General features: G+C 33.8%; 54 protein-coding genes and 1 tRNA gene. 28 read left to right on the top strand and 27 right to left on the bottom strand.

The annotated features are described in order from the left end of the window. Positions 1 to 14 precede the first annotated feature (14 nt). Positions 15 to 1,895 carry a molecular chaperone HtpG gene (htpG, locus tag AA81_RS06935; protein ID WP_103898642.1) on the bottom strand — a complete coding sequence of 627 codons (1,881 nt, stop codon included), beginning with the start codon at positions 1,893 to 1,895 and terminating at the stop codon, positions 15 to 17. Between the two features lie 254 nt (positions 1,896 to 2,149). Here htpG and AA81_RS06930 point away from each other — a divergent pair, with 254 nt between their 5' ends. From AA81_RS06930 to AA81_RS06920, 3 genes are all read left to right on the top strand, one after another. Beyond that, on the top strand, positions 2,150 to 4,750 hold the full coding sequence (locus tag AA81_RS06930; RefSeq protein ID WP_103898641.1) for an ABC transporter permease: 2,601 nt from the start codon (positions 2,150 to 2,152) through the stop codon (positions 4,748 to 4,750). Then, positions 4,750 to 5,445, top strand: coding sequence for an ABC transporter ATP-binding protein (locus tag AA81_RS06925; RefSeq protein WP_103898640.1), 696 nt, complete (start codon positions 4,750 to 4,752; stop codon positions 5,443 to 5,445). The genes AA81_RS06930 and AA81_RS06925 overlap by 1 nt, the downstream gene beginning before the upstream one ends. 34 nt (positions 5,446 to 5,479) lie before the next feature. Beyond that, positions 5,480 to 5,554: transfer RNA gene (locus tag AA81_RS06920), tRNA-Ala, on the top strand. 52 nt (positions 5,555 to 5,606) lie between these two features. Here the strand turns inward: AA81_RS06920 and AA81_RS06915 are convergent. From AA81_RS06915 to AA81_RS06880, 8 genes are read right to left on the bottom strand one after another with little or no spacing between them, the layout of a single operon-like run. Next, positions 5,607 to 6,896: an ABC transporter substrate-binding protein gene (locus AA81_RS06915; RefSeq protein ID WP_103065541.1), complete on the bottom strand. Its 1,290-nt coding sequence runs from the start codon at positions 6,894 to 6,896 to the stop codon at positions 5,607 to 5,609. 13 nt (positions 6,897 to 6,909) lie between these two features. Then, positions 6,910 to 7,491 carry a dephospho-CoA kinase gene (gene coaE, locus AA81_RS06910; protein WP_103065540.1) on the bottom strand — a complete coding sequence of 194 codons (582 nt, stop codon included), beginning with the start codon at positions 7,489 to 7,491 and terminating at the stop codon, positions 6,910 to 6,912. Positions 7,492 to 7,493: 2 nt separating this feature from the next. Next, a complete protein-coding gene (locus tag AA81_RS06905) occupies positions 7,494 to 8,867 on the bottom strand; it encodes a glucose-6-phosphate isomerase (RefSeq protein ID WP_103065539.1) in 1,374 nt (457 codons plus the stop codon). Positions 8,868 to 8,901: 34 nt separating this feature from the next. Then, positions 8,902 to 9,423 carry an adenine phosphoribosyltransferase gene (locus AA81_RS06900; protein WP_103065538.1) on the bottom strand — a complete coding sequence of 174 codons (522 nt, stop codon included), beginning with the start codon at positions 9,421 to 9,423 and terminating at the stop codon, positions 8,902 to 8,904. A 3-nt stretch (positions 9,424 to 9,426) separates the two neighbouring features. Further along, entirely contained in the window at positions 9,427 to 10,413 is a 987-nt protein-coding gene (galE, locus tag AA81_RS06895; RefSeq protein ID WP_103898639.1) for a UDP-glucose 4-epimerase GalE, read from the bottom strand. A gap of 16 nt (positions 10,414 to 10,429) precedes the next feature. Then, entirely contained in the window at positions 10,430 to 11,512 is a 1,083-nt protein-coding gene (locus tag AA81_RS06890; RefSeq protein WP_103898638.1) for a DUF933 domain-containing protein, read from the bottom strand. Positions 11,513 to 11,519: 7 nt separating this feature from the next. Next, on the bottom strand, positions 11,520 to 12,287 hold the full coding sequence (gene mazG, locus AA81_RS06885; protein WP_103898645.1) for a nucleoside triphosphate pyrophosphohydrolase: 768 nt from the start codon (positions 12,285 to 12,287) through the stop codon (positions 11,520 to 11,522). A 31-nt stretch (positions 12,288 to 12,318) separates the two neighbouring features. Next, complete coding sequence (locus tag AA81_RS06880; protein ID WP_103898637.1) at positions 12,319 to 13,473, bottom strand: tetratricopeptide repeat protein; 1,155 nt, start codon at positions 13,471 to 13,473, stop codon at positions 12,319 to 12,321. Between the two features lie 259 nt (positions 13,474 to 13,732). Here AA81_RS06880 and AA81_RS06875 point away from each other — a divergent pair, with 259 nt between their 5' ends. Genes AA81_RS06875 through fabG form a run of 7 tightly spaced genes read left to right on the top strand, consistent with a single transcriptional unit; the run spans position 13,733 to position 19,569 of the window. Next, complete coding sequence (locus AA81_RS06875; protein ID WP_103898636.1) at positions 13,733 to 14,374, top strand: TetR/AcrR family transcriptional regulator; 642 nt, start codon at positions 13,733 to 13,735, stop codon at positions 14,372 to 14,374. A gap of 59 nt (positions 14,375 to 14,433) precedes the next feature. Further along, the gene (fabF, locus tag AA81_RS06870; protein ID WP_103898635.1) at positions 14,434 to 15,666 is read left to right on the top strand and encodes a beta-ketoacyl-ACP synthase II; all 1,233 of its coding nucleotides are present in this window, start codon (positions 14,434 to 14,436) and stop codon (positions 15,664 to 15,666) included. A 14-nt stretch (positions 15,667 to 15,680) separates the two neighbouring features. Then, a complete protein-coding gene (locus AA81_RS06865) occupies positions 15,681 to 16,529 on the top strand; it encodes a DegV family protein (RefSeq protein WP_103898634.1) in 849 nt (282 codons plus the stop codon). A gap of 5 nt (positions 16,530 to 16,534) precedes the next feature. Continuing rightward, a complete protein-coding gene (fabZ, locus tag AA81_RS06860) occupies positions 16,535 to 16,954 on the top strand; it encodes a 3-hydroxyacyl-ACP dehydratase FabZ (RefSeq protein ID WP_169999658.1) in 420 nt (139 codons plus the stop codon). Between the two features lie 16 nt (positions 16,955 to 16,970). After that, entirely contained in the window at positions 16,971 to 17,924 is a 954-nt protein-coding gene (locus AA81_RS06855; protein ID WP_103898633.1) for a nitronate monooxygenase, read from the top strand. Positions 17,925 to 17,927: 3 nt separating this feature from the next. Next, complete coding sequence (fabD, locus tag AA81_RS06850; RefSeq protein ID WP_103898632.1) at positions 17,928 to 18,803, top strand: ACP S-malonyltransferase; 876 nt, start codon at positions 17,928 to 17,930, stop codon at positions 18,801 to 18,803. Positions 18,804 to 18,822: 19 nt separating this feature from the next. Continuing rightward, entirely contained in the window at positions 18,823 to 19,569 is a 747-nt protein-coding gene (gene fabG / locus AA81_RS06845) for a 3-oxoacyl-ACP reductase FabG (RefSeq protein WP_103898631.1), read from the top strand. 55 nt (positions 19,570 to 19,624) lie between these two features. On the opposite strand, the gene AA81_RS06840 is transcribed toward fabG, so the two are convergent. Continuing rightward, positions 19,625 to 21,799 carry a sodium-translocating pyrophosphatase gene (locus tag AA81_RS06840; RefSeq protein ID WP_103898630.1) on the bottom strand — a complete coding sequence of 725 codons (2,175 nt, stop codon included), beginning with the start codon at positions 21,797 to 21,799 and terminating at the stop codon, positions 19,625 to 19,627. 276 nt (positions 21,800 to 22,075) lie between these two features. Here AA81_RS06840 and AA81_RS06835 point away from each other — a divergent pair, with 276 nt between their 5' ends. Beyond that, positions 22,076 to 22,693 carry a cyclodeaminase/cyclohydrolase family protein gene (locus AA81_RS06835; protein WP_103898629.1) on the top strand — a complete coding sequence of 206 codons (618 nt, stop codon included), beginning with the start codon at positions 22,076 to 22,078 and terminating at the stop codon, positions 22,691 to 22,693. 24 nt (positions 22,694 to 22,717) lie between these two features. Continuing rightward, complete coding sequence (locus tag AA81_RS06830) at positions 22,718 to 22,906, top strand: hypothetical protein (protein ID WP_103898628.1); 189 nt, start codon at positions 22,718 to 22,720, stop codon at positions 22,904 to 22,906. 54 nt (positions 22,907 to 22,960) lie between these two features. On the opposite strand, the gene AA81_RS06825 is transcribed toward AA81_RS06830, so the two are convergent. From AA81_RS06825 to AA81_RS06810, 4 genes are read right to left on the bottom strand one after another with little or no spacing between them, the layout of a single operon-like run. Continuing rightward, the gene (locus AA81_RS06825) at positions 22,961 to 23,719 is read right to left on the bottom strand and encodes an N-acetyltransferase (RefSeq protein ID WP_103898627.1); all 759 of its coding nucleotides are present in this window, start codon (positions 23,717 to 23,719) and stop codon (positions 22,961 to 22,963) included. Between the two features lie 32 nt (positions 23,720 to 23,751). Beyond that, entirely contained in the window at positions 23,752 to 24,306 is a 555-nt protein-coding gene (gene nadD / locus AA81_RS06820) for a nicotinate (nicotinamide) nucleotide adenylyltransferase (protein WP_103898626.1), read from the bottom strand. 15 nt (positions 24,307 to 24,321) lie between these two features. Beyond that, a complete protein-coding gene (gene obgE / locus AA81_RS06815) occupies positions 24,322 to 25,644 on the bottom strand; it encodes a GTPase ObgE (RefSeq protein ID WP_103898643.1) in 1,323 nt (440 codons plus the stop codon). A gap of 16 nt (positions 25,645 to 25,660) precedes the next feature. Further along, positions 25,661 to 26,632, bottom strand: a complete 972-nt coding sequence (locus AA81_RS06810) for a cation diffusion facilitator family transporter (RefSeq protein ID WP_103898625.1) — start codon at positions 26,630 to 26,632, stop codon at positions 25,661 to 25,663. A 232-nt stretch (positions 26,633 to 26,864) separates the two neighbouring features. Here AA81_RS06810 and AA81_RS06805 point away from each other — a divergent pair, with 232 nt between their 5' ends. Together AA81_RS06805 and AA81_RS06800 are read left to right on the top strand one after the other, a co-directional pair. Beyond that, positions 26,865 to 27,965, top strand: a complete 1,101-nt coding sequence (locus AA81_RS06805; protein ID WP_103898624.1) for an NAD(P)H-dependent flavin oxidoreductase — start codon at positions 26,865 to 26,867, stop codon at positions 27,963 to 27,965. A gap of 145 nt (positions 27,966 to 28,110) precedes the next feature. Then, positions 28,111 to 29,277, top strand: a complete 1,167-nt coding sequence (locus tag AA81_RS06800) for an iron-containing alcohol dehydrogenase (protein WP_103898623.1) — start codon at positions 28,111 to 28,113, stop codon at positions 29,275 to 29,277. A gap of 62 nt (positions 29,278 to 29,339) precedes the next feature. Here the strand turns inward: AA81_RS06800 and hisC are convergent, their stop codons facing one another. The 13 genes from hisC to acpP all read right to left on the bottom strand — a co-directional run bounded on the left by hisC (position 29,340) and on the right by acpP (position 40,615). After that, on the bottom strand, positions 29,340 to 30,437 hold the full coding sequence (gene hisC, locus AA81_RS06795; protein ID WP_103898622.1) for a histidinol-phosphate transaminase: 1,098 nt from the start codon (positions 30,435 to 30,437) through the stop codon (positions 29,340 to 29,342). Positions 30,438 to 30,439: 2 nt separating this feature from the next. Further along, positions 30,440 to 31,090, bottom strand: coding sequence for a bifunctional phosphoribosyl-AMP cyclohydrolase/phosphoribosyl-ATP diphosphatase HisIE (gene hisIE / locus AA81_RS06790; RefSeq protein WP_103898621.1), 651 nt, complete (start codon positions 31,088 to 31,090; stop codon positions 30,440 to 30,442). Further along, positions 31,077 to 31,835 (bottom strand): imidazole glycerol phosphate synthase subunit HisF, encoded by a 759-nt coding sequence (gene hisF / locus AA81_RS06785; protein WP_103898620.1) that lies wholly within the window; start codon positions 31,833 to 31,835, stop codon positions 31,077 to 31,079. Before hisF ends, hisIE begins: the two co-directional genes overlap by 14 nt. Next, entirely contained in the window at positions 31,835 to 32,494 is a 660-nt protein-coding gene (gene hisA, locus AA81_RS06780; RefSeq protein ID WP_211292668.1) for a 1-(5-phosphoribosyl)-5-((5-phosphoribosylamino)methylideneamino)imidazole-4-carboxamide isomerase, read from the bottom strand. The genes hisF and hisA overlap by 1 nt, the downstream gene beginning before the upstream one ends. Positions 32,495 to 32,538: 44 nt before the next feature. Further along, positions 32,539 to 33,129, bottom strand: coding sequence for an imidazole glycerol phosphate synthase subunit HisH (hisH, locus tag AA81_RS06775; protein ID WP_103898618.1), 591 nt, complete (start codon positions 33,127 to 33,129; stop codon positions 32,539 to 32,541). 11 nt (positions 33,130 to 33,140) lie between these two features. Next, positions 33,141 to 33,677 (bottom strand): imidazoleglycerol-phosphate dehydratase HisB, encoded by a 537-nt coding sequence (gene hisB / locus AA81_RS06770; protein ID WP_103898617.1) that lies wholly within the window; start codon positions 33,675 to 33,677, stop codon positions 33,141 to 33,143. Beyond that, a complete protein-coding gene (gene hisD / locus AA81_RS06765) occupies positions 33,674 to 34,801 on the bottom strand; it encodes a histidinol dehydrogenase (RefSeq protein WP_103898616.1) in 1,128 nt (375 codons plus the stop codon). Before hisD ends, hisB begins: the two co-directional genes overlap by 4 nt. A gap of 52 nt (positions 34,802 to 34,853) precedes the next feature. Beyond that, on the bottom strand, positions 34,854 to 35,477 hold the full coding sequence (gene hisG / locus AA81_RS06760) for an ATP phosphoribosyltransferase (RefSeq protein ID WP_169999660.1): 624 nt from the start codon (positions 35,475 to 35,477) through the stop codon (positions 34,854 to 34,856). Positions 35,478 to 35,482: 5 nt separating this feature from the next. Continuing rightward, the gene (locus tag AA81_RS06755; RefSeq protein WP_103898614.1) at positions 35,483 to 36,268 is read right to left on the bottom strand and encodes an ATP phosphoribosyltransferase regulatory subunit; all 786 of its coding nucleotides are present in this window, start codon (positions 36,266 to 36,268) and stop codon (positions 35,483 to 35,485) included. A 311-nt stretch (positions 36,269 to 36,579) separates the two neighbouring features. Beyond that, positions 36,580 to 37,188 carry a transglycosylase SLT domain-containing protein gene (locus tag AA81_RS06750; protein ID WP_103898613.1) on the bottom strand — a complete coding sequence of 203 codons (609 nt, stop codon included), beginning with the start codon at positions 37,186 to 37,188 and terminating at the stop codon, positions 36,580 to 36,582. A gap of 37 nt (positions 37,189 to 37,225) precedes the next feature. Further along, positions 37,226 to 38,671, bottom strand: a complete 1,446-nt coding sequence (locus AA81_RS06745; RefSeq protein WP_103898612.1) for an alpha-amylase family glycosyl hydrolase — start codon at positions 38,669 to 38,671, stop codon at positions 37,226 to 37,228. 15 nt (positions 38,672 to 38,686) lie between these two features. Then, entirely contained in the window at positions 38,687 to 40,270 is a 1,584-nt protein-coding gene (gene pyrG, locus AA81_RS06740) for a CTP synthase (RefSeq protein ID WP_103898611.1), read from the bottom strand. Positions 40,271 to 40,357: 87 nt separating this feature from the next. Next, the gene (gene acpP, locus AA81_RS06735; protein ID WP_103066801.1) at positions 40,358 to 40,615 is read right to left on the bottom strand and encodes an acyl carrier protein; all 258 of its coding nucleotides are present in this window, start codon (positions 40,613 to 40,615) and stop codon (positions 40,358 to 40,360) included. A gap of 543 nt (positions 40,616 to 41,158) precedes the next feature. Between acpP and AA81_RS06730 the strand changes: the two genes are divergently transcribed. The 14 genes from AA81_RS06730 to AA81_RS14185 form a co-directional block, all read left to right on the top strand. Continuing rightward, complete coding sequence (locus AA81_RS06730) at positions 41,159 to 41,701, top strand: hypothetical protein (RefSeq protein WP_103898610.1); 543 nt, start codon at positions 41,159 to 41,161, stop codon at positions 41,699 to 41,701. A 9-nt stretch (positions 41,702 to 41,710) separates the two neighbouring features. Continuing rightward, complete coding sequence (rsmI, locus tag AA81_RS06725; protein WP_103898609.1) at positions 41,711 to 42,391, top strand: 16S rRNA (cytidine(1402)-2'-O)-methyltransferase; 681 nt, start codon at positions 41,711 to 41,713, stop codon at positions 42,389 to 42,391. Beyond that, the gene (gene xseA, locus AA81_RS06720; protein ID WP_103898608.1) at positions 42,363 to 43,766 is read left to right on the top strand and encodes an exodeoxyribonuclease VII large subunit; all 1,404 of its coding nucleotides are present in this window, start codon (positions 42,363 to 42,365) and stop codon (positions 43,764 to 43,766) included. The genes rsmI and xseA overlap by 29 nt, the downstream gene beginning before the upstream one ends. A 99-nt stretch (positions 43,767 to 43,865) precedes the next feature. Then, positions 43,866 to 44,138, top strand: coding sequence for a hypothetical protein (locus AA81_RS06715; RefSeq protein WP_103077570.1), 273 nt, complete (start codon positions 43,866 to 43,868; stop codon positions 44,136 to 44,138). An 80-nt stretch (positions 44,139 to 44,218) separates the two neighbouring features. Beyond that, entirely contained in the window at positions 44,219 to 44,524 is a 306-nt protein-coding gene (locus tag AA81_RS06710) for an extracellular matrix/biofilm biosynthesis regulator RemA family protein (protein ID WP_103078180.1), read from the top strand. A gap of 3 nt (positions 44,525 to 44,527) precedes the next feature. After that, complete coding sequence (gene clpP / locus AA81_RS06705) at positions 44,528 to 45,142, top strand: ATP-dependent Clp endopeptidase proteolytic subunit ClpP (RefSeq protein ID WP_103077568.1); 615 nt, start codon at positions 44,528 to 44,530, stop codon at positions 45,140 to 45,142. Between the two features lie 186 nt (positions 45,143 to 45,328). Next, complete coding sequence (gene mutS, locus AA81_RS06700) at positions 45,329 to 47,782, top strand: DNA mismatch repair protein MutS (RefSeq protein WP_103078179.1); 2,454 nt, start codon at positions 45,329 to 45,331, stop codon at positions 47,780 to 47,782. Positions 47,783 to 47,836: 54 nt separating this feature from the next. Next, positions 47,837 to 48,274, top strand: a complete 438-nt coding sequence (locus AA81_RS06695) for an Asp23/Gls24 family envelope stress response protein (protein WP_103898607.1) — start codon at positions 47,837 to 47,839, stop codon at positions 48,272 to 48,274. Next, positions 48,246 to 48,701, top strand: a complete 456-nt coding sequence (gene nusB / locus AA81_RS06690) for a transcription antitermination factor NusB (RefSeq protein ID WP_169999656.1) — start codon at positions 48,246 to 48,248, stop codon at positions 48,699 to 48,701. Before AA81_RS06695 ends, nusB begins: the two co-directional genes overlap by 29 nt. 64 nt (positions 48,702 to 48,765) lie before the next feature. After that, positions 48,766 to 50,625 carry a 1-deoxy-D-xylulose-5-phosphate synthase gene (gene dxs / locus AA81_RS06685; RefSeq protein ID WP_103898605.1) on the top strand — a complete coding sequence of 620 codons (1,860 nt, stop codon included), beginning with the start codon at positions 48,766 to 48,768 and terminating at the stop codon, positions 50,623 to 50,625. Next, on the top strand, positions 50,622 to 51,143 hold the full coding sequence (locus AA81_RS06680; protein ID WP_103898604.1) for a hypothetical protein: 522 nt from the start codon (positions 50,622 to 50,624) through the stop codon (positions 51,141 to 51,143). The genes dxs and AA81_RS06680 overlap by 4 nt, the downstream gene beginning before the upstream one ends. Then, positions 51,137 to 53,470: an endonuclease MutS2 gene (locus tag AA81_RS06675; protein ID WP_103898603.1), complete on the top strand. Its 2,334-nt coding sequence runs from the start codon at positions 51,137 to 51,139 to the stop codon at positions 53,468 to 53,470. Before AA81_RS06680 ends, AA81_RS06675 begins: the two co-directional genes overlap by 7 nt. Before the next feature lie 19 nt (positions 53,471 to 53,489). Further along, positions 53,490 to 55,577, top strand: coding sequence for a pilus assembly protein PilM (gene pilM, locus AA81_RS06670; RefSeq protein ID WP_103898602.1), 2,088 nt, complete (start codon positions 53,490 to 53,492; stop codon positions 55,575 to 55,577). Beyond that, on the top strand, positions 55,555 to 55,762 hold a 208-nt coding region (locus AA81_RS14185), incomplete at its 3' end, for a 4'-phosphopantetheinyl transferase superfamily protein (RefSeq protein WP_169999652.1). The genes pilM and AA81_RS14185, both read left to right, overlap by 23 nt.

Raw genomic sequence — 55,762 nt, 5'->3', positions numbered from 1 at the left:
CTTTTAGGGCGTCTTTATTTTTTTGATTTTATCATTAGCTTTGTGATCAGTTTTGCAAATGTAGTTTTATCTTCGATTTCTAATCCTTCAAGTAACAAAGATTGATTGTAAAGTAATTCAGCGTAATCTTTAATTTCTTCTGAGTGGGGATCTTTGTGGTATATATCTGTTAATATTTTAAATACTTGATGATCAGGATTTAGCTCTAAGATCTTTTCAGCTTCAAAAGGTAGTTGCTCTAAGTTTTTTAGGGTTTTTTCCATGTTCAAGGAGATTGCTTCGTTGGCACTTACTATACATGCGGGGGATTCCTTCAATTTATCTGTTAATCTAACATCTTTTACTTTGTCTTTAAGATACTCTTTTATTTTTTGGAGCAAGTCTTTGTTTTCTTCTTCTTTTTCTTTAAATTTTTCATCTATTTTTACATTTGAACTGCTGATCGATTTGAATTCTTTTCCTTCGTAGTCATGCATCAATTTGATGAGAAATTCGTCTATTTCATCTGTTAAGTACAACACCTCATAACCTTTTTCTTTGAAAGTTTCCATTTGAGGTAGGTTTTCAATAATATCTTTGCTTTCCCCCACTGCGTAATATATGTAATTACCTTGATCTTCTTTCATTTTTGAAATATATTCTTTAAGGGTTACCATATTTTTATCAGACGTAGAACTTTCGAATAAAAGCAGATCTTGAACTTTTTCTTTTTCCAGTATATTTTGGTACAATCCTGCTTTTATAACCTTTCCAAATTCTTTCCAAAATTCCACGTACTTTTCTCTTTCGTTTTCGAGTTTTGATTTTAAAGCATCTAATATCTTTCTTTCAATATTTTTTCTTATTACTTTTAGTTGTTTGTTTTTTTGGAGTATTTCTCTTGAGATATTCAAAGAGAAGTCTGGAGAATCCACCAATCCTTTAACGAACCCCAAATAATCGGGGAGAACTTCTTCACAGTTTTCCATTATAAAAACGTTCTTTGAATAGAGGTTTAAGCCCCTTTTGTAATCTTTACTGAAAAAAGTAAAGGGCAACTTAGAAGGAATATAAAGCAATGCGGTGAATTCAACCGTTGTTCCTTCAGCTTTGAAATGAATAACATCGAAAGGATCGTTCCAATCGTAAAAATGTTCTTTGTAGAACTCGTTGTATTCATTTTGAGATATTTCTTCTTTGTTTTTGTTCCATAAGGGAACCATCGAATTAAGTATTTTATCGGTTATCTTCTTTTTACCTGCTTCTACTTCTTCTTCCCATTTCATTTTTATGGGATATTTTATATAGTTAGAGTGTTTTTTGACTAATTCTTGAATTTTATATTGGTCCAAATAATTTTCATCCTCATCTAGATCGTCTTTCAATATTAGGGTAATCTTAGTTCCTCTATTGGCTTTTTCACACTCTTCAATTGAATAAGTTCCTATTCCATCGGATTCCCATCTCACACCTTTATCCTGATCCCATTTTTTTGTTTCTACAATAACTTTTTTCGCAACCATGAATACCGAATAAAACCCAACTCCGAATTGCCCTATGAGGTTTATTATAGTGTTTTCAGATTGAGCCTGTTTTAGTTGTTCCAGAAAGTTTTTAGTGCCTGATTTTGCAATAGTTCCCAAGTTTTCGATTACTTCTTCATAAGACATTCCAATACCGTTATCTTCAACTATCAAAGTGTTGTTATCTTTGTCTATTTCAATCCTTATCTGCAATTCAGTATCATTTTGTAGAACGCCAGGGTCTTTTAAAGATAAGAATCTGATTTTATCAAGCGCGTCCGACGCGTTAGAAATCAACTCTCTTAAAAATATGTCTTTGTGAGTGTAAATGGAGTTTATTATTAGATTGAGTAATTGTTTTGTTTCTGCTTGAAATTCTTTTACTTCAGGCATTTATTTTCCCTCCTGCTTTTTAGAATCTTAGTGTACTTATAAACTCTAACCAAAAAATAATTATATCGAATCTTTTTGAAGGTTAATTTTCTGTTTTTTTATTATTTTTATATAGAGAACTTTGTTGAGCTCTTGAACTCATTTTAGAATGCAAAGAATTTTGATATATTTTTTTATTATGCTATAGTATTTTTTAATGTAATTTGATAAAATAACACTATGCACTGAAGAACGCATTTTTGGGAGATGGTTTAGTGTTTTTTTGGAAATTTGCCCTTCGTAATTTTTTAAAGAAGTGGCAAGTAAGTATTTTGCTAGTATTGGGGGCTATCATCCCTTCTTTGTTGACTGTTTCTTCTCTTTCCCTTAATGATTCGATAGTTTCATATAGAAAAACTCAAGTGGAAGTTAATTTTGGCCAAGCAGATGCCTTTATTGTTAATAATAGGACATCTCCATTTCTTTCTTTTCCTTTGTCACAAATGATTTTAGACGATCTAAAAAGCAATCCCCAAGTAAAAAACATTCTGCCGGTTTCGGAAAGTTTTGGAAGAATAGAAAATAACGGACGTTTTTTGGAAGTTTTGGTTGTTGCGGTTGAAGAAGAAGACCTTTCAAACTTTGTAGGTCAAACTATTGATTTAAGCCCTGGTAAAATAGTTGTATCTCAGGATATAGCAAAGGAAATTGGAGTTAATGAAGGAGAAACCATTGTAATTCATATGCCTGGAGGTTCAAAAAATTTAGAGATTTCCTATGTTGGTGAAAAAGGTTTTTTGAATTATCGAGGAGAGATGGCACAGTATCCGGGATCAGTCTTTGTTAATGTATCAGATTTCAAAGGTAATACAGTTTTCCCATCAAAGGCTTACGTAGATTTCGTTGAATCTGAAAATGTACATATTTCTGATATTTCCCTTCCTTCAAATTTGGAGATTAATAATATAAAAGAGGATTTTTTAAATTCCCCAGCAAATGAAATTCTAGGATACATTGTTTTTGCCTTTAGTTCTTTTTCAATATTGGCAGGTTTAATATTAGTTATTGTTTTCGGGAATAATTTTGCAAATGAGCAGGAAAAAACGGTGGCTATTTTAAGAATTTTAGGTTTTAAAAGATTTAAGATCTTATTTCTTTTCTTTATGGAGTCCCTGTTGTATTTTGGGATATCTTCTCTAATAGGGGTTATTTTGGGGGCGAAAATAGGAGCCGCCTTGTTAAATCAACTTGGTGAAATTGCATCAGGTCTAACTTTCGAAACTTTAGGAAGTTTTACAATTGCTCCTTATGAATTGAGTATTAAAACAATAATATTTGGTTTTTTAATAGGTATTGTAATTCCGTTGATTATTTTTATGATTAAAGGGTTACATATTTCCAACAATTCTCCGGTGGAGTCCTTGAAAAAAGATGTGGAAGCGTATGTCCCTCATGGTATTAACGGTTGGTTTTCCCTTCTTTTTATTATATCTAGTTTTCTGTTAACTTCCTTTGCAAATGAATTTGAAATTGTTGGATTAATTCTAATTTCATTGGGATTAGTATTTGTATTCAAAAACCCTTTATTTAATGTTGGGTTATCCATTTTTCTTATGATACTTAGTAAAACATCTTTTAATCTCTATTCCAGAGTGTTAACTTTCAATTTTATTTTTCAAAGAGCCTTTTTATTCGGCTTTATCGTTGTTCTTTTTTTTACATCTATAATTCCTATTTTAAAAAGATTCTCTAAGTTATTTTCTTCAAAGAAGAGTGTTCCGTTTCTTTTAGGATTTTCTTATGTTGAGAGATTCCCAGTGAGAGTTTTAATGCTTTCTTTGATGTTTGGTATAATTATTTTTGGTTTGATTGTTATTTCTTCTATCCCGGCTAATTTGGTTAAGTTTGTTGATACTTCTATGCAAGAGGGATTGTTTGGATACAATTTTCTGGTTGTATCAAATCCTATAAAAAATCTATTTTTTTCTGATGATATAGCTGTTTATGAAGGAATAGAAAAGCCAACTAAGGTTCAAGTTGCCCTGCTCAATTCACAGATCATAGCTTTTGTTGACAATACTTTTCTTGAATCGGCGATAATTCCATCGGAATCAGTAACAGATTGGAGAGAAGAACTAAAAAGTAAAAATACCGTTCTTTATGGAAAATTTAGTGATGAAGAAAAAGTCCCAGCATACGTGAAGGGTAATCTTTCTTCTATTACACCCTTAGGTGGAGAATCTAACGTTTCTTATGATGTTGTTGGTTTTTTTGACTTAAAAGATATTACAATTCCTGTAAAATATGTTGCAAATATAGTTTCTAAACCTAATAGTGTGAAAAGTGTTGATATACTTTTAGGGAATGTGCCTAAAGAAAATATAGATGAAATTAAGCAGAAATATATGTCAAACTTTGATTTCCCCATTTTTATAGAAGAGGAATTACAAAATATTTATAATGGGGTGGATGGTATAATTTCTTTAGCAATGGGAATGCTTTATCTTGGATTAATTAGCGGATTTTCAGGACTGGCATTGTACTCTGTGAGATCATGTATAATTCGCCAAAGAATAATTGGAACTCTAAGGGCTATTGGTTCAAGTTCAAAGGATATAACCAAGGGACTTCTCATTGAAAATTTCAGCATTGTATCCGTAGGAGCTTTCATTGGTCTGGTGGGAGGTTACCTAGTTGCAAAGGATGTAATTTTCGCCATCTTTCAATTTTTAGGAAATGTTGATTTTTATTTTCCTTTGTTGAATGTAGTTGGAATAATTGGAATGGTATATTTAATCACTTTTCTAACCTTGATGATACCTTCGTTTTTAATAACTAAAATCACACCAGCAGATAGTTTGAGGGAGATTGGATAATGGAAGTTGAGAATAAAAATAGTGCTTTGATAAAAGCGATTGAATTGTACAAAGTGTACAACGATAAGAGAGTAAAAGTAGAGGCTTTAAAGAACATTAACCTAACGATTAAAAAAGGTGAATTTATTGGTATATTAGGGCCTTCAGGTTCAGGTAAAACCACCTTACTAAATTGCCTTTCGGCAATAGATAATCCTACCAGAGGGGAGATTTACTTTAAAGGGGTTCCGTTCCAAAATTTGAAAGAAGAAGAACGGACTTCCTTCAGAGCCAAAAACATGGGCTTTGTGTTTCAATTTTTTAATCTTATTCCGGTTTTGACGGTTTTAGAAAATGTTCAGTTGCCTTTGCTAATCTTAGGAGAAAAGAACAAAACCTCAAAAGACAAAGCTTATGAAGTTTTAAAGAAGGTTAAGCTTGATAGTAAAGTAGAAAGATTCCCCTATGAACTATCAGGTGGAGAGCAACAAAGAGTTGCTATTGCAAGGGCTATAATACATTCGCCAGAGGTTATATGGGCTGACGAGCCAACCGGAAATCTTGACAGTGAAAATGGTGAAATAATAATAGAACTTTTGGAGGAAATAAGAAAAGAAAATGGCACAACGCTTGTGGTAGTTACCCATGATTTGAATATTGCAAAAAGAGCCGATAGAATTATTCAAATTAGAGATGGAATTATACAAGAAGTTTAATTATTTGATGAATTTTGATATAATATAAAAAGAAGGGGTTGTAGCGCAGCGGGAGCGCGTTGCCTTCGCAAGGCAAAGGTCGTGGGTTCGAATCCCATCAACTCCACCAAAATAAAACCCCAGGTTTTGATACTACCTGGGGTTTTGATGATTATTACTGATTATTCAGCGTATTCACCTGTCTCCTTTAATCCTTTTTCTAAAGTATTCACGATGGCATCGTATGTTTCATCTACAGTCGCCATATCGTTTAGGAAGTTAGCAAATACTGTGCTGATATCGTTTCTTATATCGTTCCATGCGGCTGGCTTTGGATCTGGGATAGCAGTTTCTAATTCTTTTAGTGCAATAGTTGGCTTATCATCTGTTGCCGTATAGGTTTGCCACTGTGGAACCTCTTCAACATCTCTTCTTATTGGAACATATCCCGTATTTATAGACCAGTAAGCAACATTAACGGGATCCATCAAAAATTTCATGAATCTCCATGCTGCGTCTTTTTGATCTTGACCTACCCAGTTAAACATTATCAAATCTGTTCCAGCTATAGGAGAGTGAGGAACACCATCTACGGAAGGTAATGGAGCCCAAGCAACACCGTGTTTTCCTCTGGAGGATTGTTCAGCATAAGTTAAACCTGCCACCGTTCCCATGTATGCAGCTATTTCTCCAGAGCCGAACTGGGGATCCAAATAGGCGTTTTGGAACAAAGCGTATCCGGAATCTTTCAGGTTCTTTATGTAACTCAAAACCTCTTTTGTTTTCTCTTCGGGTAAAACAATCTTGTATTTGCCATCGCCGACGTATTCTAAAAATGTTGCGTTATGTGCATATAAAAATATTTGAAAATCATCGATAAAGTTTCTTGCACCTAATCCGTATTGATCCATTTCTCCATCCATATCCAAATCCATTGTTAAAAGTTCACTTACTTCAAATAATTCATCCATGGTTTTGGGGGGATTAACTCCAAATAGGTCAAAGAGATCCGGGTTATAATAATAAACGTAAACAGATTTGTTGAATGGGATTCCATATACTGTGTCTCCCCATGTAACTAAATCCTTTAGAACAGGGAATATCTGATTATCCCAAGCTTCTTTAAACTCAGGATCCTTTTCAATATATCCGTTAAGTGGTTGCACTACATCAGAAAAAAGGTACATTGCGGTCCAGTTTCCATAAGCTTGAGATAAAGTTGGGAGGTCTGTAGTACTTCCTTGGGAGTAAGCGGTGATCGTAGAAAGTAACTTTTGGTTTAAGGCACTGTAGTTTCCCACATATATGGCTGAGACATGGACATCTGGGTTTTCTCTATTAAAAGTGTCGACTAAGGAATTCAACGTCTCTCCCAGTTGTCCCCCCATAGCGTGCCAAAACTCAATTTCAACTTGAGAAAAAGCAAAAGAAACAAGTAAAACCGTAAAAAGAATAGAAACAACTTTCTTCATTCCGAACACCTCCTCATAAGTTTTGGATAATTTTTTCTGTTTCTTTGTACAATTGGTCAAAATTACCAATATTCGATATTTTAAAATCACAACGCTCAGAGTTTATGTATTCTTGGGATTTAACGATGTTTCTTGCTTTCTCCAAGGGGATACCGCGATTTTCTGACAGTCTTTCAATACGTAATTCTTCTGGGGCATCTACGTAGATAATTTTATCGCATAATTTGTCCAATCCTATTTTGAAAAGCAAAGCTGCATCTACAATTATTATATCATTTTTATTTGAAATTTCTTTCAGTATTTGTTCAGTTTTTTTAAGAATTTCTGGATGGACTATCTTATTCAATAATTCTAACTTTTCTTTGTCTGAAAAAACTATTTCGCCAAGTTTTGATCTAGAAATATTGTTATCATCATCGAATATTTCTTCTCCAAAATTTTCTTTTAATTTCTCTTTAATAAAAAAATAGGTTAAGACCTCGTGTCCTAACCTATCCACATCGATTATGGATGCCTTATCTCCGTATATATTTTTTATTATCTTTGATACAGTGCTTTTTCCAGATCCTGCAGGGCCTGTAATTCCTATTACCATTTTTACATCGTCACCTGTTTTTTGTTTTTAAGTTTGTTTTCTACCTCAATGCTGAAATCTTCGTAACCTTTTCTTCCCATCAAAGCATAAGTAACCTTTTTACCTAATTCGACGCCCGGTTGGTCATAAGGGTTTATCTCTAATAGATTTCCCATTACTGCTGTTTGAAATTCATATGCGAATATGAATTGTCCCACATTGAAGGGATTGATCTGAGGAAAAATAACTTTTAGATTTGGTCTATTGTTTTCTGTCAAAGCGTATTCCGTACCAGCTAGTTCTGTATTCAAAAGGGCTGAAAGATTTTTACCTCCCAGATAAGATAACTCGGGAAGATCACAGTGTATGTTAGGGATTTTTATGTTTCGTTCGAAATTTTCTAGTTGTATGAAAGTGATTACTTTATCGTAAGGCCCTTCGTTGTATAGTTGAACTTGGGAATGTTGGTCTGTTGTTCCTAATGCTTTTATTGGAGTTTGCCCAACGTTCACGATTTCACCTTTTAAATTGTATTTTTTCCCCAGACTTTCTGCCCATAATTGTCTGTACCAATCAGCTAGTAGATACAATTTGTTTGAGTAGGACATCATTACAGAAATATTGTAACCTTTCTGGTAATATAGATAATGCACTAAGGCGTTAAAAGCCGCAGGATTTTCCCAAATATTTGGATTGGTAACCCTTTTGTGCATTTCTTTGGCACCGTTGTATAAATCAATTATATCTATTCCACTTGCCAAAGCTGATAATAAGCCAACAGGGGTTAAAACACTAAACCTACCGCCAATTGAAGGAGGTATATCTAAAGTTTTTATTCCCTCCTCTTCAGCTAGCTTCTTTAATATACCTTTTTCAGGATCGGTGGTGAATAGAAAGTGTTTTTTTGGATCTAATCCGTATCCTTCGATTATTCCTCTTGCAACTAGATAATTTGCCATGGCTTCTGCTGTTGTACCGGATTTTGATATAACATTGAACAGAGTAGTCTTTGGATCGATTTGGTCCAAAACTGATGCTATAAAATCGGGGTCAACATTATCCAGGATGAAAATTTTAGGAGTTTTTCTTATTTCTTTAGACAAAGCGTTATAATGCAATGGATTAAGGGCTGTTTGCAGCGCTTGATTTCCTAATGCAGAACCACCTATGCCTAAAACTACTACACTTTCAAAACTTTGTATCCACGTTTTTAAATCCAAAACTCTATCTATGTAAACCCTTGTGAAAGGTAGATTCAAAAAGCCAGGATTGTTTTGTTTTATCGTTTCCACAATATCTTGAACTCTGTTGGCTTGGTCGTTTATTTCTTCTTCAGTTAAGCCATTTTCAATATTGGGATGGAAAACATTTGAAAAATCAAATTTTATTCCATTCATCTTTTTTCCCCCTTCTTGCGTTTAAATTATACTTTCAATATCGTATCAAACTGGCAATTTCTAAATCTTTTAGATTTTCCCTTGGGTTTAGGTAGGTTAGTTCAGCAAGACAGACAACACCAACGGTTTTCCCTCCGGCTCTGTCTATTAATTCCTTTATCGCTTTTGTAGTACCTCCAGTGGCTAACACATCATCAACGACTATCACCTTTTCGCCTTTATCTATCGCGTCAATATGCATTTCCAGAGATGTTTGACCATATTCTAGTTCATAAGAGATCGAATAAGTTTTGTAAGGTAGCTTTCCTGGTTTTCTTATGGGAACGAATTCTTTATTCATGATGTAAGCTAAAGGTGTGGCAAATATAAACCCCCTCGACTCGGGGGATACGATACAATCAAAATCCCACTCTTTTATCAATTCAGCGATTTTTTCGACTGAATACTTAAAAACTTCTGGATTTTTCAAAAGTGGGGTGATATCTCTGAATATAACGCCTTTTTCCGGAAAATCTGGTATATCTCTTATCCATTTTTTTAGGTCTACTATCTCCATGAGTTATCCTCCTAATACCTTTCTATTCTTATTTTTGTGCCAATTCCATGCGTCAGATATTATCTTTTCTAATTCCTTATGTTGAGGGTGCCAGTTTAAAACTTGTTCGGCTTTCTTTGAGGAAGCTATTAAAACAGCAGGATCACCAGACCTTCTTTCTACTACTTCGTAATTTATCTTTTTTGAAGTTACTTTTTCAGCTGTTTTAATAACCTCTAAAACGGTAAATCCTTGACCGTTACCTAAATTAAAAACGTCAGATTTTTCATTTTCCTTCATCCATTTCATAGCTAAAATATGGGCTTCTATCAAATCCATCACGTGAATATAGTCTCTAATGGGTGTTCCGTCCTTGGTTGGATAATCGTCGCCATAAACGTACAGCTTGTCTCTTTTTCCTAAAGCTGTTTCCAGAACTAATGGGATCAAGTGGGTTTCCGGTTCGTGAGCTTCACCTATACTGCCATCAGAATATGCCCCGGCAGCATTGAAATATCTTAAAGCTACATACCTTATAATATCAAGTTTAGAATACCAATTTAGTATTTCTTCAACCATTAATTTTGATTGACCATAGATGTTTGTAGGATTCTTAGGTTGATCTTCAGTGATGGGGACTATTTTAGGTTCTCCATAAACAGCAGCGGTAGAAGAAAAAACTATGTACCTACTTTTGTGTTTTTGCATACTGTTCAGAAGGTTCAATGTCCCACATATATTGTTTTTAAAATATTTATAAGGTTCTTTCATTGATTCACCAACCAATGAAAAAGCTGCGAAATGATATACTTCATCTATTTTGTAATTTTCAAATACATAATCAATATCTTTTTCGTTTCTAAGATCTCCTTCAACGACTTGTACATCTTTGACAGCCCACTTATGACCTTTTTCAAAGTTATCAAAAACTACTACTTCTTTATTTTGATCTTGCAACCTTTTGACCAAATGAGAACCTATGTACCCAGCTCCTCCTGTGACAAGTATCATTAGGTCACCCCTCTAATCAAGCATTAGCTCTAATGTTTAATATTTCTCCATCTTCTAATACTTCATCTTTTCCAGCTAATCTCCAAAGTCCTTGTTCTTTTACTTCTTCTTCGCTTCCGTATTTAATTAAATCCTCGTATTTCATAACCTCTGCGCGAATGAAATTCTTTTCAAAATCAGAATGTATTTTCCCGGCAGCTTCCTTCATTGTACTGCCTTTTTTTACGGTCCATGCTCTTACCTCGTCTTTTCCTACGGTGAAAAAGGAAATTAGTCCAACATGATTATACACAATTTTTGCTAATCTTTCAACACCAGGTTCTTTAATTGATAAATCTTCCAGGAATAATCTTTTTTCTTCTTCATTCTCTAGCTCGTTTATTTCTACTTCTATTTTTCCGTCAATTTCAATATACGCAAAATTCTGTTTTTTACATTCTTCAATTATCTGTTCCTTATATTCGTAACTATCTTTTGTAAATTGGTCATCGTCGACATTGACACATACGATAATGGGTTTTAAAGTGAATAAAGCTAAAGAACCAACTAATTTTTTTTCTTCCTCGCTCAAGTCCATTTTGGAAACGAAAACCTCATCCTCTAAAACTTCTTTTATTTTCAACAAAATTTTTTCTTCATTTTCTTCCGTCACTGAGAACTTTGTCTTTTTCTTTTGCGTTTCAAGCCTCTCTAATCGATTTTCTACAATTTCTAAATCTCTGAGAATTAGCTCTGTTTTCAAAATTTCTAGTTGTTTTATTGGATTATCAGCATTTTCAGGCCAAGGTACCGAGGGGTTTTTGAACGATCTTATAACCAAAAGCAAAGCATCAACATTTTGTATCATCTGAAAAATTCTTGTTTTTTCTCTTGGATCCCCTTTGTGGTCGTAACTTGGAATATCGATAAAATCTAAACTAGCAAAGATAATCTTTTTAGGATTGTATAAACGTGCAAGAGAATTAACTCTTTCATCTTTGATAATAGCTGTTCTTTTTATAGCCTCTCTTTTATAACTATCCTCTATTTTATAGTCGGTTAAAAGCGAAAAAATAGTAGTTTTACCCGTTAACGGAAGGCCGAATATGCCTATTTCCACCTAATTTTCACCTCTTTTCCTCTTTTTTAATTAATTCCCAATATTTATCTAACTCTTCTAAATTTAAAGCTTCAAATTCCTTTCCATCTTTTTCAATCGCTTTTTCCATCTGGTTGAAGCGTTCTATAAACTTCTCACTTGCCTTTCTTAAAGATACTTCCGGATCTATCTTTAAAAAACGAGCCAAGTTAACAAGTGCAAACAACAAATCCCCAAACTCTTCTTCTATCTCTGGTTGGGTTTTAGCCTCGTTAAGTTCGTCCACTTCTTCTTTTACTTTATCGAGCACATCTTTAACTTCTACCCAGTCAAACCCTACCGCAGCAGCGTTTTCTTGAATTCTTCTTGCCAGTGATAGTGCTGGTAAGGCTTTGTTAAGTTTACCGATTCTACTAAAGTTCTTCTCTCCATTCTCTTTTGCCTTTATTTCCTCCCACCTGGCATAAGAATATCCTTTTTCATCTCCAAAAACATGGGGATGTCTTCTCACTAACTTATTGATCAGTTCATCTATCACTTCAATGGTAAAAAACTCATTGTTTTCCTCAGCAATATTGGAATGAAAAACAACTTGGAGTAATATATCTCCTAACTCTTCTTTTATTTTTGTTACATCTTGTTCGTCAATAGAATCAACCAATTCATAAGCTTCTTCAATTATATATGGTTTCAAACTATCATGTGTTTGGGCTTTGTCCCAGTCACAACCTTTTGGTCCTCTCAGTCTTTTCATCACTGTCATAAGCTCTTCAAATTTTTCGCCTAATTCCAAAATAATTCCTCCTGTATTGTACTTATTAGCTTCCCTATTTATTATTCTGCTCTTTAAATATCCGATCGTGCTCCTTGATCTTCCTTTTTTTATCCAAATAATATAGCAACCATAATGCAAAAGCTACTCCTAACAGCAAGGGTAATAAATATTTAAGGAAAATTTCGAATACAACTCTCGATCTCAATTCTTTTAGAGCTTTTTCCATTTCTTCGGTGACATAGTTACGACTTTGAGCACCATTGAGAAAGTATCTAGCTAATTGGCCATATTCTTTTTTATCCCAATGATAGTAGGTTAATCCCAATTTAGACATTATTCTTCCATTTTCCTTGTCGTGGGTTAAAGCTTTTTGATAATATTCTATCTGTTTTCCGTAATTGTTTTCTATGTCACCTAAAAATTCGTATGTTTCAGATAGAATTGATGAGTCCTTTGAAACAGGAATTAAAGAAAGGGCTATTTCCTTAGATTTTTCCGTTTCTCCCATGTTGTAAAAAATTTTTGAAAAGTACAGTAAAGTTTGAGCATTTTGCCCTTTTAAATCCATATAACTATTATAAAGGTCTTTTATAATTTCGTAGTTATTTGTTTGAAAACTTATTTCTACCAATGATTCAATTATTTTTTTATCATAATTGTAAGTGAGATAGATTTCTTTTAAGTCATTATAAGCTTTTTGAGGATCATTATATATTTTAGATTTTGATAAGATTTGTCCTTGGTAATAAACAGTATAGGGAGTTTTCCCTCCCACAAGCCTTTCGATTTTTTCAGAATATTCAAAGATTTCTTTCGCTACAGATGGGTCCAAAGAATTTTGCCAATATTGGAAGTTGAAAAAAAGATACATAGAATTTATTATTATTGAATCAGGGTATTCTCTTAGGGCTTCTTCAAACAATTCGGTAGGTTCAAGGTAAAAATAAGGGTCTGACTCTTTTAATATCTTTAGGGTTGTCTCATCATCAGGAAACAGCACTAGATTTGAAAGTTGCAAATTATCTACATACATCGATAATCCCGTTTCCCATCGTTTCAACAAGCCTCCAAGGATCTTTAAATATGGATCATCTGATTCATACATTGTTTGAAGATCTACGTAGTAAACAAAATCATCAAAAACTGTGGCAAAGGTCGATAACGTAAAAATAATAAAAAAAAGCAACACAAATAATTTTTGTCTCAAAACGTTCCTCCTACAATGTCAAATAGTTTTAAAAGCTTTTTGAAAAATTTTCATCAATACATTTTTGTAGTAATAATTATATCATAAAGCTGCTTTTTAAGAAAGCTAACGCATTAGATGATATTAAATGATATCATATCTTTCAATCTTTTTGAAAAAGAACAAAAAACGATAAAACTTGAAATACATTTTTGGTTGTGGTATAATCTTATAAAAGTGATGACCTTTGGTCATTTTTATTTTATTAGAGGATCAAAATATGAGGCGAAATGGTTTGGAGAAGAAAAGCAAAGAGGAAAAGATGAATTTAATAATGAATGCAGCAGAAAAAATTTTTGTGGAAAAAGGTTACGAGAAAGCTACAATGACCGAAATTGCAAAAAGAGCTAGTCTTGCAAAGGGGACGTTGTATTTATACTTTTCAAGCAAAAAAGATCTATATTTTACCTCTGTTGAAAGAGCATTGTCTACTTTGCTCAGGTCTATTATTGAAAAATTTTCCTCTTGTAAAAACGGTTTTGAAAAGGTTGTATCAATGGGGGAAACATACGTATCATTCAGCCTTGAATATGTTGATTATTATAAATTGATATTGAATTATGAAACCTTGGAAGTTCATTTCGATGATAAAGATCCCCATGTGAAGAAGGCATATGAAAAGAGTGAAGAGATTTTTCAGCTATTAGTTGGCTCAGTTGAAGAAGGCATAAAAGATGGCTCAATAGACGAAAGATTGGAACCTTTAAAGATAGCGATGGTTTTATGGAGTGAGATAACAGGAATGGTTCAGCAAGTAAGCCTTAGAGAGACATTGTATGAAAAATGGACAGGCTTAAAGCCTCTACAAATATATGAATATTACATAGAAGTAACACAAAAGATGTTAGCTTCTTCATCATAATACCTCATCTATTGGGGTACTTTAACAAATTAATAAAATAACAGTCAGGAGGTATGCGGATGCGCAAAGTCGTAATAACTGGAATGGGAACAGTAAACGCTATAGCAAAAAACACAGAAGAATTTTCAGAGGGTTTAAAAGAAATGAGAATAGGCATAGATAAGATAACTCAGTTTGATACCTCGGATCATAAAGTTAAGATAGCCGCTGAAATAAAAGATTTTGATCCTCTTCAGTATATGGATAGTAGAACCGCCAAACGTTATGATAGGTTTTTGCAATTAGCTATTGCTGCCTCAGATGAGGCTATTGAGGATGCCGGATTGTCTCAAGATCAAGATTGGAGGGAAAATGCTGCAGTAATAATAGGTTCTGGGATTGGCGGTTTTAAAACGTTGTATCACGAGTTTGGAGTTCTGAACGAAAAAGGTCCGAAATATGTTAGCCCTTTTTTAATACCGATGATGATTGCAGATATGGCAAGTGGAGTTGTTTCTATAAAGCATAAATTAAAGGGACCAAATTTTACAACGGTTAGTGCGTGTGCTTCAGCTGTCCACTCAATAATAAGTTCTGTGATGTTGATAAGGAGTGGAGAAGTTGATGTGGCCATAACCGGAGGTTCCGAAGCGGTTATTGATCCTATGCCAATAGCGGCTTTTGCTAATATGATGGCACTTTCTCAAAGAAATGATGAACCGCAAAAAGCATCAAGACCTTTTGACAAAGATCGAAAGGGATTTGTTATGGGGGAAGGATCTGGAATATTAGTTTTAGAATCAGAAGAGCATGCAAAGGCAAGAGGGGCAAAAATTTATGGATATATAACAGGATATGGAATGACAGGAGATGCTTACCATATTAGTCAATCTGATCCTGAAGGTGAGAGTGCGGCAAGGGCAATAAAGAATGCCTTAAAGATGGCTGAATTAGATCCGTCGGATGTGGATCTTATAAATTGTCATGCCACCAGTACTCCTGTTGGAGATAATTCGGAAGTAAAAGCTATTAAAAAAATATTCGGTGAATTCGCTGATAAGCCATATTTACAATCAACTAAAACTTTAATAGGACATACTTTGGGAGCTGCTGGTGCAATTGAATTAATAGCTTCAGTAATAGAAAGTCATAATCATTTTGTTCATGGAATGCCAAATTTAGAAGAGCCCGATGAAGAGATGAAAACACTCAATATCCCAAGAGAGACTCAAGACGCTGAAGCAAATGTAATTTTAAAGAACTCTTTTGGGTTTGGAGGACACAATGCTTCTTTAATTTTTGTTAAATCATAAAAGGGGGCACAATTATGCCTAAGATAGGAATAGTAACCGATAATACATGTGACATCGAACCAAAACAATTAGAAGAAATGGGGATAGGTTGCGTTTCATTATATGTAAAGCGGAAAGATAAGTTTGAAAGGGCTGTGGACATTGATACAGACGATTTCTATGAGTTTTTAAAAACATCTGACTATATACCTGCTACTTCACAGCCAACGCCTCAAGATTTTGAAGAGGTATATAGGAAAATGCTTAAAGATTACGATGAGTTAATATCTGTCCATCTTTCAGAAAAACTGAGTGGAACTTATAATTCTGCTAGAATAGCTGGTCAGAATGTCGATGAAAAAAGGATACATATAGTGGAAAGTTATGAAGCCACATGGGGATTGGGTCATTTAGTACTAGAATTAAAAAAACTTATAGACTCAGGAGATTATACTATAGAAGAGTTGAGAAATTTTGTGGAACATTTTCAAGAAAAAGTGAACGTCTACTTTACCGTAGGAAATTTAAATTATCTTGCAAAAGGTGGCAGAATTGGAAAAGCAACCGCATTTGTTGGGAGTATGTTAAACATTAAACCATTGTTAAAACTTGAGAATGGTGAAATTTTGCCCGTTAAAAGAATTAGAGGATACAAAAAAATAATTAAAGAGCTTAGTACATTGGCAATGGAAGAAAAAGGCAAAGGAGAGTTAAAGAATATAACCGTTGAACATACGGGAAGTTTGAAATTAGGTGGCGATTTGTTGGATGAAGTAGTTAAACTGGGAGTACCAAGGGAAAAGATAATCTTTGAACCGATGGATATAATAATAGGTATGCATTTAGGACCTGATTCGGGTGGAATAGTAACTTCATGGGAGTGAAAATTATGAATATAGAGAAAATAATGAAGATATTACCCCATCGCTATCCTTTTTTGCTTGTTGATGGGGTTTTAGAGTTAAATGAGGAAAAGATCAAAGCGTTTAAAAATGTAAGTGTTAACGAACCTTTTTTTCAAGGCCATTTCCCAAATTATCCTATAATGCCAGGGGTACTTATTGTTGAGGGTATGGCTCAAACAGCTGGTTTATTGCTTTTGAAAGATACAAATGAGAATGTAATTCCTTTGTTTACAGGTATAGACAAGGCACGATTTAAGAAAGAAGTAAGGCCTGGAGACAAACTAATATACGATTTAGAAATTCTACAGAGGAAAGCAAACATGTTCAAATTAAAGGGAATAGCTACTGTTGAAGGACAGGTATGTGCCCAAGCAGAAATAATGGTAGGTATCAAAAAGAATTGAAGATGGAGGTGCTGATTTGGAACCCGTAAAAAATAGAGTAACTGACTTATTGAAAATCAAATATCCCATATTAGAAGGCGGAATGGCATGGGTGGGTACTGCAAAATTGGCTGCAGCTGTTTCTAATGCTGGTGGATTAGGAACTATAGGTTCTGGAAACATGGATGCAAAACTTTTAAAGAAACAGATTGATTCAATAAGAGAAATGACTGATAAACCTTTTGCCGTGAACGTTATCATGCTTAATCCTCATATAGAAGAAGTCATTGATCTGATAATTCGAGAAAAAGTTCCGGTTGCTATTTTGGGAGCTGGAAATTCTAGCAAATATATTCCTATGCTTAGAGAAAAGGGGATAACAACCTTAGCTGTGGTCTCCTCAGAAAATCTAGCGAAAAGGCTGGAAAATGCTGGGGCAGAAGCTATAATAGGCGAAGGAATGGAATGTGGTGGACACATCGGGGATGTAACTACCATGGTTTTGATTCAAAGGCTTTCCAGTATGTTGTCGGTTCCTGTAATAGCAGCAGGTGGAATTGCTAATGGCCCTGGTGCCGTTGCTGCTTTATCCTTGGGGGCAGAAGGTATTCAGATGGGGACTCGTTTTATAGCCACATATGAATGTGAAGCTCACGAAAATTACAAAGAGAAAATCATAAGTGCGGGTATTAGAGACACGGTAATTACTGGTCAGAAAATGGGTCATCCAGCTCGCATAATAAAAACAAAGTTTGGTAAAAAAATAGCGAAGTTAGAAGCATCATCCCCTGAAGAAGCTGAAGAAGCTTTGGTAGGTAGCCTTATGAAGGCTTTCCTGTATGGTGATGAAAAAAGCGGTTCTTTCATGGCAGGACAATCCGCTGGCTTGATAGAGGAAATAAAAAGTGTTAACGAGGTTATTGAAGATATAATGTCATATATTTTGAAAAATTACGACTTAGAAAAAAATATCGATAAAGGGAGGAAATAAGTTTTGCGATGTTTTGTGTTTACAGGACAAGGATCCCAATACTTGGGAATGGGAAAGGATATATTAGAAAAAAAACCCGAATATGAATTGTTTTTTGATAAAGTAAAGAATAAGATTGGAGTGGATATAAAAACTATAATATTTGGCACTGATGAAAAAGAGCTTACCTTAACCCAAAACGCACAAGTTGCTATATTAACAATTAGCTATATGAAGTATTTGAATGCTTTAGAAGAAGGTCTTAAACCTGATGTGGTGGCGGGGCATTCTTTAGGAGAATGGACAGCCCTTTTAGCCTCAAACATGATCAATTTCGAAGATGCAATTGAAGCGGTTTATTATAGGGGATTATACATGAGTGAAGCGTTTGAACCAGGAAAGGGTGGCATGGCAGCGGTAATAGGTATGGATTTAAATGAGATTGAAAAAATTTTAGCCAATTATCCAAACGTTCAAATAGCTAATTACAACTCTCCCTCACAGATTGTAATAAGTGGAGAAATGGAAGAACTCTTGATTTCTATGGAAAAACTCAAAGAAGAAGGAGCCAGAAAAGTTGTTCCTTTAAATGTAAGTGGTCCGTTTCATTCGAGATTTTTAAAAGATGCAGAAGAAAGGTTAAGAAAAAGAATTGAGCATATAGAATTCAAAAAACCAACGGTTCCTATTGTTCAGAATGTGACAGCGACATTTGAAACTGATCCTGATATCATCAAGGAAAATATAATTAAGCAAATAACTTCACCTGTTAGATGGATTGAATGTGTTGAGGAATGTGTGAAAAATGGTGTGGACGAATTTGTTGAAATTGGGCCGACAAAAGTGCTCACAAAATTTATTAAACAAATAAATAAAAACGTGAAACTAGTTAATATATAAAAAATCGGGGGTGTTCCCTTTGAAGTTGAATCAAAAGATTGCGATCGTAACAGGTGGCTCTAGAGGAATAGGAAAAGAAATATCACGGAATTTCATAAAAGAAGGTGCCATCGTAATAGCGATCGCTAAAGATGAAAGACCTCTAATAGAAGAAAACGAGAAAAGTGATTTTCCAGAAGATAAGTTCGTTTATTACCAAGCAGACATAACTGATTTTGCCACGATTAACGAGCTTGTGACTCAGATATATAATAAATACCAAAAAATCGACATATTAATAAATAATGCTGGAATGGCAAAAGATAACTTTTTAGTTATTATGAAAGAAGATGATTTTGATAAGGTAATACAAGTGAATTTAAAAGGAACTTTTATCATGACAAAAGCAGTTGCAAAGATAATGAGAAAACAAAAGTTTGGAAATATAATAAGCATGGCAAGTGTGGTAGGCATGGAAGGAAACATTGGCCAAACTAATTATTCAGCAGCAAAAGCAGGTATTATAGGAATGACAAAATCTTGGGCGAAAGAACTTACAATGAAAGGAGAAAATATCAGAGTAAACGCCATTGCGCCCGGATTTGTTAGAACAGGGATGACAGAAAGTTTAAAAGAAGAATTGATAGAGTATGTTGTAGAAAATACGTGTTTAAAACGATTGGGGGAACCTCAGGATATAGCCAAATTGGCCGTATTTTTGGCCAGTGATGATTCTTCCTTCATAACAGGACAAGTTATAAGGATAGATGGTGGATTAAGAATTTAATGTTTTAAAATAAAAATCCCGAGGTCATTGAATGCACAGCCTCGGGATTTTGTTTTCAAAAGAGATGGTACACTTTAAAGATTGAAACAGTTATAAGTGCCGTTACTGACATAATCTTGATTAGTATATCAAGCGAAGGACCAACGGTATCTTTCAGTGGATCCCCAACTGTATCGCCTACGATTGCTGCCTTATGTGCATCCGTACCTTTTCCTTCTCCTTCGACACCACCGGATTCTATTCTCTTTTTAGCGTTATCCCAAGCACCTCCAGAATTGGCGGTAAATATTGCTAACATGACACCACTAAGAGTAGTTCCTATCAAAAGCCCTCCTACGAAGTTTGGACCAAGTAAAAGTCCAGAAATTATAGGTGTTAAAGTGGCAATGAGAGCGGGGAATTTTATTTGACTTAGAGAACCTTCGCTACTAATCCTGATGCATCTTTCGTAATCGGGGTCTGCTGTTCCCTCCATCAATCCGGGTATTTCTCTAAACTGTCTTCTAACCTCATCAACCATCTTGTTAGCAGCATTTACCACGGCATTTATTAGAAAAGAACTAAAAAAGAAAGGTAGTGCAGCACCGAAAATAGCTCCGGCTATTGTTCTAGAATCTATCATGTTCAAGATCAAGATACTTTCTAAATGCCCTACTCCTCCATCTCCTGGACCTGCTTGAGAATAAATAAAAGATGCGAAGAGAGCTAATGCCGCTAAAGCAGCGGAACCAATAGCAAAGCCTTTACCTATAGCAGCTGTTGTGTTCCCTACAGAGTCTAGTTTATCGGTTATCTCTCTAACCTCTGGGGGCAATTTTGACATTTCGCTTATTCCACCAGCATTATCTGCGATTGGACCGTACGAATCAACTGAAACGGTTGCTGCAACGAAAGAAAGCATACCCATAGCAGCCATAGCTACACCGTACAACCCGGCTATCTCAAAGGACACAAGGATCCCTAACATCAAAAGGAAAACGGGCAACAGAACGCTTTCCATTCCTAAAGCTAATCCTTTTGTTATGACAATAGCTGGACCACCCTTAGCAAATTCGCTTAATTCCTTTGTTGGATGGTATGCATCATTAGTGTAATATTCCGCTATAAGTCCCATAAAAATACCGTCTATTATACCTATAACAGCTGCCAACCAAGGGGAGAAGTATCCTAATCTGAAACCGATATTTTGAAATTCAGTAACACTAATGCCTCTCAAGTAGAAAAAGCTAAGAAAAAAAGTTATAATTAAAGTTAAAAATGCTGATGTCATCAAAGAGAAATTTAAATCTCTATGGGGATCATCAGAAGGCTTTTTTAAGATTATGTATAATATGCCAATCATCGAAGAAATTAATCCTAGTGATATAAAAAGTATCGGATAGTAAGTTAATCTCATGGTGGCATCATAAGAAAAGTTTTGAGATCCCAAAAGGAAATGAGTATATAATATTAGAACTATAGATGAAATTACGGCACCGACATAACTTTCCAACAAATCAGCACCAAGTCCTGCAACATCTCCAACGTTATCTCCTACGTTATCAGCGATAGTTGCGGGATTTCGTGGGTCATCTTCCGGTAAAGCTAATTCTGTTTTTCCAACTAAGTCTGCTCCCATATCCGCTGCCTTTGTGTAAACTCCTCCTCCAACCCTATCAAACATAGCGATTATTGAACATCCAAGGGCGTATCCTGAAACGGTCATGGTGAAAGGAATGTAATTTATTCCTAACCAGTTGACTTTGATTACCAAATTTTCTGGAGAAAGCTGTCCCAACCAATTTCCAAAAATAATATATACTAAAAATAAACCTAATAGAGCCAATCCAGAAACGCTGAGCCCCATAACACTCCCGCCTTGAAAGGCGACTTTAAGAGTTTTTCCTATACTTTTCTCTGTTCGAGCCTTATTGCTAACCCTGACATTGGCATAAGTAGCTATTTTCATACCTATGTATCCTGATAGGGCACTAAAAAAAGCTCCCATTACAAAAGCGACTCCAACATACCACTCTACTACGATACCTAAGGCTAAAGCGATAAAAACGCCATAAATGGACAATACTTTAAGCTCATGGTTAACAAAGGCGGAAGCACCAATTCTAATGGCCTTTGCAATGTGTTGCATCCTCTCTGTGCCTTCATCTAAAGCGACGACCTGCCTAAAGTTAACACTTGCAAAAATTAAAGCAATAACAGGGACTACTGCCAAAATCCATAGACTACCCACTGTTTCACCTCCGAAGTGTTGTTAGATTTGAAGTATAACATAATATCCCATTTTATTATATCATTTTTTATTCAAAAAAATAAGTTTTAATAATGGCAATTAAATGTGATTAGAAACAATTAAGCGACTTTAAAAACAATTAGAAGGGTATATCTTCCAAATGGTATTTATTGTTTTTCTAAATACTTTTGATAAAATATATACTAAAGAACAGAAGTTTTAAGAAAAATTAATATGTATATTGTGTTAAATATCACAAAAGAGGGGGAGTTTTATTTGTTATCCGATATGAGTTTAAAAGAATTTTTAGAAAAGCTTTCGTCTAACGAACCAGCTCCAGGAGGCGGAAGTGCAGCAGCATTAGCGGGTTCTATTGCGGCTAGTTTGGGATGCATGGTAACTAATTTAACAATTGGCAAAAAAAAGTACGAAGAAGTGGAAGAAGAAATGAAAAATTTGAAAGTAAAATTGGAAGAGTACAGGGAGAAATTCCTTCAACAAATGGAGGAAGATGCAGAAGCTTTCAACAAAGTGATAGAAGCATTAAAACTTCCAAAGAGTACTGAAAAAGAGAAAAGAGTCAGAAATGAAAGAATCCAAGAAAAAACAAAAAAAGCCACCCTTGTTCCTCTACAAATAGCGAAAGATGGGTTAGAACTCATGGAACTTTCAGGGGTTATAATAGAAAAGGGTTATAAAATGGCTAAAAGTGATGCTGCTATTTCGCTTGTAATGGCTAAAACAGCGGTTGATGGTGGATTATATAATGTAAAAATAAATCTTCCATCGATTAAAGACGAAGATTTTCTAAGAGACATCAACAGTCAAATTGAAAAAATTGAAGGAGAAGCAAACACCCTTGAATTAAGACTGCTATCCAAAGCTAATATATAATTTTAAAAAAGGGGGTGGAACATAATGGCTGAAGAAGAATATTTAAGAGAAGAATTAATGAAAAAAAAGAAAACTTTAGAAGCAGAGAAGAAATCTATAGAAAAGTACATGGGCCCTCATGAACACGATGAATCTCTTGAAAAAGAATGGGAAAGGATTAACCAAGAGTTAGAGCAAATTGAAAAACAGTTGGAAGAAATAGAGAACGAATAAAAAGTTGGCCGGTTCTCTACCGGCCATATTTTATGAAACTCATTTGAAAAGGATTTAGGGGTGAAAATAAGTTTGATTTTCCAACAATTCCTCTTTTGGTACGTTTCGAATCTCTTTGGCGGGAACACCGACATATATTTTTTTTGGTTCCAAATTTTTAGTAACCACGCTTCCGGCGCCAACCAACGCATCTTCTCCAATTATTTTTCCTGGTAATATTGTTGCGTTAGCTCCTATTCTTGCCCCCTTTTTGACAACGGGACCTTTGAAAAGCGTTTTTCTCTTCTCTGTTCTTCCTAAAAATTGATCATTGGTAAAGGTAACTCCTGGAGCTATGAAACAATAATCTTCTATTGTAGAGATGGCCGTAATGTAAGCCTCTGTTTCTATCTTTACGTACTTACCTATTCTACTTTTATTTTCTATTGTAGCACCTTTTCCGATGATAGTATTTTCTCCAATTTCTACATCTTCTCTTATGCTCGTCAAATCTCCAATAAAAACGTCATTTGATATTTTAGTACCTTTATATAAGATGCAACATGCTCCCACGATGACATTATTGCCCAAAGTTATAGGAGAAAAAGTTTTTGTTTCTGTTGTGGCAGAATTTTTAGCTTTAAGAGGAGATTTCCCTATTATAGAATTATCTGATATTGTACAGTTTTCTCCAATAATACTACCTTTTTTTATTATTACATTATTTCCTATTATAGTACTTTTTTTAATAACAACATTTTCTTCAATTATAGCATTGTAACCTATTTGAACGTTATTATCAATTTTAGCGGTTTTTGATATATAAGAAGACATTTTTATCCCCCTTAGGTGTATAAAAAATAATTTTAAGAAAACTCTTTTGATATTTCTATTATTATCTTATCGTCTACCAAACCTTTAACGGTTTTTCCCTTTTTAATCCTTTGTCTGATATCAGTTGATGAGATTTCAACGATAGGACTTTCCAATTTCACATACTCAAAATCTACACTGTATGGTTTTTTTTCTTCAAAGTATCTAGGATAGACTACTAATTTTACCTTCTTCAATATTTCTTCCCATTTATACCATTTGTGAAAGTTTTTAAGGGAGTCTTCGCCTATCAAAAGATAAATATTTTTATCAAAGTTCGATAAATATTCTATGGTTCTGATTGTGTATGACGGTGAGGGCAGTTTATTTTCTATATCGCTTACTTCGAAATAATATTCAAAAAAAACCTTCTCACACCAAGAATACCTCTTATCGAAATTTGCTATGAAATCTAGGCTCTTATGTGGGGGATTTTTAGAAGGTACTATTAAAAATCTATCAGGTTTAAATTCATCATAAGCTATCTCAGCGATTATTCTATGACCTATATGAGGAGGGTTAAAACTACCGCCAAAAAGCATCAACATGGCAAACACCTTTTCTTATGGAATGTATTCAAAAGCGAAATTTCCAATGTACACCGTATCTCCTTCTTTAACTCCGGCATTTTTGAGAATTTTATTCAATCCGTTTTTTTCTAATGTCTTTAAAATTAACAAGCGAGAATCCTTTTGGTTGATATCGTATCTAGTTAATAACTTTTCAATGCCATATCCCACAACCTCAAATGTTTCATTATCCCACTTTATAACGTTGATTTTTATATAAGGATCGGGTTCATAGCTGACAGGTTGTATTTTGATTTTTTCCGTCACGGTAGATTTTAGCCTTTTTTCAAAAAACTTCTGTTGTTCAATCTTTTCTTTGCTTATATGATTCCAGACCATAGTTATAAGCTCTTGAATGTTTTCACCAGTATATGCAGAAATTGGGAAAATATCTTTTCCAGTTCTATTTTTGAAATCTGTTAATCTCTTTTCAAGAGTGTCTTTCTGTATAGTATCTATCTTATTTGCAACTATGATCTCTTTCTTTTTAGAAAGAATATGAGAAAAAGACTCTAATTCTTTTCTAATAAGTATATAGTCCTCTACTGGATCATCTCTTTCAAAACAAGATATATCGATAAGATGTACTAAAATGGAACATCTTTCAATATGTCTTAGAAATTGATCTCCTAAACCTTTTCCTAAATGCGCTCCCTCTATAAGTCCAGGGATATCCGCTACTATGAAAGAATAACCTGTGTCGATTTTTACCACGCCTAAATTTGGAACTATAGTTGTAAAAGGGTAATCAGAGATTTCCACTTTGGCGTTTGAAATCCTTGAAATTAATGTTGATTTACCCACGTTAGGGTAACCAATCAATCCGACATCTGCTACAATTTTTAAGACAAGCTTTAGATTTTTAGATTCACCTTCCACCCCTTTTTCCGCGATTCTTGGAACCTGTAGAGTTGAAGTTGCAAATCTCGCATTTCCTTTCCCGCCTTTACCTCCACGAGCAACAACCAAATATTGTTCCGGTGCTTTTAAATCTGAAAGTAATTCATTGGTTTCAAGATCATAGACACAAGTACCTACAGGTACCTCTATCAAAACATTTTCTCCGGATTTACCAGCTTTCTTTTTATTTTTACCATTTTCACCGTTTTTTGCTCTAAAAATTTTCTTGTATTTAAAATCTACCAATGTATTTTTATTGAGTGTTGATTTGATGATAATTGAACCACCGTCTCCTCCGTCTCCACCATCTGGCCCACCTTTTTCTACATATTTTTCTCTTCTAAAGCTTACAGCTCCATCGCCTCCTTTTCCTGCAATTACTTTGATATTCACTTCATCTACAAAATCACCGATCAAAACGTTACACCTCCACTTATTTATCAAAAATCCTTTTAATAGAATTTTTATCGAATCCAAATTCTTCTTCCTCTATATTCCCTAAAGGTTCAACGTGGATTATCACATCTTTTATGTAAGGATTTATTTTTTTCAACTCCCTTTCAACTTGAGAGGCTATTTCATTAGCTTCTTTGATTGTCATCTCTTCGTCTACTTCGATATGAAGTTCGACAAAATAGACATATCCAGCTTTTCTCACTCTAATTTTATGGGGATTATAAGCTTTACCAATCTTTTCAACGGCTTCTAAAGTATTGTAATAGATTTCCCCTAACTCTTTTGAACTGCCCATAAACTCATCCGAAGTTTCAAGGAACATCTTTATTCCAACTCTGAATATGAAGACGGATACTATAATCGCCACCAACGGATCCACCCACATTATGTTTAACGTAAGATAAAATATGATCCCAATTAAAACAGACAAAGAAGTTAAAATGTCATTTCTCATATTTAAGGCATCAGCCACTAAAGAAGAACTTCTTATTTTATTTCCGACGGAGAATTTATACTTATATAAAAAATATTTGGTAACTATCGAAATCAAAGAAATCCATAGTACTAAATAAGGCCTGTAAATTAAAAAATTATGGTTTATTATACTTTGAATGGAACCTGTAAGAACTTGAAAACCTGCGTAAATAATTACTAAAGATAAAACCTTAGTAACTATCGTCTCAGCTCGTTCATGACCAAAAGGATGGCTCTCATCTGCAGGCTTACTTGAGATTTTCGATGCAATTAAAGTTAGTATCGAAGTTATTATATCCGTAGTTGTATCTATTCCATCAGCTAAAATAGCCATACTACCCGTAATGAAAGAGATAACTAATTTTAAAAAAGCAAGGGCAGCGTTTATTATTATTCCCATCCATGAGGCTTTTGCAGCCAATTTTTCTCTTTGTGAATTAATCTGAAAAGCTTCTTCATTTAGTGTTTTCTTCAAATAATATTCTCCTTTGCTGATTTTTGTGAATGTTGGCTAAAAACGAAATTCTGACAGTCAATATACCTATGGACATTACTTATTATACCACAACTAATATTCTTTGAATACAAACTTATTTTTCACATGACGTTCTTTTATGGTATAATTAAAACAGATATTTAGATAGAGTGGTTGATGAGCAAAAGTGCGCTAAAGCAACTAAAAGCAGTTTCGAACAGAAAAAAGGAGAGTGGATCTTATAAATATTTTAAACATTAATGGTTTAATTCCGAAGTTGCCAATAATCCAAGGAGGCATGTCTGTTGGCATTTCTCTTGATAATTTAGCATCAGCGGTAGCAAACGCTGGGGGGATTGGTATAATAGGTACTGCGGGAATTGGATTAATCGAAAATCCTCAAGCGAGAAAAGTGAAAGAAGCGAATATGGAGGGTCTTAAAAAGGTTATTAGAAAGGCAAGGGAAAAGACAAATGGAATAATTGGTGTAAATATAATGACTGTTTTGACTGATTATAAAGAGCTTGTGAAAACGGCGGTAAAAGAAGAAATTGATTTAATAATATCGGGAGCCGGGTTACCTTTAAATTTACCTGAATTTGTAGATAAAAATTCTAAAACAAGGTTAGTTCCTATAGTTTCTTCTTTAAAAGCTGCCCAGATAATATTCAAGAAATGGTGGATGAAATATAAGTATATTCCTGATGCATTTATAGTGGAAGGTCCAAAGGCTGGGGGACATTTGGGATTTAAAAAGATTAACCTGGATAACCCTGAATTTCAACTCGAAGTTACCGTTCCTCAGATAGTAGATTTCTGTGAGGAAATTAAAAAAGAATACAATAAAGAAGTACCCGTAATAGCTGCCGGGGGTATAGACTCACCTGAAAAAGTGAAAGAGATATTTTCGTTGGGGGCGAAGGGGATACAAGTAGGAACTCCTTTTATAGCCACTAAAGAGTGTGATGCCGATATAAAATTTAAAGAGGCTTTGATAAATGCCAGAGAAGAGGATATAGTAATAATCGAAAGTCCCGTAGGACTTCCGGGAAGAGCTGTCAAAAACAAATTTATAGAAGATGTTTCAAGAGGAATTAAAAAACCATTCAAATGTCCTTATCACTGTATTAAAACGTGTAATTTTGTTGATGCTCCTTATTGTATAGCCCAAGCCCTACTTAACGCAGCAAAAGGGAATTTAGATGAGGGGTTTGTTTTTAGTGGACAATATGGCTACAAAATTGATAAAATTACATCTGTGCAAGAGGTAATAAACTATCTTTTTGAAATCAATGAAGAGAAAGCGAAAAAGCCAACTCCACAACGCTTATAGAGACGAGGATTTTTGATAAGTAATCCATAGTTGATTAGCCTCAGTCACCAACAAAAAACTTAGGAACTCAGTCCAGGATGAAGAGGTCCAAAAGAAGAATTTAAATTAAAGACAGTAAAAAAAATAAAAAAGAGGAGGTCATCTTATGTTAAATTTTGAATTTGTAAGTCCGACACGAATAATCTTTGGGAAAAAAGCCGAAGAAAAGGTTGGGGAAGAGGTAAAAAAGTATTCCAATAAGATTTTATTTCACTATGGGCAAGGAAGCATTAAAAAAACAGGTTTGTATGATAAAGTGGTAAAATCTTTAAAAAATGTAGGAGTTGAGTTTGTTGAATTGGGTGGTGTTCAACCCAATCCCAGATTAAGTTTGGTAAGAAAGGGCATTGAAATATGTAAAAAAGAAAATATTACTTTTATATTAGCTGTGGGTGGAGGAAGTGTAATAGATTCCGCAAAGGCTATAGCAGCAGGAATGAAATATGAGGGAGACGTATGGGAATTGTACGAAGGGAAGGGAACTTTGAAAGAAGCGCTTCCCGTTGGTGTCATTCTAACCATCCCTGCTGCGGGTAGTGAAGCTAGTATGGGGTCGGTTATTACAAATGAAGATGGATGGTATAAAAGAGCAATAAATTACGATATTTTAAGACCGGTTTTTGCAATAATGAATCCTGAACTGACTTATACACTTCCATCTTTTCAAACAGCTGTAGGAACGGTGGATATGTTAACTCATGTAATGGAAAGGTACTTCACCAACACCCAGCATGTTGAGTTAACCGATAGATTGAGTGAAGCTACAATGAGAACTATAATTCACAATGCACCTTTAGCCCTTAAAGATCCTTACAATTACGATGTCAGAGCTGAAATTATGTGGGCTGGTACCGTTGCGCATAACGGTTTATTAGGAAACGGAAGGGAAGAAGACTGGGCAACTCATGATATAGAACATGAAGTGAGTGGCATTTACGATGTTGCACATGGAGCAGGTTTGGCTGTTTTATTCCCGGCTTGGATGAAATATGTTTATAGGCACGATTTAAACAGATTTGCTAGGTATGCTGTAAATGTTTGGAACGTCGAAGCTGATTTCTTCAACTTGGAAAGAACAGCTTTAGAGGGTATTAAGAGGCTTGAAAAATATTACAAAGAGGATTTAAAATTACCAATCACTTTGAAGGAATTGAAAGTTCCCGATGACAGATTCGAAGAAATGGCAGAAAAGGCAACGGAAAGAGGACCTTTGGGTAATTTTGTAAAACTTTACAAGGAAGATGTTCTAAATATCTTAAAATTAGCTAGGTAAAAAAGGGCTTTATGCCCTTTTTCCATTTTTAGGGATATTCTTCTTTTTGTTGTTATTACTTTTCAACGTTCATAAGACTTAATCTGTTTATCAAAATTTTTGGTTAATTCTTTAAAAAGAGATAAAAATTTTTGATTTTCGTCTTTTGTTCCAACGGTTACTCGAATTTTATTTTCTAAAGTGCCGGTGTATCTTCTCAAAAGTATTTTGTTTTCTAAAAAGTAGTTGTAAACAGCTTTGGCAGTTAAGCCTTCTATTTTATCAAAATCCAGGAGTATAAAATTAGCATCACTTTTTAAGGCAATTCGTCCAAGCTCTTTTGAAAGCTTATTTCTTTCTTCGATGATGTAATCAATTTTTTCTAAAATAAGATGGTAATTTTCTATTATGGTTTCTACCATCTTTTCGGTTAATACGTTAAAACTATAGGGGGATTTTATTTTCATTATTTGTTTAACTATTTCTTCATTAGCTATTAAGATACCTGCCCTAATACTTGCCAATCCAAACGCTTTGGAAAATGTTTTTAATAGTATAAGATTTGGGTAGTCTTTTAAATGCTGTATCATGCTTGTTTTTGAAAAATCCGCATATGCTTCGTCAACAATTACAGGGACTCCTGTTTTTAAAGCTTTTAAGATCTCATTTTTGGGTTGCAAGTTTCCTGTAGGATTGTTTGGCGAGCAGATAAATATCATACTTGTTTGATCATCTACGGATTTATCCAGATCTTTTATTTCGTAATCGCTATTCAAAGGAATTTTTTTTACTGAAAAGCCATTGAGTACAGAATAAAATTCGTACATTTCAAATGTAGGTGGGCAAACTATTACATTGTTTCCAGAAAAGATTTTAACCAAGTAAGATATCGTCTCATCGCTGCCATTTCCCACCACTATGTTGTTCATCTTTAGATCCATATTATATTTTGAAAAATATGAGTTTAAGAAAGTCGCTATTTTTTGTCTGATGTTGTCAGCAGTTAATTCAGGATAACGATTTATGTTTGTTTCTTTTATCTTTTGGAAAAAGATTTTTTTAAGATCTAAGGAAAGATCGAAGGGATTTTCGTTCTTGCTGAGATCTATGAATCCTTCATTGATATTAGTATTAGAAGGTTTGTACTCTTCAAAACTTTCTAAAATTGGGTTAAATTTCAACTTTACTTACCTCCCTCTGGGGAATGTCTCTTTTTTAATTCTTGAACAACTTCTGCTATATCTATTCCTTCGTAGGTTAATAATACCAACAAATGATAAATCATATCAGCGGTTTCGTATATTGTTCTTTCTCTATTTGGAGCAACCAAAACTTCAACCGCTTCTTCTCCGAATTTTTTATAGATTTTTTCCTTTCCCTCGTTAAACAAATAAGTTGTGTAAGATCCTTCTTTTGGGTTCTTTTTTCTATCTTTTATAATTTCTTTTAATTGGTTCAGAAAATCCAGCGAGTAATCTATATTAGATTCAGGTACTTTATCAATTTGTTCGATTTTTCTAAAACAACTTTTCGTTCCTAAGTGGCAAGCTGGTCCTGTTTGATCAACTTTTAAGAGCAATGTGTCGTTGTCACAATCTACGTACACTTCTTTCAATTTTTGATAGTTCCCGCTTGTTTCTCCTTTCATTCTGACCCTTTCTTTGCTTCTAGAGTAATAATGGACATATTTGGTTTCTAAAGTTTTATTAAGGGCTTCTTTGTTCATATAACCTAAAGTTAATACGTCACCATCCAGGTTTTGAACTATTACAGGTATGAGACCGTTGCTTTTCTCCCAATCTAATTTGTCTATTATTTGTTTATAATCTGACATTTATTCCCACCTTCTTCAATTGAATTTTGAGGTCCCCTGCACTGTAGATGCCAAAATGGAATATGGAAGCTGCAAGAGCGGCATCTGCACCTATTTGAAAAACGTCGATAAAATCTTTAACTTCTCCTGCCCCACCTGATGCGATAACTGGAATTTCCACAGCGTCAACTATTTGTTTGGTTAAATTCAAGTCATACCCCTTTTTTACACCATCGGTGTTCATAGAAGTAACCAACAGTTCCCCAGCTCCCAATTCTTGGCATTTTCTAGCCCAGTTAATAGCGTCTAAATCTGTTTTTTTACTTCCTCCATGTGTATATACTATGTACTTGCCACTTGTGGGATCTTTTTTTGCATCTATTGCAACTACTACGTTGGAACTTCCTATAATTTTTGAACTTTCTTTAATTAAATTTGGATTTTCAACAGCTGCTGAATTTATAAACACTTTATCTGCTCCAAATTTGATTATTTCTACCATTTGTTCGACCGTTTTTAATCCACCACCCACGGTGAAAGGAATGAAGAGTTCTTTGGCAATCTCCTCAACAAGATTTTTGAGTATATTACGTTTTTCTTTAGATGCTGTTATATCTAAGAATACGATCTCATCAACCCCATCTTTTTCATATTTTTTGGCAAGTTGCACAGGATCGCCTGCGTCCTGTATGTTCTCAAATTGTACGCCCTTTACAACTCTTCCTTCTTTTATATCAAGGGCTGCTACGATTCTTTTTGTCAGCATTATTGTTCACCTCTTAACTCCTCCAGATTGATTTTACCTTCGTAAAGAGCTTTTCCTATTATAGCCCCATCGAAACCTATATTTTCCAATTTTTTTAAATCTTCTTTTTTACTTACACCTCCGGCATAAATTACCTCTTCATCTTGCCAGAACCTTTTTATTTTTAAAGAAACACCTTCTAAAGTTCCATCTTTGCTTGTGTCTGTATATATGAATCTGTTGGTGTATTTTTTAAAGATAGAAAAAGCATCTTCTAAGATAATTTGTGAGTTTTCCAACCAACCTTTTGTTTTTAAAGTTCCGCTCTCAACATCCAAACTAATGGTTATATTGTTAAAAGCACTGGTGACTTTTTCTAAAAATTCTAAGTTAAAGGCTGCCGTACCTATGATCACATAAGTAACACCTATTTCGTAGGCATTTTTTATGTTCTCAAAAGTTCTTAATCCTCCACCCAGTTCAACTTTCAACCCGGTTTTTTTGATTATTTGTTTTACAACATCTAAGTTTTTTACAGAGCCTTCAAAGGCACCATCTAAGTCAACAATATGAATCAGATCGACATATTTTGAAAATTCTCTGGCTATTTCTATGGGATCTCCGTATTCTTTTATTTCATTTTTGCTACCTTTAAAGAGTCTTACCGCTTTTTTATTCATTAAGTCTATTGCGGGTATTATTTTTATAATAGAGTTTCACCTCATTATACTTTTTTAAAATTTTCTAATAATTCAATTCCTTTTTCTCCTGATTTTTCAGGGTGGAACTGTACTCCGAATACGTTTTCTTTTTGTACACTTGATGCGAATCTACAAATTTTTCCTCTGCTTTCATATTCTGTGTATGAAATTATGTATTTTTCTTCCGTTGTAACGTAATAAGAATGTACAAAATAGAAGAAGCTTCCATTTTCTATACCTCGAAAAATCAGAGAATCTTTTGTAAATTCAACACTGTTCCAACCTATGTGAGGTACTTTCATGCTTTTAAACTTAACCACTTTACCTGGTAAGTAAGAAAGTCCTTTGCCTTCATCTTCCTCGCTACTTTCAAATAACAGTTGCATCCCTAAACAGATACCTAAAAAAGGTTTGTTTTTGTCGATGTGTTCCAAGATATAATCTTTTAGAGGAAATATATTGTTTGAAACTATTCCGAAAGAACCTACCCCGGGTAGTATGATTTTATCCGCGGTTCTTATGTCATTTATTTCATTGCTAATAATGCCTCCGACAGCTTTTTGGACATTCGAAAAGTTACCGACCCCTCCATTTAATATGACTATTTTCTGCATATATACCACCTCTATAATTTGTAAACCTTGTTTGTACTTTCATGTTTCTCGCTTACTTCGAGGGCGGTTTTTAAAGCGTTACCCAGGGCTTTGAAAGAAGCTTCAATTATATGATGAGCGTTTTCACCATTTATTTGCTTTATATGGATAGTTGATTGTAAATACCTTGATAACCCCATAATTAATTCTTTGAAGTTACCTAATTCAAAACCTTTTTCAGTATCTTTGATGTTGATATCTATGTTTGCATAGGATCTTGAAATATCAACAGAAACGAGTATAAGGGCATCGTCCATTGGTAAGATGGAGGTTCCGAACCTTTTTATGTTTTTACCTTCCACTTCATTTCTTAAAAATTGGCCAATAGTTATTCCCATATCTTCCCATAAATGGTGACTTAGATCGAACTTTGCCTTGATGATTACATTTTTTTCCATGTAGTAAAACAGGGTTTTTAATAAATGGTTTAGAACAAGATCCCCAGTATCAACAAATAATTCCGTAGAGTAATTGATTTCTATGTCCGTTTCGTTAGTTTTTCTTCTCATTTCCTCACCTCCATAGACTTTTTGTGTTGGTACATACCTTCGATTTCAGCCATTCTTATGCCTAAGTATCTCTCTTTTAATAGCTCTTCTTTACTTACTTTTGCGATGGATATTTTCTTTGTAAAATCTGATAGGTTCAACACGGAGGAGAAACGCGCTGCACCACCCGTTGGCAGTACATGGTTAACTCCCAAGAAATAATCCGCCGCGGGTACAGGTGTGTAATCTCCTAAATAAATAGCTCCCGCATTTTGTATTAGAGGTAGTACTGATTCAGGATCTTTTGTCATTATTTCTAAATGTTCGGGTGCTATTTCATTAGTTTTATTTGCACAATCTTCCATACTTTTGAAAAGATATCTCTCTATCCCCTTTCTTTCGCAAAATTCATATAATTCTTTAGAAGTAGTGACCAAGAAAGATCTAGATTCATAACCATGTTCAAGTTGGGAGAGTAAATCGTTTAGAATGTATTCTGGTTTTGCTGTCTCATCTGCTATCACACAGATTTCTGATGGCCCTGCCAAACTGTCTATTCCAACTTCTCCAAACACCTGTCGTTTTGCTTCATTCACATATTGATTTCCAGGACCAAATATTTTATCTACTTTCTTCATACCGATGCCGTATGTCATAGCAGCAATAGCTTGAATTCCACCGATTTTGTAAACTTCTTTTATTCCCAACTTTTTTGCTATATAGATGATGTAAGGGTTTATTACTCCATCTTTTGGAGAGGAAGTGATTAACATTTCTTTTACACCTGCAATTTTGGCTGGAATAGCGACCATCAATAAACTCGAAGGTAGAGGTTTACCACCTGGAACATAGATACCTATCCTGTTTATTGGTCTATTAATCAGTCCATAAGTTGAGTTGTATTCATTGGAATATAAAATATCCTCTGTTTTTTGTTTTAGATGGTAATTCTCCAATCTTTGAATCGTTCTTTCTATTACTTCTTTATCTTGCGTTGGAATTTCTTCGCCGATATCCCATTCTTCAACTTTTAATTTTATATCTCCATCGTAATTATCGAATTGTTTTGAATACTTTTTTACTGCAGGCATTCCGTTGTTTTTTATGTCCTCCAATATCTGTGAAACATAGCTCTGTAATTCCATTATTTTTTCCCTCCCTTGATTTTTATACTGTTTTTAAAACTATGAAATTTTTTTAATTCACATTTTCCTCGTTTTTATATTTCTTTGCTTTATTTATTAAATCGTTTATAAAATCGAACTTCGTCTTTTGGGTTATTCTGTTTACCAAGAGTACTGCGGAGATATCCATGATCTTATATGCCTCTTTTAAATTGTTTGCTTTTATGGTATTTCCCGTATCAACAATATCTACTATGGCGTCGGCTATATCGGTTTTTGCAGCCAATTCTACCGCTCCGTTTAATTTGAGTATCTTCACTTTTAAACCTTTTTCAGAAAAGAAATTTTTTGTAATTTCGGGGTATTTGGTTGCTATTTTGTATCCTTCCATCTCTTGAAAAGAAGTTTCTCTGTTTTCGGGTAAAATGATACTCATTCTACATTTACCAAAAGGTAATTCTAATGGTATATAAACTTCGTTGCTCCTTTCAAGGGCAACATCACTTCCACATATCCCAATATCTACACCATTTTCTACGTATACAGGTACATCAAAAGCTCTTGGAAAATAAAAGGTATAACCATTTTCATATGATATAAGTTCCCTATTATCAGGTTCTTTAACATTAATACCTATCCTTTTTAGAAAGTCTTTACTGTCTTTCAGTAATCTTCCTGATGGCAATGCGGTTGATATTGTTGTCATTTCATCATCTCCCCTATAATATCCAAATTTAAAGCCATTCCACACGAATATTTGCCGTTTATCTTGTATTGACCACCGTTGCCTAAAAGGTAACCATTATCTGGTGAATATATTTCAAATACAATGTCTTCATAGTACTTCATGTATTTAATTGTTCCAAGATCTATATATAATCTTGGATCATTAAGGTTCTTAATTATGGTATTTAGTTTTGGAATATTTGTTTCTTTTCCTCTGTAATTGAAAAGAGTGGCTATGGATACTTTTATTTCTTCATCCAATGGAAGTGTTTCAATAATCTCAAAATTTCTTAGTTCAACAGCCCTTAAAATTTGGTTTCTGTATTGTGGGACTGTGTTTAAAATCCGCTCCCAACTTCTTATTGAACTTACATCTATAAAAAAGTTTTTTATACCCAAGAGTGAAAGAATTTCGATGGTTAAACGCAGAATTTCTTCTTCGATTTGGATTTCTTCCCCATTTAATATTTCAAATCCGAACTGCCAAACATTGGATAAATTTTCATCTAAAACTTCCGAAATGTAAAAGACTTTTTCTTTTTCTTCTACTTTATCCATATCGATCAACCAAGAAGTCACATCGGGTTTCAAAAGGTAAAAATTTTTCCCATCTGCAAATTTTAGTCCCTTTATTAAATTTTCAGAATACTTTGTTATGGATGGGGGAAACAGCTCGTAAAAATCGTGTTTAATTAGTACACTTCTGATTTTGCTTACAATATTTGATAATTTCTGAGATTCTGCAAAGATATCTTTTTTCATTTTAAACCCCTTTCGTTTATATTTTAAAAATAAAATAACCGGTCACGATTGATCGTGACCGGTTACTTTTAGCCTTGTATGAAGTGATTTATATACAACAACATACATGGCATGTGTTAACTCGGCCACGCCATGTATGATGATGAATATTTAAATTTAACAGTGTTGTTGAGTCGATGTTCGTCTTAAAATTAGACATAATATTTACCCCGTTTATTACGTATAATTAAATTAACTAACAAAATTTTATCATATTTTTGCAACAATGTCAAACGACTAAGACTTTTCTGAATAAAAAACAAATAGTTTTCTTAAATAACTGGATATTTAATGGCAATCCTGTTTATTTTATAAACTACTTTATTCGCGTAATAATCATTTCCACCACCATTGTACCAACCTATGGCTTTGTAAGTATCACCATGAGTCTCCATCAAATACTTCAAATAGGCTGTACCAACTAGTATGTTGTACCTTGGATCTACTAAAAGCCTATCTTCGATCCAATCTAAATTTGTTTCAATATAGTTCAAGCTTTCAAAAAGTTCAGAATATTTGTTTACTACAAACTGTGCAGTTGTTGGCCTGATCTGCATATAACCCACTTCTCCGTAAGGACCAATAATATTTTTGAAATTTGTTTCTGTGTCTATTATTGCCGCGATCATCAACGGAGATATTTCAAAGATTTTTGAGGCCTCCATAATAGATGAAACAAGCAAGTGCAATCTGTCTTGCGGCATATCCTTTCCAACTGCGAGTTTGTATTGTGAAGAAATAAAATCGAATAAAACTGTTTTGATCGTTATTTCTTCTTTGACATCATCTTGACTGTTAACGTTTACATAAGGGGATATAGAGAACATGGTCAGTGAAAATGTTAATAGTATTAAAATAACTGAATATCTTTTTTTATGCATTTTTGTATCACCTCTCTAATGAACCCCCACAATCCCTTCAACTTTTCTTCATTACATAAACACCGTAAGGTGAAAGTTCAACATAACCTTGGGCAGTTTCGTTGTTTCCAATAGACAATATTTCTTCTCCATTTTCAAGCAAAACGGAGCATTTGGAAGATTTTAGGTTATAATAAGCTATAAATTCATTTAATTGACTATAACACCTTAATTTTACCATATTTTGGTCAAAATTCAAAATCTCAATTCGTGCATCATCGATCCAGGGGTTAGACTTCCTAAATCGAATCAAATCTTTTATGGTGTTTAAAATGGAATTTTTTTGGTTTATCTGTTCTTCGACAGATTCACCTGAATATGGAGGGTTGAATTTATAGCCTTTCCATTCTGTTTGACCAGGCCCAAAACCATTTTCATACCAGTGAAATGGTTCTTGACTGTCTTCTGTAAAATTAACATCTTGCGGAATACCTTTCATTCCAGTTTCCTCACCATAATAGATAAAAGGAATGCCAGGAAGTGTGTAAAGAATTGAAAAGCCCAACTTCACTTTCTTTTCATCCTTTAAGTCAGACAGAATTCTTGTCATATCGTGATTAGTTAAAAAATTACCTGAAATAGATAGAACTTCACCGTCGGGGAGGTATTCCGTCATACATTTTTTCAATGTTTCTACAAGTTCCTGAGGTGACTCATTTTTTAATGTCATCTTTAGATCCTCCGCAAGTGGGAAGTTAAAGCCTATATCGAATATTCCTTCGTACTTTCTTACTATTTCCGGTGCATCCCATACCTCACTTATAACTAAGGCATCGTTTTTTATGGATTTTATATAGCTAACCATCTCTTTCCAGAATTCGATATTTTTTTCATGTTGGTAATGGAACCTCATCTTTTCAATGTCAAAATCAAAAATATGTTTTGCGGCATCCAATCTAAAACCATCAAAACCATTGTCTAACCAGAATTTAAAAATTCTTTTTATCTCGTCCCATAATTCTTTGCTTTCAAAATTAAGGTCAGGCGAGGCAGGACCGAAAATGCCATAAAAATATCTGTCACCTATCTTTTGCCAGATTTTACTTTCGTCCCAATGTCTTTTTTCTTGTAAATCAGCCTTCTCGTTGGCCCAAATAAACCAATTTTTGTACGGTTCTTCTCCCTTAAGTGCGCGTTGAAACCATTCTGATGTAACTGCAACGTGATTAATAGGAAGATCAAGGATAAATTTGATACCTTTTTTGTGTCCTTCCTGTAATGTCTCTCTTAAATTTTTTAGATCCCCATAAACAGGATTAACCTCGAAAAAATTGGAGACTGTATAACCGTGAAAGGCCGGAGATTTCATAATTGGTAGCAGCCAGACATGATCTATTCCCAAATCACACAGGTAATCCAATTTTTGTTTTAATCCCTGTAAATCTCCTAGGCCGTCACCATTTGAATCATAAAAAGAACGTAAATACAATTCATAAAAAGTCATTTGTTTTCCCCCTTTTCACTTATTTTGTTCAATCGCTTCAATAAATGCTTTAAAGATAGGATGCGGATCTCCAACTTTTGTTTTAAATTCCGGATGGTATTGAATACCAATATAAAAAGGATGAGAACTCAGTTCAATGGCTTCAACGAAATCTGTCATGGCGGAAATAGAAAGTTTATTAGGAGTATTTTTCCCTTTTTCAAACATGTTGTCGAACTCTTTGTAATTGACTTCATAACGGTGTCTATGCCTTTCAAAGACAGAATTTTTTCCTCCATAAATTTCGTGAAGTTTCGTGTTTGGAAGTATTTCAATATTTTGAGCGCCTAGTCTCATGGTACCACCCAAATTCAACATCTTTTTTTGTTCTTCCATCAAATCGATAACAGGATAAGGAGTATTTTCGTCGAATTCTGTAGAATTAGCTTCTTTGTAGCCGAAAACATTTCTGGCATACTCAATGACCATTAGTTGCATACCCAGACAAATCCCAAGAAGAGGAACATTATTTTCACGAGCATACTTTATAGCTTTTATTTTTCCTTCTGTTCCTCTTGCTCCAAAGCCGCCTGGGATAATTATACCTTCATATTTACTTAAAAGTATTTTGATTTCCTCTTCGCTCATTTCTTCTAGCTCTTCAGAGTTGATTAGATCAGGCCTTTTTGCACCACTTAAAAAAACACTTTCCATTATACTCTTGTAGGCATCATCGGTACCTAAATACTTGCAAATCATAGCAATTTTTAAGTTTTTAAATGTTTTAGGACATTTCCAGCTCAATTCTTCAACTTCTTTTGATATTTCCAAATTCAATTTACTTGAAATAAGCGAATGAATATTCTTTTCATAAAGAATTTGAGGAACTTCATAAACGTTTGCTAAATCCGGAAGGTTTACAACATAGTCTAAAGGAACGCCTCCGAACAAAGCTACTTTTTCAAGGCTGGAAAGGTCTATCTCTTTTTCCGTTCTTACCAAAAGCATATCTGGTTGGATTCCTATTCTTCTTAAAAGTTGAACGGATTGCTGAGTTGGCTTAGTTTTAAACTCGTTGGTAACATGTAAATAAGGAACAAAAGTTACGTGTATGAACATAAAATTTTCTCGACCTTTTTCAAAGGATAGCTCTCTTACAGCCTCTAAAAATATTTCACCTTCAATATCGCCAACAGTACCCCCTATTTCAATGAGCAAGACTTCAGTGTCTATCTCTTCGATCCTTTCTTTTACCCTTTCAGTAACGTGAGGCACCATCTGAACGGTAGCTCCTAAATACTTTCCTTCTCTTTCTTTTTCGATAACATATTTATACACTTGGCCTGCTGTCATATTGTTGAAACTCTTCATTTCTATCCCCAAAAATCTCTCGTAATGGCCTAAATCAAGATCCGCTTCGTAGCCATCTTCTGTTACAAAAACTTCTCCATGTTGGTTGGGGTTCATAGTTCCAGCATCTACATTCAGATAAGGATCTATTTTCAATGAATTGACGGTTAATCCCAGCTCTTTTAAAAGTCTTCCTATTGAAGCAGAAACAACTCCTTTACCTATACCGCTGAGTACTCCTCCGGTTACTATAATGTATTTTTCAGCCATTATTTTATTTCACCTCTTTTTTAAGAAAAAATTACCATATTTTAAAAAACAAGGGGGAGCGAAAGCTCCCCTCTTTTTATGATTGAATCAATCCTCATCGTCAATGTTCAATTTTTCAGTTAATAAATTAACCGCAGTTTCAACGGTTTTGATTTTTTCTAACTCTTCATCCTCTATTGTTACCCCGAATTCGGATTCAAAAGCCATGGTTAAATCCACTAACTCTAAAGAATCCGCATCTAAATCATCGGTAAATGAGGCATCCAATGTAACTTCGTCCTCGTCGACACTCAATGTATCTACGATTATTTCTTTTACTTTTTCGAACAACTCATCCTTTGTCATATTTGTTTACCTCCTTAGCCATTATTTATCATTTTCCGAACGTTGGTCATTGATAAAATTCGTGTCAATTATAATGAGTTATTTTGGTTTTGTCAAGTTTCTTATTTTCATAAAAGTAAAATATTTATGAAATTTCTCTTTTTTATGAGCTAACCAATATTTTTACGGATATTTATTATGATCTAATCTGTTTTTCAAAATAAACACTTTAGAAATAAAAAGATTTTCAAAAATAAGATTCTGATTTTAAAAGGGTTACAGGGCGGAGCACTTTTGCTGAGTTGTGCAAAAAGCTTTTTCATAATAAACTATGATTTTGAACTTGGGGATCTTAAGGGGTTTATCCCTTAACGTTTGGGCGAAGGGGAGCTAAATCAGAATGTATGCAACTTAGAATGATGGAGGTATTTTAAAAATTTTTTAATTCTGGAAATATGGATTAAAGAAGGTTTCAGGGTTTCCAAAGATAGTATTTTAAAAGAAAATGGCGTTATATGGTATAATTATATATATAATTACAAGTTAAGTAAAGAGGAGATTGCATTGAAATATGAGAATGAGAGAAAGTATAGAATTCCTGATATATATCTATTTAAAAAGTTAGTCTCACTTGCCTTTGATGAATGGCTTATACTTCAATGGTACGATAAAAATGGTTTGAGAACGCGGTTAGAGATTAAAAAGGGAGAAAAAGTGTGGACTTCAAATTTTAAAAAGGAAATAACAAAGGGATTAAGAGAAGAGGAAGAAGACTTTCTAAACGAAAAAGAAATCGACTTTGATAATTTAAAAAGTCAAAGGATGGTAATGAAAAAAAGATATCTTTTAAATAAAGACCCGGAAATAGTAGTAGACGAGTTGTTGAACCCTGATAATTGTATAAGATACAAAAAGGAATTTTCGAAGATTATGTATCTTCTAGAAATAGAAGAAAAGGAAAAGAAGGTTGATTTAACGAAGTTCTTGATGGATTTTTTAGGCGACATTTTCTGGAAATTGAAAGACTTAACTTATTTAGATGGATACAACAATTCCGACTTTGCAGGGGAACATGAATGCGACATAAACAAACTTGTCAGGATGTGAAAAATCAAAATGGGGAAATTAATTCTAGTTGGCACACCCATAGGTAATTTTGAAGATATTACGTTAAGAGCCTTAAAAACGTTGAAAGAAGCTGACTTGATACTCACCGAGGACAAGAGGGTTACCTTGAAATTGATAAACCATTTTGAACTTGGAAAAAAGGAGTTATTCACTTTCAACGAGACAAACTCAGAAAAGATTATGGACACAGTTCTATCTTTGATCGAAAGTCATAATATAACAGCCTTAGTGTCAGATGCGGGGATGCCTGTTTTGGCGGACCCTGGCTTTAACTTGGTACAAAGGTGTTGGGAAAATAGTATTAAAATAGACCTGGTGCCAGGCCCTTCTGCATTGACTTCTGCTTTAGCTGTAAGTGGATTCCCTGCTTCCAAGTTTTTATTCTTAGGTTTTTTACCTCGAGATAAAAAATTGAGAAGACTTTTGAGAGAGATAAAAGAGTTCAAATATCCAATAGTTTTTTTTGAATCTCCAAATAGAATAATAAAGACCTTACAAGAGATTTTGGATAATTTTGGAGAGATAGAAGTGTTTGTTGCGAGAGAGATTACGAAGCTTTACCAAGAATTTTTTAAAGGGAAAATTTCTGAAGGGATTAAATTTTTTGAGTCCAAAGATCAAGTGAAAGGAGAGCTGACCGTTGTTATTTCCCCAGCAAGAAGAATTTAAGTTTGAAAGCATACAAGAGTTGATAGAATATTTGAACAGTATATTCACCAGTTCTCCTCTTTACAGGCAAGAAATCGAGGTTATCGGAGATGTCACTCATGCAAAATACAGTAAAAGAGGGGACCTCTACATTGAACTTTCTCAAAGAGTGAGAAGTTCAAATTATTCTATAACTATAATTTTCAGTCAATCTACTGTTCCATATGTATTTGAACATTGTAGTGTTGATAACGAAAGAGAACTTCTCAATAAAAGGTGGAAGTTTCAGGGCATTGTTAACTTTTGGAAAAGAGAAGCTAAGTATGTAGTATCTGGTTCATCAATAATACCTTTAGGCGCTTCTGAAATAGAAAAGAAGAAAAAAGAAATATTGGAAAAGTTGGAAAAGAGCAATCTTCTAAGAAAAGTGGAACATGAACTAATAGAACTTGATCCAATAAAAAAGATAGCCGTTATTACTTCACCAACCGCTGCAGGTTTTGGGGATTTTCAAAAAAACATTAATCATTCTAGGTTCATTCCTATTGTACATTTATATCCTGCTCCTATGCAGGGAGCAGAAACGGTACCTGGGATCAAAAAAGCTCTGTTCGCCATTTTAAAATCGGGTATTGATTATAATGTAGTTGTGATAATCAGAGGGGGCGGTTCAAAAAGCGACCTGATGTATTTTGATGATTTTGAACTTGGTTCCCTTATAGCAAAGTTTAGCCGAAAGATCCCTGTTCTTACAGGAATAGGTCACGAACAAGATTCTACTATCCCTGATTTTGTTAGTTGGAAAAACTATTCAACACCAACGGAAGTATCGAGAGATATAGTCAATCAAATTAACTATTTCACGGATACTTTAGAGAATTTAGAAAAAAATATAACCTATTCTTTTACCAATATTTATTCCCAGATGGAGAACTTACTTTCTTTCAATACAATTAACAATATTAAATATTACCTCGGTAGAGAATTAATAAATTTGTTCAGAACTTTGGACGAGGATCAACTTAGCATTAATAGAAAGATCAACCAAATGATTGAAAGTAGTGAAAAATCAATCTCTCTAAACAAATTAGTCTCTATTCAAAGGTTTATAGAATATAGCATCAAAACTTACAATCAGGATATAATAAGTACAACGAATGAAATTATTTCTGAGTTGAAAAGTAAGTTCGAAATATCAGAAAGAATTTTATTTAGTACTTTTCAAGAACTTACTAAGTCGAGTCCTTTTGCTGCTTTTTTAAATAACGGAGTTTTGGTAAAAAAAGGTGAAGAGATCATTGATAGTGTTGAAAAATTACAAAGAAAAGATGAGGTTAAATTAATATTTAAAGATGGGGAAGCAGATTCGAGCATCGAAAAGATTCAAAAATGGTGATAACTTTAGATGGGCGGGCTGCGGGGCGCAGGGGCGCTAAACATGGTTAAAGTTTCTAAAAGCAAGAAGAAATTCAATGAAAGAGGTGAATAAAGAAGGATGGAAGAAATAATTAAACTCAGTGAAGAAGAAATTAAAAACTTAAGTTTCAAAGAACAATTAGAACTCTTGGAACGTATCAACGATTACTTTCAAAATGAAAAACAAGACGAATTGGACGTTGAAAATGCCCTTGAAATTTACAAAAAAGCGTTAGATATACTTACCTACGCAAGAGAAAAATTAGTCAATTTAAAGGAAGAAAAAGCACAAATTGATGAAAAATACGAAAAAATAAAGAGTCAATTAAGCGAGTCGGCTGGTATCGATTAATGTTAATTTAATCAAAAAATAATATTTATTGTGTATAATAATAGCAGTAAAGAACATTTAAAAGAGGACGATGGATAATAATGTTTATAGCGGTTGGAAAAGGTGTTTTTGTGCCTACGGAGAGGATTCATTCTGTGGTGCCCGATTCTTTTGTTCAATTTGGTAGAATAAAAAAGATCTATCAAGGAATAGATGTAGTTACTCAATTTGGAGATGAAAACGAGTTAGAAAATTTGCCACCTCCATTAAGTGCTTCAGTCAGTTTGATTGACGCTTCATATGGCAAAGCGGTCAAATCAATTATTTATATGGATAGTGGTCAAATAGTGTTATCTACACTCGAAGCCAAAAAAATTATAGAAAAGATCAAGAAAGGAAGGCGATAAATTATGGCAATACCTATGCCGGTAGTTATAGAAACTGAAGGAAGATACGAAAGGGCTTATGATATCTATTCTAGATTGTTGAAAGATAGAATAGTTTTTTTAGGAACACCGATAAACGATGATGTAGCTAATCTAATAGTTGCCCAGTTACTCTTTTTAGAATCTCAAGATCCAGACAAAGATATTTTTTTATACATAAACTCTCCTGGAGGTTCTGTAACCGCAGGATTAGGCATATACGATACAATGCAGTATGTTAAACCGGATATTTCAACTATATGTATAGGTCAGGCTGCTTCTATGGGAGCTGTTTTGTTGGCCGCTGGGACAAAAGGTAAAAGGTATTCTTTACCTTATTCAAGAATAATGATACATCAACCATGGGGTGGCGCCGAAGGAACAGCGATGGATATACAAATCCACGCTAGAGAAATTTTAAGATTAAAAGATGACCTAAACAACATACTTAGTAAACATACTGGACAATCTTTAGAAAAAATAGAAAAAGATACCGAGAGAGACTTTTTTATGAACGCGCAAGAAGCTTTAAACTATGGTCTTATAGATAAAGTAATAACAACGAAGAGTGAAGCCACTAAAGAAAACAACAAAAAATAATGAAACAATGACTGAATAACATCAACCAAATTTTATCAATATTTCAAATCAAAAGAGGGCGCCAGAAACAATGCGTCCTTCTTTTGATTAAAAAAAGCTTTTATATTAGCAATAAACCAATTTGAAAAACAAGATTTAGATTTTAAAAAAGTAACAAGGCCTCAAAGAATATGAGGAGGGTCAATTATGAGTGATTTAACTCCGATGATAAAGCAATATCTAAAAATAAAGGAAGAATATAAAGACTCTATTTTACTTTTTAGACTCGGAGATTTTTATGAAACCTTTTTTGAAGATGCTAAAAAAGTCAGTGAAATATTGCAAATTGTCTTAACGAAAAGAAATGGTCATCCTATGGCAGGAATTCCATACCATGCCTTGAACAACTATTTAAAAAGGCTTTTAGATGCTGGGTATAAAGTAGCTATATGTGAACAAATGGAGGATCCTCAAAGCTCAAAAGGTATAGTTGATAGAAAAGTAACTAGAATACTGACACCTGGTACCATCATAGATGAAGGTATGTTGGAAGAAAGTAACAGATTTACCGCCTTGATCACCAACCATGGGAATTTGTATAAAATAGCTATTTTTGATTTTTCAACCGGTGACTTCTATTTAGACACATTTGATTTCAAAGAGGATGAACTATTAGACTTTATCTCTTCATTTGGGTTGGTACAGATTTTGCTATCTAAAGAACTTGAACCATTATCAAAAAAGATAAAAAACTCAACCAATGAGATTTATGTAGAAATATTGGACGAATGGTATTTTTCAAACAATTTTAAAGACCATTTGAAAGAAACGTACGAAGTTTTAAGTTTTGATCATTTGGATTACGATGATGGAGAATTAAAAGTAGCTGATGCTGTTTTAAAGTACTTAGAAGTCACACAATTTTCAAAGATTAAACACATGAAACTTCCGAAACGATTTAAGACGAAAAACTACATGTTTTTAGATTCCAACACTATAGAAAATCTTGGAATTCTTCCTACAAATTCAAACAAAGGGAAAACTCTTTACGATATTCTAAAATTCACAAAAACCAGTATGGGGAATAGAAAATTAAGAGAGTTCATCCTTACTCCTCTCACCGATAAAGAAAATATAGAAGAAAGGTTAAACAAAGTCGAACATTTAGTTGAAGATCCTCTTTTATTAGAAGAACTAAAAGAATATTTGTCATCTGTAAAAGATCTCGAAAGGATCTCTTCCAGGATTTCTTTGATGAAGGCAACCCCAAAAGACCTTATAGCCTTAAAGGATTCTTTGGAAGTTATTCCCTATATAATCGAATCTTTAACTTCAAATCCAGGATTGTCTGATTTTTTTGATGGTATAGATTTACTTAAAGAAGTTAAAAATTTTATCGAAAATACCATTATCGAAGAACCATCTCTTGCTCCTGGTAGCGGAAAAGTAATTAAAGAAGGTGTTTCAGAAGAGTTAGATGAATACAGAAACATATTTAATAACTTAGATAACGTTTTGAAAGGTATTGAAAAGAGGGAGAAAGAAAAAACTAAGATTAGCAGTTTGAAAGTTGGAAGGAATAAGATCTATGGTTTCTATATAGAAGTTTCAAAAGCGCAATCCTCTAAAGTTCCCGATAATTACGTAAGGAAACAAACGTTAGTTAATACGGAAAGGTACACAATAAAAGAATTAGAAGAAGTTGAACAGCGCTTAGCTTTATCAGAAGAAAAAATAAAGGTTATTGAAAAAGATATTTACGATAAGGTATTAACACATCTAAGTCAATATGTAGATAAAATAGAAAAACTTTCCAATAAGATCGCTGAATTGGATGTTTTTAGATCTTTCGCAGAGGTTAGTAGAGTTTACAATTACAAAAGACCAACTTTTGTGCAAAATTCCAAAGAAATAAAGATAATCAACGCAAGACATCCGGTGGTGGAAAGATTTGTTGATGAGTTTACTCCTAACGACTTAAATTTAAGCGAAGACAAATTTTATATAATCTTGACAGGCCCTAATATGAGTGGAAAATCGACTTTTATAAGGCAAATAGGGCTTATAAGTGTGATGGCACAAATTGGTTGCTTTGTGCCCGCTGAAAAGGCTGAAATCCCAATTTATGACGGTATATTTACAAGAATCGGAGCGAGGGACGATATCGTTAGCGGAAAATCAACCTTTTTAGTTGAGATGCTAGAGGTTTCAACTATATTGAATAAAGCAACGGATAACAGTCTTGTGCTCCTTGATGAAGTTGGGAGAGGGACGAGTACGTTAGATGGGATTTCTGTTGCATGGGCAATCTCAGAATATTTATTTCAAGTTAAAAGATGCAATACAATCTTTGCTACCCATTATACCGAGTTAACTTATATGTCGCATATATACGAAGAAGTTGCTGCAAAAAGAATAAAAGTTGTAGAAACTATGGATGGGGTTATATTTTTACACAAAATTGAAGATGGCACCAGTGACAACAGTTACGGTATAGAGATAGCAAGATTGGCAGGATTTCCCCTAGAAATAATTGAAAGATCAAAAGAAATACTAACTCAATTGTCAAATAGAGTTGACTTGGAAAGCAGATTGAAGAGAATTAAAAATATTAATAAGAAAAAATATGAATCACATGAAAATCAGTTAAAAATGTTTTAATTTATGATATAATTACAAAATAGGTAAAATATTAATCCTAAGGAGGGAAAAACAATGCCTTTGAACGAAGAAAATGATTTCGGAGAAATAAGCATTTCAGAAAATGTGTTAAAAGATTTAGTTTACAAAAGTGTAGAAGGTTATCTGAAAGAACAAAAGGTCTATAACGAGAAAATTCAAAAAGAATTGCAAAAGAGTATCAAGATTATAATTAATGATGATTCCAGTGTTAGTGTTTCGTTAAAGGTACCTGCTAAATACGGTGAAAACATCGTTGAATTTTCTAAAAATATTCAAAAAGCCGTTAAAGACGATCTTGAAAGAATTGCAGAGGTCTATATATCAAACATTGACGTGTCCATTGAAAATCTTGTAAAACCCGAAGAGTTGGAAGAAGAATACGAAGAAATAGAAGAAGAACCCTTAGAAAATGAAGAACCCCTTGAAAGTGAAGAAAAGGAGGATGAAGAGCAAAAGGACAAGAATGAATGAAAACATATCAAAAAAAAGGATGATGAGAAAGCTAATTTTTGAAAGTCTTTTCCAACTATCAATAAAGGATGTTAAGTTAGACAATATATTATTCACTTTTGAAAAATTAAACGAAAAAGCGCATTTGGAAGAAAGTTATTACTTGGAAGCTAAACAATACATTGAAAATATTTATAAAAATAGAAATGAGTATGATGAGTTAATTAAAAAATACTCAAAAGATTGGCCCATAGAAAGAATAGGAAACATCGAAAAAACTGTGATGAGGATCTTTATCTATGAGTTAATAAACAAAAAAGATATACCCGTCAAAGTAATATTAAATGAATCAACGGAGTTAACCAAAACTTATGCGACACAAAAAGCCGCCGCTTTTGTTAACGGTATTATGGATAAGATCGCACGTTCGCAAGCATCGATTATGTAGAGTCACAAAAATTGAAAGGGGGGGAAGTATAGATTTTGAGTAACTAAAAATCTATACGGAATGTATGTCATCACTAAATACTCCTCTGTATAAAGCACTTAAGAATATGAGTTACAAGGAATTAGAAGAAATAGCTCAAGAAATTCGAAAGTATATTTTCAACGTTGTATACAACAACAATGGTCATCTTGCTTCGAATTTAGGTGTTGTGGAATTAACAATCGCATTGTACAGGATATTTGACCCCATAGAAGACGTTATTATTTGGGATACCAGTCATCAATCTTATGTACATAAACTTTTGACGGGTCGTTGGAAAGATTTCAAAACCATACGTGAAAAAGGTGGATTAAGTGGATACACAAATATCTACGAATCACAAGCTGATAGATTCGGTGCCGGGCATGCAGGGACCTCTATAGCAGCTTCCCTAGGTTATGCACTATCTGATAAAATAAAAAATAGGAAAAGAAATATAGTTGCTGTTATTGGAGATGGAGCCTTAGGTTCTGGAATGTCTCTTGAATCGTTAAATCAGTTGAGCTATCAAGATGCAAAAGTTAAAATAGTTCTAAACGATAACAACATGGCTATTTCGAAAAATGTAGGAACGATTTCCCAATTGTTGAATAATTTTAGAATAAAAAGAGAATATACCCAAGCAAAAGAAATTTTAAAGAGTTCTTTAGAAGATTCTTCCTTAGGTAAGGATGTAGAATCAGTTTTAAAGAAAGTGAGAAACGCTTTAAAATTCTCTATTTATGATACCCCAGCTTCACTATTTGAAGAGTTAGGAATCAAATATTATGGACCTGTCGATGGACATGATATCAAAAAAATGGAAGAGTTTTTGGGATTCATTAAAGATTATGATGAGAAGTCTGTAATACTGCATGTTGTCACTACCAAAGGTAAAGGTTTCGAAGAAACTGAAAAATCTCCTACCAAATATCATGGCGTATCAAAAAAGGAACCGAACAAGGTTTCTTACAGTAAAATTGTTGGACATACGTTATCCCACTTAAAAGATTATGAATTTTTAGCATTTACGGGAGCCATGGCCGATGGAACTGGCTTAAATATCCTTCAAGAAATATGTCCTGACAAAGTCATTGATATGGGTATCACGGAACCAAGTATAGTCACTACGGCGTCTGCTCTATCTTTAGGGGGAGTTTTGCCGGTTGTTGATATTTACTCGACTTTCATGCAAAGAGCATTTGACTCACTTATTCATGATGTAGCCTTACAAAAGATACCTGTTTTGTTTTTGTTAGATAGAGCTGGTTTGGTTGGAGAAGATGGTCCAACTCATCATGGGGTTTTTGATATAGCATATACGAGGTTAATTCCAAATGTTGAAATCTGGACCCCGTTGAACGCCCAAGATTTAGCTAATATGATTTATACTTCTGTGATAAAAGGTTTGAAGAAACCTAGATTTATTAGATTTCCAAGAGACGGGGAAACGATAGAAATAAAGAATATACTCGACAATCTTCAAATAGTAGATGGTGAATGGAAGTATCTAAAAATGGCTGATTCTGGAATATATATTCTTGCCGTTGGAACTATCTCTCAAAATGTTTATGAAGCACTCAAAGGTTATGACGTTAATATAATTGGGGTACGAAGCGTCAAACCTTTAAATGAATACTTTTTGGAAATATTAGAACAAAGGGCTGAATACATTTTTGTTTATGAAGAGGGAAGTTTGAAAGGTGGTTTCAACGAAGAGATATTCAAACTGAGAAATAAGAAAATTTACTCGTTTGGTGTGAAAGACGAGTTTGTTTCTCATGCAACAAGAGAAGAACAATTAGACGAATGCGGTCTTTCTATAAAAGCAATAAAAGAAAACTTTGAAAAAATTATCGGTGGCGTTAAAACACAATCATCTAAAAAAAGGGAGATTAAAAAATGATAAAAAATAAACTTTTTTTAGTACTTTCCATATTCTTTATCATAACTACTGTCACGTATGCTTTTGAGTTATTAATAACCCCTTCCTATTCCTACACTCTTAATTCAACAGGCGATACAAACACTCAACAGAGTTTAGATTACACTGGGGGAAGGATTTCTTTTTTAATTCCAACCGAAGATGGTGAAGAAATTTCTTATGGCCCCTATTTGGGATTTTTCTACAATTACAATTTATTAGATAGTTTGGAAAGTGTAGAAGATGTTGGAATTTCTCTCGGTTTGAATATGAAATATACAACCAATATAATTGGCAATTTAGATTTTTTGGTAACCGCCTTCGGAGGCGTACACACGGAAGATTATTTTAAAACCTTTAAAACGGAAATACTTATTAATGGAGGTATCAGCTACAACAATTTATCTCTGTCTGTTGGTTACGAGACCCGATACTACGAAGAAGAAAGCCTGACCGTTAATTATCTACCAATCTCGTTGGGAGTGAGTTTTAAATTTTAGAAAAAACCTACAAGGATTTGGAAATCGAAAAAATATTAAATTTAATTTCAACCTATAGTCATACCGATTATGGGAAAGGGTACTTTTTAAAAAATGTAAAAATGTACAAAGATCTAACAGAATTAGACCGAGAAGTGAACATTTCTCGAGTTTTTTTTGATATGGCGATTAAAGGTACATTAAAGGATTTGTATGGTTTAAGTTATATCCCTTCGATAATGGAAAAGATCGGCAACAAAGAAAGTGTTGAAGGGAGAGAATTCAGAAAGATTGGAGAGTTTTTGGAAGACGGTTATGCCATCCACAAACATTACAGCGGTATAAATGATTTACTCACTGAAAAGTTATCAGAGTACAAACCTCTACTTGAGTTAAAAGATCAGATCTTTAAAGTTTTTACTCCTGAAGGAGAAATTAAAGATAACGCCTCAATCGAATTAAAAAGAATAAGGAACGGCATAGACACGGTAAAACGTCAATTAAATATAGAATTCAACAAGATAAAAAGTAAGTATATTAAATACCTTTCTTTAGACCAGCCTGTGGAAAGAAACGGAAGATTATGCATAGCGTTAAAGAGTGAAAATAGAAATGTCATAAAGGGTATTACCGTAGGAAGATCCGATTCCGGTGCTACTTTGTTCGTAGAACCAGATACCATTATAGAACTAAATGAAAAGCTTACAGATTTATTCTCACAAGAGAAGAACGAAATCAATAGGATACTTTCAAATTTGACCTTTGAACTTCAAAAAAACAAATTTAAAATAGAAAAAAATATAGAAATAATAGAATATATAGACGGCAATATAGCGAAAGCAAGATACGCCAAAGATATGAATGCAGTATTCACTCAACCCCATGCAAATAAAAAGATACTTCTCAAAGAACTAAAACATCCATTAATACCAAAAGAAAAAATAGTCCCCATAGATGTAGAACTGGATAGAAACGGAATGATAATAACGGGTCCCAACACAGGTGGTAAAACGGTTTCTTTGAAATCAATTGGATTAGCCTTTTTTATGGCTCATTCTGGTTTACCAGTCTTAGCTTTAAAGGCTGAAGTACCTTTTATAGAAGAAATATACACGGATATAGGTGACCAACAAGATATATCTCAAAATCTAAGTACTTTTTCTGCCCATTTGTTGAACTTAAAAAATATACTTGAAAACGTTAATGAAAAATCTCTTGTATTGATAGATGAATTAGGAACAGGAACCGATCCTATTGAAGGAGCTGCCTTAAGCAAAGCTATTTTGAAATATCTGCTAATGAAAGGGCCAATAATATTTGCTACTTCACATCTGTCTGAGATTAAAACATTTTCTTTGGAAGAAGAAAAACTACTCGCCGCTTCTATGTCTTTTGATATTGAAACACTTAAACCTACATACAAACTAATGGTAGGCGTACCTGGAGCATCCCATGCCATTGAAATAGCAGAAAGATTGGGGATTGACCCTCAAATAATAGAAGAAAGTAAAATAAATCTCAATGAAGAATTTTCACAAAGTGAAAAAATACTCAGTAAATTAACTTCTATTCACAATGAATACGAAGAAAGTTTAGAAAGGATCAAGAAGAAAGAAAAAGAGACCGATAAAATGAAAAAAGAGTACGAAGAAAAACTACAAAAACTAAAGAAAAAAGAAATAGAAAGTCTCGAACCCGAGTTGTATCAACTTAAAGAACAGATAAAAAATATGAGAAACCAGATTCAAACCATATTAAAAGAAATTAAGCAAAAAAAAGATCAAATCGATTTACAAGAAATCAGCAAAAAACTAAAAGAATCTGAAAATATGGCTTCACAACTTGAAGAGATGAGAAAAGCGTTATCTCAAAATCAAAAAGGGCGAAAAATCGAAAAGTCTAAGATAAAAGTTGGAATGAAAGTAAAAACCTCTAATAATATTGAAGGGACAGTAAAAAGGATTACAAACTCGAAGATAACCGTTCAGATTGATGGTTCTCCGATAGAGATAACTTATAATCCAACGGAAATCGAACCAATAGTTAACACAGATAATGATAAAAATGACGAGAAAAGGATTCACGTTAAAATAGATCAAAAGAAAAATATGAACCCTGAATTAGATATTAGAGGTTATTCAGTAAATGAAGCTATACCAGAAATAGAAAAATTTATTTCCGATTTAATAAGTTCTGGAATAAAAGAGGGAAGGATAATACACGGAAAAGGAACGGGGAAACTAGCTACGGGAATTTGGGATTATTTAAGAAAATCATCTCTAATCAAAGATTTCAAAATCGCTCGAAGTGAAGAAGGGGGAACAGGGGCGACGGTAATAGAAGTTTAAATAATGGGGGGAAATGGAAATGCTCTTTGGACTTGATATAGGTACAAGGACTCTTGTAGGGACATTGGCAGAATATGATGAAGAAACAGAAAATATAATAATCAAGCATTTTGCAGAAGTTGAGCACGAAAATAGAGCGATGCTTGACGGACAAATTCATGATGTCAACAAGGTTGCAAAAGGTGTATTCAAAATAAAGAAAACACTGGAGGAGGAAAGTTCCATCAATCTTTCCGAAGTTGCCATCGCTATAGCTGGTAGGTTTCTTATCTCTTCAATTGGCTCATACAGCCTTGATATTTCAACTCATGGTTATTTAGACAGTGAAACAATCAAAAAGATGGAACTCGAAGCCGTCAAAGCGTCTACAGAAAAATTAAACTACTCCCAAGAAATGTACTGTGTAGGATACTCCATATTATACTACAGTCTTGATAATCAATGGATTAAACATCTAGAAGGGCAAAGAGGTAATCAAGCAAAAGTAAAAGTTTTGGCAGCTTATCTACCAAAAAATGTTGTAGAAGCTATGATGTCTGTATTGGATAAAGTTGGATTAAAACCAATCCATGTCACATTGGAACCGATAGCCGCAACAAGTTTAGTTGTGCCTGAGGACTTGAGAAGCCTGAATGTTGCGATGGTGGATGTAGGAGCAGGAACAAGCGACATATCCATATCAAATAAAGGGGTAATAACAGGCTATGGAATGGTACCTTTAGCTGGAGATGAGATAACAGACACTATCTCTCAACAACTATTGGTGGATTTCAAAACTGCTGAAAAGATAAAAAGGCAATTATCTCAAAGCGATGAAATTACATACAACGATATTCTGGATAATCCACAAATTGTAAGAAAAGAAGAAGTAATTAACATAATAACCCCTGTTATAGACACCATAACGGATAAAATAGCTAAAGAAATATTAAATCTAAATGGGAAACCTCCTGTTGCTGTGATGGTAGTAGGTGGTGGAGGAAAAGTACCAACTTTCACCGAAAAATTAGCCGGCAAACTTGGACTTTCCAAAGAAAGGGTATCTTTAAAAACTACCAAAAACTTGGAGAATATCATTTTTGAATCAAAAAGAATGGAAGGTAGTGAATACATAACCCCTTTAGGTATAGTAAATGTCGCACTGAAAAAACAGGGTAGTGTATTCAATACCATTAAAATAAACGGAAGAAATGTAAATATGTTAATCATAGGTAAAGACATGAACGTTTTACAGGCGTTACTACAATCAGGTTATTCTCTAGACAAATTGGTTGGACTGCCCTCCCCTGCGATAGCTTTCGAACTGAACGAAAAATTACAGATAAAAAAGGGAAATATGGGCGAAAAGGCAAAAATAACAGTAAACGGAGTATCGGCGGATATACATTCTCCCATTAAACCAGGAGATCACATTGAAATAGAAGAACCTAAAAATGGAAAACCTGTCAATTTAAAATTGAAAGACGTGATTCAACCCATTGAATTTTATTTAAATGGAGAACCCAAAACCACTTATCCTGTAGTAATAAAAAATGGTGAAAAAATAGAAAGCTTAGAAGAAGAGATCAAAGATGGAGATAAAATATTTACTTCACCTCCAAAAATAGAAGATGTATTTAAAGAGTACAACGAGAAAATTTTCTTCACAATAAATAACCTTCCATATGAAGTCCCTGTGGGTACGATTATCATGAAAGACGAAGAAATCTTAGATAAAGATTATCAAATAAAAAATGGAGATCTTCTAAAAACAAAGGCGGTAAAGCTTCCTAAGATAAAAGAATTCTTGGATATCGAAACCGAAAAGATGAAAGTATTTTTAAACGGGAAAGAGGTTCATTTAAACAAAGAAGAAATAATCGCATCCTATGATGGAAAAATAATTGACATAGAAGAAGAAGTGAGCAATGGAGCAAATTACTCGATTAAAAAGGTAAAAAAGGATGTTCAATTAATAGATGTATTTTCTCATCTTTCCATAAACATGGAAGAAATTCAATCTTATGAAATTTACTTAAATGACCAAAAAGTCGAAAGCTTTCTACAAAAGATCGAACCAGGTGCGAATGTGAGGTTGTTAATCAATGATCAGAGGAATAGGAGTTGACATCGTAAAAGTCGACAGGATCAACGAAAAAAACGTCCAAAAAATTCTCTCTCAAAAAGAAAAAGAAATATACGATACGTTTAAAGGGCAAAAAAGAAAAAAAGAATATGCAGCGGGTCGTTTTGCAGTAAAAGAATCTTTAATAAAATGTTTCAAAAGGTTTATTCCTTACTCACAAATTACCG

The organism is Petrotoga halophila DSM 16923 (genome assembly GCF_002924615.1).
This window is presented reverse-complemented; position numbering and strand designations above follow the sequence as displayed.

Bases quoted from the DNA above. Each gene is read 5' to 3' on its own strand.
- htpG (WP_103898642.1), bottom strand. From the start codon at position 1,895: ATGCCTGAAGTAAAAGAATTTCAAGCAGAAACAAAACAATTACTCAAT.
- AA81_RS06925 (WP_103898640.1), top strand. From the start codon at position 4,750: ATGGAAGTTGAGAATAAAAATAGTGCTTTGATAAAAGCGATTGAATTG.
- AA81_RS06915 (WP_103065541.1), bottom strand. From the start codon at position 6,896: ATGAAGAAAGTTGTTTCTATTCTTTTTACGGTTTTACTTGTTTCTTTT.
- coaE (WP_103065540.1), bottom strand. From the start codon at position 7,491: ATGGTAATAGGAATTACAGGCCCTGCAGGATCTGGAAAAAGCACTGTA.
- AA81_RS06905 (WP_103065539.1), bottom strand. From the start codon at position 8,867: ATGAATGGAATAAAATTTGATTTTTCAAATGTTTTCCATCCCAATATT.
- AA81_RS06900 (WP_103065538.1), bottom strand. From the start codon at position 9,423: ATGGAGATAGTAGACCTAAAAAAATGGATAAGAGATATACCAGATTTT.
- galE (WP_103898639.1), bottom strand. From the start codon at position 10,413: ATGATACTTGTCACAGGAGGAGCTGGGTACATAGGTTCTCATTTGGTC.
- AA81_RS06875 (WP_103898636.1), top strand. From the start codon at position 13,733: ATGAGGCGAAATGGTTTGGAGAAGAAAAGCAAAGAGGAAAAGATGAAT.
- fabF (WP_103898635.1), top strand. From the start codon at position 14,434: ATGCGCAAAGTCGTAATAACTGGAATGGGAACAGTAAACGCTATAGCA.
- AA81_RS06865 (WP_103898634.1), top strand. From the start codon at position 15,681: ATGCCTAAGATAGGAATAGTAACCGATAATACATGTGACATCGAACCA.
- fabZ (WP_169999658.1), top strand. From the start codon at position 16,535: ATGAATATAGAGAAAATAATGAAGATATTACCCCATCGCTATCCTTTT.
- AA81_RS06830 (WP_103898628.1), top strand. From the start codon at position 22,718: ATGGCTGAAGAAGAATATTTAAGAGAAGAATTAATGAAAAAAAAGAAA.
- AA81_RS06825 (WP_103898627.1), bottom strand. From the start codon at position 23,719: ATGTCTTCTTATATATCAAAAACCGCTAAAATTGATAATAACGTTCAA.
- nadD (WP_103898626.1), bottom strand. From the start codon at position 24,306: ATGTTGATGCTTTTTGGCGGTAGTTTTAACCCTCCTCATATAGGTCAT.
- AA81_RS06800 (WP_103898623.1), top strand. From the start codon at position 28,111: ATGTTAAATTTTGAATTTGTAAGTCCGACACGAATAATCTTTGGGAAA.
- hisIE (WP_103898621.1), bottom strand. From the start codon at position 31,090: ATGTCAGATTATAAACAAATAATAGACAAATTAGATTGGGAGAAAAGC.
- hisF (WP_103898620.1), bottom strand. From the start codon at position 31,835: ATGCTGACAAAAAGAATCGTAGCAGCCCTTGATATAAAAGAAGGAAGA.
- hisA (WP_211292668.1), bottom strand. From the start codon at position 32,494: ATGAATAAAAAAGCGGTAAGACTCTTTAAAGGTAGCAAAAATGAAATA.
- hisH (WP_103898618.1), bottom strand. From the start codon at position 33,129: ATGCAGAAAATAGTCATATTAAATGGAGGGGTCGGTAACTTTTCGAAT.
- hisB (WP_103898617.1), bottom strand. From the start codon at position 33,677: ATGAGAAGAAAAACTAACGAAACGGACATAGAAATCAATTACTCTACG.
- hisD (WP_103898616.1), bottom strand. From the start codon at position 34,801: ATGGAATTACAGAGCTATGTTTCACAGATATTGGAGGACATAAAAAAC.
- AA81_RS06755 (WP_103898614.1), bottom strand. From the start codon at position 36,268: ATGAAAAAAGATATCTTTGCAGAATCTCAGAAATTATCAAATATTGTA.
- AA81_RS06750 (WP_103898613.1), bottom strand. From the start codon at position 37,188: ATGCATAAAAAAAGATATTCAGTTATTTTAATACTATTAACATTTTCA.
- AA81_RS06745 (WP_103898612.1), bottom strand. From the start codon at position 38,671: ATGACTTTTTATGAATTGTATTTACGTTCTTTTTATGATTCAAATGGT.
- pyrG (WP_103898611.1), bottom strand. From the start codon at position 40,270: ATGGCTGAAAAATACATTATAGTAACCGGAGGAGTACTCAGCGGTATA.
- acpP (WP_103066801.1), bottom strand. From the start codon at position 40,615: ATGACAAAGGATGAGTTGTTCGAAAAAGTAAAAGAAATAATCGTAGAT.
- rsmI (WP_103898609.1), top strand. From the start codon at position 41,711: ATGGGGAAATTAATTCTAGTTGGCACACCCATAGGTAATTTTGAAGAT.
- AA81_RS06715 (WP_103077570.1), top strand. From the start codon at position 43,866: ATGGAAGAAATAATTAAACTCAGTGAAGAAGAAATTAAAAACTTAAGT.
- AA81_RS06710 (WP_103078180.1), top strand. From the start codon at position 44,219: ATGTTTATAGCGGTTGGAAAAGGTGTTTTTGTGCCTACGGAGAGGATT.
- clpP (WP_103077568.1), top strand. From the start codon at position 44,528: ATGGCAATACCTATGCCGGTAGTTATAGAAACTGAAGGAAGATACGAA.
- mutS (WP_103078179.1), top strand. From the start codon at position 45,329: ATGAGTGATTTAACTCCGATGATAAAGCAATATCTAAAAATAAAGGAA.
- AA81_RS06695 (WP_103898607.1), top strand. From the start codon at position 47,837: ATGCCTTTGAACGAAGAAAATGATTTCGGAGAAATAAGCATTTCAGAA.
- nusB (WP_169999656.1), top strand. From the start codon at position 48,246: ATGAAGAGCAAAAGGACAAGAATGAATGAAAACATATCAAAAAAAAGG.
- dxs (WP_103898605.1), top strand. From the start codon at position 48,766: ATGTCATCACTAAATACTCCTCTGTATAAAGCACTTAAGAATATGAGT.
- AA81_RS06680 (WP_103898604.1), top strand. From the start codon at position 50,622: ATGATAAAAAATAAACTTTTTTTAGTACTTTCCATATTCTTTATCATA.
- pilM (WP_103898602.1), top strand. From the start codon at position 53,490: ATGCTCTTTGGACTTGATATAGGTACAAGGACTCTTGTAGGGACATTG.